Raw genomic sequence first — 57,671 nt, 5'->3', positions numbered from 1 at the left:
TGTGTTTGTATCAACCAAAAATACTATGGGAGCTTGCAGACCTTTTGATTTGTGAATTGTCATTATTCGCACAGCATTGCGTTCTGATTGCATATCATTCTTAATCTCCGGGTTATTTTCCTTGATCCACTGAACAAACGCTTGAAGAGATGGGTTTTCAAATTGCAACACAAGGTTCATAAATTCGTCTAGAACCTCGAAGCACTCAAGACCTAGCCTTGCAGCAAATTTCTTCTTACCTGTACGCAATATATGTGTAAATAGTGCAAGAGGAGACTCTATGCGAGATAAGTTAATGAGATAGTTTAATTCACTATAGATAACCACAGAATAATCCTGAATTCTTTCCCATAGTGAATGCTCTTTACGATCATATGCAATGTTAAATAAATCATTCTCGGTAAAATTAAATAGTGGTGATTTTAAAGCATTTGCAAGAGCTAGATCATTTGCCTGGAGGAGTAAAAATTCGGCCAAAGCTATTAAGTCCTGCACGGCTATATAGTCCATAATTCTAAAATAATCTCGGCCTACAACTGGCACGTTTGCTTTTTTAAGTTCGCTTATTATGTAATCAACTAACACGTTTCGTTGCCGTAACAGAATCACAATGTCCCTTGGCTCTATATAGCGATCTTTAGCGACTAAAATCCGCCCTTCGTTTAACCAATTGTGAATTCTGTTGGCTATTGTTTGAGCAAGTAATCGGTCTGTTATTATATAATTTTCCCTGCATGTCAGAGGAATTTGTAAAGCTCGCTGTTCTTTCTCTTTACACTTTGGTAACGCTGGCCAAATTTCAATATATCCTTGATCATTTTCTCTATGTGGAACATGTTTTATTTCATTATCAACAAAAGATATTTCTGCGCGGAAGTTATTAAATATTCTATCTACAAGCATTAAAACTTCTGGGGTTGAACGAAATGACTTTTCAAGTTGGCATGATATCCAATCTCTGCCACCAGTTTTCGTATGAAAGTATTGTTGCATGTAGTTGAATAGATGGGGATTTGCTCCTTGAAATCTGTATATGGATTGTTTTACGTCACCAACTACAAATAAGGTTCGCTTTTCATCATTACCGGCAAAAAATTCATCGCAGAGATTTGTTATAATTTTCCACTGGCTGATGCTATTGTCTTGTGCCTCGTCAACAAGGATGTGATCTATTTTTTGATCCAAGTTAAACAATATCCAATCTTTGTAGTTTGGATTGCTGAGAAGATTTGTTGCTAAGCCAATTATATCATTGTAGTCAAGCAGTGCGTTTTTTGATTTTTCGCTACTGTATAGATCAACATATACTTTAAATATACCAAGTAAGCTACTGGTTCTCTTGAATATTTGATAAGAGTTCATGTCTTTTATATGAGTAAACACTACATTCTGAACGCTCTCTATTATTTGCTCTGCATCTCTAAATTTTTCCAAAGTACTTTTTGTTGCAATGGATGATATGCTCTTTTTTTCGTTTGATTCCGATTTTAAAAAGACCTTGACTAGGTTTTCTACTTTAGTGTCATTCCAGCGCGTGACGCTGGAATCTACACTTCTTTTCTTCTGGATCCCAGTGTCAGCTACTTGGATGACGGGGAGCGATGTTGGGATGACAGATGGCTTTGTGCTGTCACACCAATCATAGAGCATTGCACTATAACTCTGATCTCTTTTACTGCCTTCACTTAATATCTCGGCTAATCTTTTTATGTGCTCAGTCGTTTCACTCTGTAAGTCATGAATTTCATCTGGAGCACTGAGTTTATCTTTGATATATTCTGAATCATTTTCTGATATCGATCTTTTTATACATAAAGTATAAAGCAAATCGCGTAGTTTATTTTCATCAATTTCAGTTGCAATAAGGTTGATATCATCCTGCACAGTTTCGTTATGAAGCACTTTATTGAATATGATGGAATGTAATTCTTTACATTCACTTAGCGTACAATTTGGGGCGATGCCAGCTTCTATGGGAAAGTTGGAAATTAATTTGTAACAGAAAGCGTGTATGGTTTGTATAGTTAGACCAAGATTTTCCAATTCAGAGAAAAGCCTTCTCGCTCTTGTTAAATAATCTTTATTTTCTCTGGTCGAACACTGGGATGACAAATAGGGGTGCTGGGATGACATCGGAAAGAAATCTAATTGTTCTAAATCTGCTATCAACACACTCTCTGAGCATATTGCCCACTTACTGAGTATGCTGTGAACACGATTCTCCATCTCATTTGCTGCAGCATTGGTGAACGTTAAGCAGAGAATATTTCTTTTGTTTTCTAATAAAAGTCTCAATACTCTGTCTATTAAGATTTTTGTTTTGCCTGTACCAGCGGACGCATTTACCCATACAGAGAAATTAGGATTTATGGCATTTTTTCTCATCAGAAGTGCGAAAACCTTATAGAAGTTGACTAAAATAGCATTATACATATAATGTAAAAATAGTCTTAGTGAAGATATATAATGAAAAGTTTTTGTGTAAAGGCGCCTGCAAAAATCAATCTTTTTTTGCATGTTGTAAATAAGAAGGAAACAGGATATCACTTGATTGAAGGTTTATTTGTCTTTGCTAATCTTTCTAATTTTTTGGAAATAAAAGTAGGTGAGAAGTATTCTAGATACGATAACTCTACAGTTGAATTTGTAAATTCCGAACTTAGAATTAATAACAGGTACAACACCGTAATGAGAGCAGTTAATCTATTGCTTAGATATGCTCCTGCGCGAACTAAAGTCATTGTAAAGGTTGTGAAAAATATACCAATTGCTGCGGGTTTGGGCAGTGGCTCCTCAGATGCTGGAGCTGTGGTACGTACGCTAGGGAAGCTGTGGAAGATTGATAGGACGATTTTAAATGAAATAGCTTTAAGCGTTGGTGCTGATGTTCCTGCGAGTATAGATAGCAAGCCAGTTTTTGTTAGAGGTATTGGTGAAGAGTTGTGTCCCATAAAAAAATTCTCTCTACCCACAAATATAGTACTAGTGAAGCCGAAAAAAAAGTTTTTGAGCACACTAGAGGTATTTTCCAAACATGAAGGAGAATTTTCTGAGCCAATTAAATGGAGCGATGACGCTGAAAAGGATTTGTTGAAGCTTCTTAAAGAGAAGAGAAACGATCTTCAAGAGATAGCAGTAAGTCTTGTACCTGAAATTCAGGATGTGATATCAACACTTGAGTCACAAGAAGGCTCTATACTTTCTCGCATGTCAGGCAGTGGTGTATCATGCTTTGGAATATTCGATAGTGAGGAAAATGCAAAAGCTGCTGCATTTAATATCAAAGAAAAGCAACCAGAATGGTGGGTATGTGAGACTCAATTAATAGTTTGACTTTATGGATATAACTCCCTTAATTTCCGAGAATAAAAATCTTATAAATGGTTACAGGGAAGGAAAATTTTTGGTGAATAATAGAGAATATTTCGGCTCAATTATAGTTTTTCCTGAAAAGGTGATTAAATTGAAAGAAAGTGATATAAATAGCAAGGAACATTTTAAATCTTTTTTAACAGAGGAAATAGAAATTTTGATAATAGGTACTGGTAAAACACGCAATATACTAAGTTCTTCAGTGAAGTCCTATCTTATGGAACAAAAAGGTTTAAATTTTGAATTTATGACAACCGGTGCAGCATGCAGAACCCATAACGTTTTAATATCCGAAGATAGATTTGTTATCAGTTATCTAATAGCCATATAGCATGCTTGAAATGTTTACCCAGGACTTTTTCATTAATAGTCTAGTTGCAGTAGTCATAATTAGCCTAGTAACAGGGGCTTTAGGATCGTTTATGATATGGCAAAGGTTATCTTATCTTGGTGATAGTTTGTCCCATTCTTCGTTGCTTGGTGTTGCACTTGCTTTAATCTTTAAGATTAGCCCATCGCTTAGCATAATGCTCATTGCAATTACATTTGCTATACTACTTTCTCTTAATTTTAACAGATTATATTCTGCTGATACGATATTGAACATTGTTACTAATGTAGTTTTATCATCGAGTTTAATACTTATGTCTTTTCTTCCATCGGGCAATAATAGTATTATTAGCTCACTGTTTGGTGATATATTAACGCTCGATCAAAGTGATATAATATTGATTTTTTTAATCTCTTTAATAGTTACTTTGATATTAATATTTAGATGGCGTTATTGGTTAATGATTTCAATTAATCAAGATTTAGCAGTAGTTGAGAAGATTAATGTTAATTTTGTTAGACTAGAATTTTTAATCACTCTTGCTATATTTATAGCAATTGCTGCCCAATTAATAGGAATATTACTCATTGCTGCATTTTTGCTAATACCAGCAGCATCTGCAAGGCTCATTTCGAAAACTCCAATGCAGATGATTATTGTTGCAACAGTTTTTTCTGTGATTTCTGGGATATCAGGTCTGATGTTATCTGCAAGTTTTGATTTGTTAACTGGACCTGCAATTATACTTGTTGCAGCCGTATATTTAATTATCGCTTATTTTATAAGGTTAGTATTAAGCAGGTTGGCTTGATTTTAGTCTCGAATGTTAATAATTTTGTAATACACTCATTATAAAACATCACCATCTTAGCACAAAACAGTCTTTGCTATATTATTGTTTATGTGCTAATGATAATCTGTTAGTTTTATGGAGTAAGCAATATGAGCGAAGAAAGATTTTTTTCTAAATATATAGTACAACCTATGAAAAATTTTTATAATAAGTGTGCTTCTTTTTGGAGGAAGGATGCGTCAGATGATGTGCAGAGTACGGCAGATGATATTGTACAAGAAAGCTCAGAGTCTTTGGATACTCATATACAATCAAATGAGAATGATATCATATAGATGGCATGAGGGTCATACCATCCAAAGTTAAAAAATTCCTAGAGAAACCTGATGCTTTAAGTGGTGTGTTAATTCATGGAAGTGATAACAGTAGGGTTGGTTTTTATGTACAAGAAATAATTGCCAATTTGGATGAGTATTCAGTTCAGGTGATGGATTTTGCAATAGTGAATAAGTCACCCGGTTTACTGTTTTCTGAATTGGCAAACATTTCGATGTTTACCAGCAAAAAATTAATTAAGCTGATAAATGTGAGTGGAGGTATATCCAAAGAGTTAAAAAACGTATTGGATTATAACGCAAGTGGTCACTATGTAATGATGGTAGCAAGTGATCTTCCATATAATTCTGCGACTAAAAGTTATATGGAGAGTTCAAAAATTTTTGGTGTGATTGCTTGCTATAAGGACAGCAACAGCAATCTTTATGACATTATATCAAGTTACTTAAAACAAAATGATATAAAATGCACAAATGAGATAATCTACCATTTGCAATCTTACTTTAATCATAGCAAGCTGCCTATATGTTCAGAACTTGAGAAGTTAGTTTTGTACTTAGGGAAGAGAAAAGACCTAAAACTTACTGATATAGAATTATGCTTTTCAACTTCCGGCAACGACTATGCTACACTTGATGATCTATGCTCTGCCATAGCAAGTAAAGATATGTCGCGCTTCATTAGAATTTCTGATGCATTGATATCGCAAGAAAATTTTTCACCGATAGCGCTAATTCGCATTATATCAAATTATTTCCTACGCCTTGAAAACGTTTTGCTGTCAGTGCAAGGTGGAATGAGTGAGCAGGCTGCGATTGATCAGCTAAGCCCTCCATTGTTTTTTAAACAATTGCAGAGCTTTAAATCTCATTTGAAAAGTTTGCAACTTTCAGAACTTAAAAAGATTTTGGAAGAATTGATAAGCTTAGAAGTTACCTGTAAAAAAACTGATTTAGATCATAAAATGATTTTTCAGCAGGTGATTTGTCATATTACAAATACAATTACTTGCTATAGCTAACAAAGATAAGGTGTAACCAGACTGCATTCTGTGATTTTTAGCAAAACACGATCTTTCATTTGAGCTTTCTTCAATTTAAAATAAATACAGAAAATTGCTGCCTATAGCTAAACTGACTTAGATTTACCGACAATTTGAAAAACCGTCATTCCGCTACTAGTTAGCGGATGAGATACCGCGGCGGTATGACGGTTCGCGGCGGCATGACGATAACCTCGTCATCCCGCTACTTGTTAGCGGGATCTATGCTAAGAGATACCGCGGCAGCATAGCTATAGCTATCTTCAAAAATATGGTTGAATAATTGTTAATAATAGTGTATAATTATTAATATTTTGTTCGGTAGAAGTCATAGTCCTATACCTCTTGTTTGAGTTTTGTTCTTATAACTTCCCCACAAGAACCTTGCATGCAGCTTTCCCGCACACGGCTCCACAATAATAGCATTCATAGCATTCGCTCTCATGTATATAAAGAATAGTGTATTTTTGGCTTTGGTAGTGGATTGACTAGTAAGTAATGGTTGAATTGCTCCCACTTCATACTTCTCTTTTGACTACGTCGGTTTATCCACTTAAATGCTAGCCTTGTTATCGATCGATAGAATTGACTTAAACATCGATAATTTCCGCTAATTCCGAAATAGCTATAGTGTCCTGTTAGTTTAGTTTTGAGTTTCTGCCACCATTCTTTAAGACGATCGTGATTTCGAATTCTCTTCATCCATTCTTTGATTTCTTTAATCTTTCTGGCTAGACTTGTTTTTACAGTTTTCTGTTTTATCATTAGTCTACCATTACGACTCTTTCCACAATAATGGGTAAATCCAAGAAATTTGAAGCTATTCTTTCTTCGTTTCTCTCTTTCTGCTTGATACCATTCTCTCTTGCCAAACTTTACTATTCTTGTTTTGTTTTCAGATATTTCCAATCCAAATTTTCTTAATCTTTGTTTCAGCAATTCCAAGAACTCTTTCGCATCTTCTTCCTTTTCGCAGCACACTACAAAATCGTCGCAAAACCTTATTAGCTGCATACTCACTCTGGATCTAGGTTTAAATTTCTTTTCAAACCACAAATCCAATACATAATGTAGGTATATTTTAGCTAATATTGGGCTTACTATACCGCCTTGTGGTGTACCTTGTTCGGTTGCTTCATAATGTCCAGCTTCAACTATTCCTGCCTTGAGAAACCGTTTTACTAACCACAATAAGTTGGGGTCTGTTATCCTCTCTCTCAGACATCTCATTAGCCATTTATGCTGAATATTATCATAGAACTTCTTGATATCCACTTCTACAATGTAATTAATTGGTTTGTCCATAACTGCTTTATTCAGTGTTTTGACCGCTTGATGACAGCTTCTTCCTGGTTGAAATCCATAAGAGTTGTCCAGAAAATTTGTTTCATAAATACTTTCTAGTATCTTCTTTAACATTATCTGTACCAACTTATCTTCTGTTGATGGTATTCCGAGCCCGCGTTTCTCTTTGCTCCCAGTTTTTGGTATATATACCCTTTTCACCGGTTGCGGTTGATACTGCTTTTTCTTCATGCTATCCACTAGAGTTCTAAGCTTCTCTTCAAGATTTTCTCCGTAAGTTTCCACTGTTACCTGGTCTATACCGCAAGCCTTGTTTCGTTTTAGTTCCTTATAGCACTCTGCAAGATTCTCTGCATTTATCAGATGCACTAACGATGTGAATTTCAATCGTTTATCTCGCTTCGCTCTTTCTACTATCTGGTCTAGTTTTCCTTGCATATTCCTCCAATCTCTGTTGTATTTGTATAGCAATCCCTATACCAGTTACTATATTGCTAACCGCTTCCCCTTGTATGTGGCTTTCCCACACTCTGAGTACTATCAGTTAGTCCGACTTCCTTCGTATCTTTCCCCAGTCCTCGCCTTTATTGACTTGTTCTAGAGTACCCTATTGGGAATACAAAGGATCTCCCAAGTTCACGTAAGTTCCATCTCAACACATGACACGGCCTTAGATCCCGATGGAGCAAGTGATATCTTGCCTTTTCGTTATCACTTATTTTGTCTTCCGCCTGCAAGAGAGCGTCAACCTCCATATCGTCAAAAATTTCGGGACTCAATACCTTTACTTTCGTTGCATCCTATATTGTCCCTTCTATTAGCCCTACTACGCTTGTTACCTTACGTAGCATAATAGTTCGTTCCAGATTGCTGGCTAGGCTTTACCTGAGTTAGATTTTCACCAACTGTTCCTTACGCACTTCTTGGCGCACCTTGCATATTATTTCTAAAGATTTTATCAGAGGTACTTCATTATTAATGGTTGCATTTATTGCCAGCTATTATGTAAATTCAATGTTTTTTTATACATTGTTCTTATGGTTTATTACTTTTTCTTCTTTTAGTATCTTGATGTCAAGGCGCCTTGTAACTTTAGCAGATAATCATGCAAGCAGTGAATCCCTTCTTTCTGGTCAATTGGTAGATTGCATAACAAATCACAACAATAGACCTGCTGCAAAAGGTGATTGAAAAAATAATGTGAGAGAAGTAGAAGAAGAATAAGCAGATTGAGTAAGGTAAAAAAATGAGCTTTAGTTACTATAACATGAAGAAACACCCAAGAAACTTTCGTAATATAACAGGTTTAACTATAGAGGAGTTCGAAAAGGTAGTGGAAAAAGTGAGGTCTGGGTGGGAAAGAGTTGAAAAACAGAAAAAGTGCCATGGTAGAAGATCACAACTACCAACTCTAGAAGATAAGTTATTTTGCGTAATTTTGTACTATCGCACTTACATAACACATAGATTTTTAGGGTGCCTGTTCAATGTGCACAACGCAAATGTATGTAGGTTACTGAAGAAAATAGAGCCATTACTTGCCAAAAAAGTTACTATAACAAAAGATAGAAGTATGACACCAGAAAAAATACTGAAGATTCTGGCTGATGTTACAGAACAGCAAATACAGAGACCAGAAGATAGTAAAAAACGGAAGAAATCATATTCAGGAAAAAAAAGAACCAACACTATGAAAACTGAGATTGTTATCGAAGAAGGTGGAAGAATTTTATCAGTGTCAAAGTCATATCGTGGTAGAATTAATGATTTTCGCATAAGGAAACAAGAAAAATATTTACCAATCGATAGCATAAAATATGCCGATTCTGGATATCAAGGTTGGCAAAAATTGCAAAGCAATGTTATAATTCCATATAAAAAGTATCGTAAAAAGCCATTAACTCCAGAGCAGAAAGAGCATAATAGAAGATTAGCATCATTTAGAATGAGAGTAGAAAATAAGATCCGTGAGATAAAGATATTTAAGATTATGTCTCATATTTACCGCAATTTTCAGAAAAAATACAACCTGAGGTTCAATATTATTGCTGGTATTGTGAATCTTAAGCACGCCTTTTAGTTAACCTTGATTTTAGTCACCCTCCTTTCCTTCTTTTTATTGCTTGATTCTCAGCAGGTCTTTAGATATAATCTTAAAAAACTTTCTGTACAAAAATGAAAATAAAAAGAGCTTTAATATCAGTATACGACAAAACGAATATAATTGATTTTGCATCGTTTTTAATGCAGCAACAAATAGAAATTCTCTCAACGGGAAATACTTACAAAGCACTATCTGATGCCGGAATAAAAACACAAGAGGTCTCAGATTACACACAATTTCCAGAGATACTGGGTGGTAGAGTAAAAACTTTACACCCTAAAATTCATGGAGGAATACTTTGCAATAGAGAAAAGCACAAAACGGAAATGCAAAATCTAGGTGTTGAGCCAATAGGCCTGCTTATAACTAACCTATACCCATTTTGGGAGACAGTAAGTAGCGGCTCAAATGAAGATCAAATTATAGAACAAATTGATATCGGCGGAGTGGCGTTAATTAGAGCTGCAGCAAAAAACTTTTGTTTTACTTCAGTTATTTCTAGCATTCAAGACTACGAAGCACTAAAAGCTGAGATGATAAAAAATAACAATGAAACAACATTGGAATATAGAAAACATTTAGCAACCAAAGCATTTGCTCTCACTGCACACTATGATTCTAATATTCACAGTTGGTTTTTATCCCAGAGTAAAAATAATGAGTTGCCAGAGTTTTTTGCACTATATGGACATAAAGTACAAGAACTCAGGTATGGTGAAAATCCCCATCAAAAAGCTGCATTTTATAGTAATCAATTTACCAAATATCCGCTAGAAAAAATACATGGGAAAGAGTTGAGTTATAATAATATAGTAGATATAGAGTCCGCACTTAACATAATTTCTGAGTTTAAAGAGCCTGCAGCAGTGATAATAAAGCACAATAACCCATGTGGCACTGCTGTTGGTGATAATGCTTTGGAGGCATATGAAAAGGCCCTATCGTGTGATGAAGTAAGCAGTTTTGGTGGTATAGTAGCTTTAAATCGGGAGATAGATTTAAAGCTAGCAGAAAAATTAAACGAGATATTTTTGGAAGTAGTGATAGCACCTTCAGTCAGCAATGAAGCACTAAAAATTTTGCAAAGAAAGAAAAATTTAAGAGTGATTATTCATAAATCTTTCCAACAAAATGTGAAATACCAAACTAAAAATGTTGTTGGTGGGTTTTTGGTGCAAGAAAATAATGACCACACAATAAAAGCAGAACAAGTAACAGAATGCACTGCAACAGAAAAAGAAAAGGAAGATCTTATTTTTGCCTGGAAAATATGTAAACATGTGAAATCCAACGCAATAGTTATAGCAAAAGATGGTTGTGCTATTGGCATCGGTGCAGGGCAAACAAGCAGAATAGATAGTGTGAACATTGCAGTAAAAAAAGCAGGTGAAAAATGTAAAGGTGCAGTGCTTGCTTCAGATGCATTTTTTCCATTCCCAGATAGCATAGTAGAAAGTGCAGAACATGGAATTACAGCTATAATTCAGCCTGGTGGCTCGCTGAAAGATCAAGATGTGATAAAAGCTGCAAATGAAAATAAAATTGCTATGTTTTTCACTGGCGTTCGCAGTTTTTTCCATTAGGCTTTGTGTCTTATGGCTAGAGATTTTTCCATATCATACCACCATAACTGTACGAACGTTGTGATTTGAGTCCACAAGGGAGGATGTCATTCAAGTAGCCTCCTTCCCCTGTCATCCCAGTGCCCTGACTACTTGGATCCAGATTGGACACTGAGCTGGTGAGTATAAAAGTATAGCTAACGCGAGCTCTACGTCATACCGCCGCGGTATCTCATCCGCTAACACGTAGCGGGATGACGATTCTTCAAATCGTCAAGGTGTCATCCCAGTGCCCTGACTACTTGGATCCAGAAAACTTAACTTTAAATAAGTGGCTGCATAATAAAGACTAGATTCCAGCGTCACGCGCTGGAATGACACCATTTTCGGTCTCTTAAATTGCTTTAGCTACAAACATTAAGAAATTTACCAGGCAGAAAAAAAAGGCAAAGAACTCCCGTGGTGCAAGTTTTGACTCTCTAATACTTTAAATTGGCGCTGTAATAATGTGCTGACGCTTAGTTTAAGCGCGGTTTGGCTGAATGTAGAAAAAATTTAAAAGACATGCAGCCGCTATAATTTTATGTAATCCGCCAAAAAATACCCTAAGTTTTTTACTGAATTTTGTCATTGAGCCTGCAGGTCAAAAACAAGTTTTGAGTCATAAATACCCTTATTATCATAATAAGGGGGCTGGCGGAGGGTGTCAAGGAATTTTCTTATTTCATTTAAATTGCTTGTAACCTTCTTATACACTCGTCTTTACCAAGAATCACCATGATATCGATGATTCCAGGTGCATCCATTACTCCAGTTATAGGGGCACGTAATGAGTGGTATACACCGCTTATTTTCATATCATGTGATTTTGCACATTCCTTGATCTGAGAAGATAAAAAACCCTTATTCCAATTTTCATCACCGATCTTTGACAGAAATGATGCGAGTAACTTAATTATATTGAGGTTAGATTTGACAATTTGACAAGCTTCTTCACTTAAATCAAGTGGCGGATCTTGAATATAAAATTTTGCTAAATCCAATAATTCGGTCAGGTAGTTTGCTCTTTTTTTCAGCTCTTTCAGTCCCTGCAGTAAATAGCCCTTTTTTTTGTCAGTTAGAGTATTTTCTCTAAGCATTAGAGTCAGAATATCTTCATTGTTCATATTACTAATATAGTGGTTATTCAAATGCTCCAGTTTTTTGAAATCGAGCCGTGCAGGTGAACGACCAATACTTTCTAAATTAAACCACTCTATTGCTTGCTCATCGCTAATAATCTCATCGTTGCCGTGACTCCAGCCAAGTCTCAGCAAGTAATTACGCATCGCTTTTGGCAATATTCCCATCTTTTCATAATCGCAAACACTTGTGGCACCATGCCTTTTGGATAGCTTATTCCCATCTTCCCCATGGATAAGCGGCACATGTGCAAAGCGTGGAATGTCAAAATCAAGAGCCTGGTATATTAGCAGGTGTTTAAAGGTATTAGTGAGATGGTCAGAGCCACGTATTACATCAGTTATTCCAGCATCATGATCGTCAACCACTACGGCAAAAATATATGTTGGAGTGTTATCAGAGCGTAAGATCACTATATCATCAAGCTGCTCGCTACTTACTTTGATTTGGCCGTATATTTTATCATCAATGACGATCTCTTGCGAGTCTGGCACTTTAAAGCGGACAACAGGCTTTACGTTTGATGTCACACTAATACATTTGTGCTTATATATTTTTCCTTCTTCTCTCGCTTTTATTTTCCCTTCTGTCTCAGGGCAATAACAGTGATACGCCCTACCCTTCTCAACTAAAAGGTTTGCTACTTCTTTATGCCGCTCTATTCTTTTTGACTGATATACTATTTCTCCATCATAACTCACACCGAGCCATTTTAGCCCTTCTATAATTGCATCAATTGCTTCTTGTGTTAAACGTTTTCTGTCGGTGTCCTCAATCCTTAGCAAAAACCTGCCACCATGGTGCCTCGCGTAGAGCCAATTAAATAACGCAGTACGAGCCCCTCCAATGTGCAAAAACCCTGTTGGTGATGGAGCGAATCTAGTGACTACGTCTGGCATGTTATTGTTACAGTAAAGTATAGGCTATTATACCCAAAATCCACGTTTGTAACAATTTAGAATTACTATAAATTATTTATCCTGAGAGATTAAATTTTATTTATTTTTAATAAATCGTGCTGTATAATTTAGTGTTGGTTAATAGTTAGGTATGTTATGATCGGATCTACAGATGAGATAAAAAAATTTCTCTCAGTTAATGAAGCTAATGTCAGCTGGCGTTACACCGGCCCATTTGATAAAACAAGACAAATAGTACAGGCAGATAATCTCTTGCATCTAGCTGCAAAAATACAAAACAAAGATAAATTTCTAGACATTTGCAGGAAGAACATTCCTTCTGTAACTGCGCATAATGAATATGGAAATAATCCATTTCATGAAGCAGCAAGGAGTGGGATTTTGCTGCCTGCAGTAAAAGAGATTGTGCATTACTTAGAGACGGAAGCTGATAACAAAATTACAAAAGCAGAAGAAGCTGGATATCGGAAAGAAGTAAGCAGATTGAAAGAGGAACTCAAATGTAATAAAAAATATATTAAAGATGCGCTCTGCAGTAAAGACCATGCTTTTAATAAGAAAAGGGAAACTCCTCTTTATTACTTAGATGCTGCACAACAGAAAGAAATTAAGCAAATCGCAGACATAAAAGACAGCTTTATATGTAATCAGAAGTTTCACCTGTGTTTATATATAGTAGGGGCTATAGCGTGTATTGCTGCATTGTGTTTATCTTTATATTTTCTGTATCTATCTTCTCAGACTTTTGCACTAAGCTCGATGGTTGCAATAGCTTCTGGCGGAGTCACATACCTGTCAGTTAAGGCATGTAACGAGATACATGCCTTGCATAACGAAAGCACTTTAGTGGAAACTAATGTACAACTTGCAGGAGAAGGTTTGGGTGTTTGATGAAGCTAGAAATTACTTGCAGGCAATTATATAGGAATGTACTTTCTTAAGAGTGATTCTTAAGAAAGTATATTTATACGATGACAGAAAAGAAGTACAGTAAGATTTTAATAGCAAACAGAGGGGAGATTGCCTGCAGGATTATCAGAACTGCCCATAAGATGGGTATATCTTGTGTATGCGTATATTCGGATGCGGATATAAATTCTGTGCATGTAAGGCAAGCAGATGAGTCGAGGTATATTGGCCCTTCGCCATCTTGCCTTAGTTATTTAAACATTGAAAAAATATTCGAGGTAGCAGTTGAAACAGGTGCGCAGGCAGTTCATCCTGGCTATGGTTTTTTAGCAGAGAATCCAGATTTTCCACGTGCTCTGCAAAAACACAATATAGACTTCATCGGTCCCAGTGCAGAAACAATAGAAGTTACAGCCAACAAAATAACAGCAAAAGAAGCGGCAAGAAAAGCTGGAGTGAATGTAGTGCCAGGATATATGGGTAAGATCAGCGATGCTGCCCACGCAGCTCAAGTTGCTGAAGAGGTCGGTTTTCCCGTTATGCTCAAAGCTGCATCAGGCGGTGGTGGCAAAGGAATGCGAATTGTAAATTCCAAAAAAGAAATTGAACTAGCGTTCACATCAGCAACAAATGAAGCAGAGAAAAGTTTTAAGGATGGCAGTATCTTTATAGAGAAATATATAGAACTACCAAGACATATTGAAATACAAATCATAGCAGATAAATATGGCAATATAGTGTGTCTTGGAGAAAGAGAATGCTCGATACAAAGGAATAACCAGAAAATAATGGAAGAAACGCCAAGTCCATTCATTAGTGAAGAAGTAAGACAAAAAATGTATGTCCAATGTGTTTCTCTGGCAAAGCAAGTTGGCTATTTTTCAGCAGGCACTGTTGAGTTTGTTGTAGATAAAGACCAAAACTTCTATTTTCTTGAGGTAAATACGAGATTGCAAGTTGAGCATCCAGTAACAGAATTTATAACTGGAATAGACATAGTAGAAGAAATGATTAGAACTTCCTGTGGAGAGAAATTGAGATTCAATCAGGATGATATTAAACTTACTGGTTCTGCAATAGAAAGTAGAATTTGCGCTGAAGACCCATCGAAGAAATTTTTCCCTTCCAGCGGAAGAATAAAATATTACGATAAACCGGATGAAAATGATTATGTAAGAATAGATGATGGAGTTGCTGCAGGTTCAGAAATTAGCACGTTCTATGACTCAATGATTGCAAAAGTTATAACATATGGAAAAGATAGAGTAGAAGCGATCAGTAGAATGCAAAAAGCATTGTCTGAATGCTATATAGAAGGAGTAACAAATAATATAGAATTTCTAGAATCCATCTTCCATCACCCAAATTTTATTGCAGCAAAGCTCCATACGAGATTCATTCCAGACCATTACCCTAGTGGGTTTCACGGCGATTTTGTTACAGAGGAGTATATTAAAATATTTATTTTCACTGCGTTATATGTTTATTTGGAAAATGAAGAAAGGTACCATCATAAAGCAGTGAATGAAACACCTCAGGTGTCATTCCAGTGCGTGACAATGGAATCTAGTAAAAAAGAAGGGGCACCAGTATCAGCTACTCGGATGGCAGGTGACCGTGCAAGAGATTTATTCATAGTGAATATAAATGACAATGAGTACTCCGTAAGTGCAAGATATCAAGATAATATATTAACAACAGTATATAACCACAATACATACTCTGTAGTAGGCAAGTGGAAATCAAGTCATAAGTTACTATATATTACAATTAATGATGATGCTGATATAACATTTAAAGTAGAAAAACAAGGCAGCAAATACTTCATAAGACATGCAGGCATGAAAGCTGAGTGTTGTATATTTAAGCCTCATGTAGCTGAATTAAGTAGGTTAATGCTAAATAATGAAACAGAAGGGATTTCAGCAGATGCTGTAAAATCCCCAATATCTGGCTTATTAGTTAAGTTGCACGTAAATATAGGAGATCAGGTAGAAATAGGACAACCTTTATTTGTGGTGGAGGCAATGAAAATGGAAAATATCATATGTGCTGAAGCAGCAATGGTGATAAAAAATATTCTCGTTCAAGAAGGAAAAAATGTGCAGATTGGTGATGTAGTATTAGCTCTGCTTTCTTAAATAACACAAGAAGTATAAACTTGACCCAAACAAGATAAATGAAAACACTTGATGAGCTATGGCAATGGCTATTGGTATGTGCAATAATAGAGTAATTACACCCAAAATAATCTGAATGATAACGGAGAGCAGCATAATATATACCGGTTTTACGCTAGCATTTTTTACTGTGAGTATTACTACCAAAGCTAGTATTAGCAATGCCAGTGCTCGATGTATAAATTGCACTGTCGCTCTGTTCTCAAAGATATTCAGCCATATAGGGTGTAAGAAAAATAAATCTTCTGGAACGATTTGTCCGTCCATTAGTGGAAAGGTATTGTAAATCAAACCAGCATTTAATCCCGCAACAAACGCACCGAAAATTATTTGTATTACAATTAGGGCCAAAATCATCCCTGTGTAGTATATAGTGTCACTACTAATCTTAAGTTTAGTTTGCTTTGGCCTGATTTGGTAATCAAAAAATTGATATGACAATAATGCAAAGACAATTAATGCTAATAATAAGTGAAGTGCAAGCCTATAGTGGCTAACATGAGGTTCAGTTACTAAACCACTTTTAACCATATACCAACCAGCAAAAGCTTGTAAAGCTCCAAATAATAATGCCACAAATAGCCTTATTACTACCTTTTTAGATATTTTTCTTCTTAATGTAAAATATATAAATGGCAGGACAAAAACTAAACCTGTTAGTCTTGCAACCAATCTGTGTAAATATTCTATTAAGTATATAGCCTGAAATTCCTCCATACTCATACCATAGTTGAATGCTTTATACTCAGGTGTAGTTTCATATTTTAATTTTTCTTGTAGCCAATCTTGTCCACTCAGTGGTGGCAATGTTCCAGTGATGGGTTTCCACTCCGTGATTGACAATCCTGCTTTTGAAAGTCTGGTAAATCCACCAATCCCCACCATGAGAATTACCATAATACAGCAGAGAAAAAGCCAAATAGCTACAGGTTTTGATTGCTTTTGTTCCATAAACCATGCTGAGTTTTGTTCCATCGCTCAGGGTAAAGAATAAATTCCCACAAGGCAAGAAAAGCTGCAACACTATGTAGCAGACTATAGACCGGAAAAAATATCGATACTATATAAAAATAAAAAGGCATCTTTTGCTGTTTGACAGCTATTACCAAAAGAATCAGGTTAGTAACGTATACCACTACAAAGTAGTACAAAAATAATTCATTTAAAACTTTAGTTAATATCAATGAAAGCAGTAAAAATGGAGTAGTAAAAAATATAAAAGCTGCAGAGCCAACAAAAAGATTCAATAGCAAAATTCCCTTAAATCCAGTGTGTTTATAAAGTGACTTTATATTTTTTAAATGAACAATATAAGTTTGCATATAGCCTTTGATCCAGCGCGCTCTTTGCTTAATCCAAGCAAATACAGCAATTGGTGACTCTTCCAATGTTTCTGAGTCAATCATCCTGGTTTTATATCCCATTTGCGCAAGTCTCAAACCAAGGTCAGCATCTTCGGTAACACTTATAAGCATCCCAGAAAAACAATTTTTTTAGAATTTTTACTGAAAAATGATTACTGCTACCACCCAAAGGCATTGGCATGTTCATTTTTTGGAATCCAGGCAATAAGTATTGAAACCAGTTCATATACTCCAGAGAAAAGGATTTTGTGAGAAAATTATAATCACAATTATAGTAATTTAATTTCGCCTGTACACAGGCAAGCTTATCGTCGCCCTTATTAAATCAATCAGTGCTTTTTTTAACTGCAATGGGTCTGGTTTATCGTCCGCATCATATATTACTGCATACTTTCCTCTAGCAAAGCTCATAGCATAATTGCATGACTTGGCTTTTGTTCTAGGCAAAGAATGAGGCACTTTTATTACTTCAAAATACTGCGGTAAAGTGTACTTTTCTATAGCTGCTAGCGTTTCCTGGTCATCACTTTCTACCTGAAGCTTCACATCTAATTTCGATTTTGGATAATCCAAACTTTCAATGCTTTCGATCAATTGCTCTATCACTGCACTTTCTTTAAAAGCAGGCAATAAAATAGTATATATAGGAAAATCTTCTTCATTCAGCTTACTATAATCCACTTTTTGGTTGGAGGTTTCACATAAGTTAAAAATTGTAGCTATAAACTTGAATAAATAACTAGAACATCCGATTATAAATATCAACATCAAAGCAAAATATGTATATTTCTCTGTTAGTGTTAAAATTGAAGTTAAAATAAAGAAAGAAGCAAAAAATATTGAGCTTAGTTTAATGCTTTTAGCTGAAAAATTAGCATTCTTGTAATATAAGTAGTTGCTTGCAAATTCTGAAATACCAAAGTGCGAGTTAATAAGATTTAAAATCTGTTCGCTATTCACTTTTATTAATACATAGTCAATACCGTAATGAGCTTCGACCCAACGGTTGATATCTCGGCTTGTGTCTTCAACCATAAAAAAAGTAGTATCATTTAATTTTTGCCAAGGAATCATATTAAATTTATAGTAAAAAAGTTTCTCTGGCCCTTTGCACAAACTAGAATAAAACTTAATTTTTTTTACATTATCAGCTTGAAGTATAGGCAATTGTTGCATTAAACCTAATGCAATTTTTTATTTAAGTCACGTGAAAATGAAGATATGACCTCGCTACTACGCTTATCATCTTTACGTTCATGCATTATTTTTTTTACAGCATCAGCAGCTATATTCGCTGTGTTAGCCTGTAAATTTCCAAGAGCTTTTTCAACTTGGTCAGTGACTTTCTTCAAGTTAGAATAGGCATTGTCATCTAATGTCTGATCTAGCTGCTGTCTATTGTGCTTAATGATACTATTAGCTTTATCAAGTGCTTCATTCATAATTTTATTAACTTCTGTATCTAATTCTTTGTATTTTTCAGAAGATTTTTTGTAATACTCCAACATATCTTTCCTGAATTTTTCAGTTTCTTCACTTGAAAATTTGCTTTTGTTACGCTTATTGTTAAGCGCATTTTTTATCACTTTCTTTAGCAATTTATACGAAAGGACAAAACTTACCAAGAAGGAAAGACCGATAATCAGTGATGTAGACATAAAAACCCCTAAAATTCTTTGGACACCAAGTCAGCAACAAACTCCTCTTCAATTTCAGAATTGGTCAATTTAGTATAATAAATTAAAGCAATACTAGTAGCCATTTGTTTTAACTGATCAGTATATTCAGATTTAAATTCTGCCACTTTTTCTTCAATAAGCTTGCTCTTTTTTTTGTCTTCCTCTTCTAATATATTCTTAACATTAGCTCTCATTTCTTCTACCTGAGCAAGTGCATCATCTATGATTTTTTTTGCCTGTATTCTAGCTTGGTTTAAAGCAGCATTATACTTGGCAATCTGATTTTCCGTAAGTCTTAAAAGATGAATAGAACTATTAAAAGAACCCAATACTTCTTTACTTCTAGTGCTTATTATTTCATCTAACTTTGGTAAAAACAAACAACTTACTATAAAAAAAAGTGAAGAGAAAAAAATTAAAAACCAAAAAACTTGAGAAAAGAAGGTTGAAACATCAAGCTGTGGCATGTGTTAAGCAACAAATATTAACAATAGCGCAAGTAGAAACGCAAATAATCCCATTGCTTCAACTAAAGCTGCTCCTGTATAGACATATTTTTTCATTTTATCTTCTGATTCAGGGTTTCTTGCAAGCCCATTTAACATAGTAGAAAATATATTTGCCACACCCAAAGCTGCTCCGAGCATTCCAAATATAGAAAAACCAATCGCTACAAATTTTAAAGCTTCTAAATCCATATATTACCTTTAACTATTTCTTTATAGTATTAATTATAAAATATTCTGCAGGTAAGTCAATTATTTTACTGCATCTGATAAATATACACATGTTAAAGAGGTGAATATATAAGCTTGCAGAATTGCAACAAACACTTCAAACCCTATTAATGCAATTATAAATAAAAATGGTATAGGGGTTAGAACCACGTTCATGTTTACGATAAACCCTGCTATTACTTTGATAATTGTATGACCTGCAATCATGTTTGCAGCAAGCCTTATTGATAAGCTTATAGGCCTTGCCAGGTAAGCAAATAACTCAATAAAAATCATCATGGGTGCAAGCCATAATGGAGTGCCTTTTGGCAACAATATACGTAAAAATTCTACTCCCCTTTCCTTAAACCCAACAATCGTTATATAAGTAAAAACTACCATCGATAAAGCGAAGGTGACTATCACATGACTTGTGACCGTGAAACTATAAGGAAGAACACTAACCAAATTACATGATAAAATGAAAATAAATACTGTGAATATCAATGGAATGTGCTGCAAGCCTTTGCTTCCAGTGTTATTTTCTATTATTGAAACAACAAAATCATATACATATTCAACTGCAGCTTGCAAATATCCTGGTATTACTGACCCCTTCTTTATTCCAAAAAGCAAAAAGAGTATCACCAATATCACCGAAATCATCATGAAAAGAGATGAATTGGTAAAGCTTACGTCAGACCCAAATAACCTAGGTAACTCTATTATTGTATATACTTTAAACTGTTCCAGTGGATTTAATGCCATTTTAATCTGAACTATAAACAGTAAATAAAGTATAAATTTTATAGGACAAAGTCAAGAATTAAGATAAAGGCCTGTATCATTATAACATTGATACATTAACAAAATATGTAATTAGAGTGTTAATTACAGTCAGCTCTGTATTTTAAAACTTACTAATCTTATTAAATCATTCAATATCTTGACTTAACATCTTATTTTAATTATAATTTAATTTTTAGTGAGGTATTATTATGAACGAAATAGATTTTATTAACACTAATCATCCTTTAAATTTAGAGCAGGAATTTGGTAGTGGATACATTAAACTAACAGATGGCTCCTTTAACGAATATACTAGCATTATCAAATGGGAAGCGAAATACTAGATAAAAGCCATAATATGATAGGAAACTTAACTATTGATGGTTACATTCATAACTTCCATGAAGATAACCACAATATGAATCTTAAGCTCTCTATGGAGATAGATTTAAAAGGTGATATCGAGAAGATAAATTCTCTCTACAATAATATATAAAATTACAAAAACTTCTGCATCCTTGTTTATGATGTAGAAGTTACCTTTTATTCCATTACAACAAGCTTTAAAAGCACTACATTTTATATTACAATAACTCTTTTATTTCTTTAAAGGTTCATGAAATTCACATTATCTTGGTTATTAGAGCACTTAGAAACCAATGCTAGTTTAGAAGAAATTACCGATAAATTAACTCACATAGGGTTAGAAGTAGAAGATGTGATCGACAATACCAAATTAGCTGGTTTTATTGTTGCAAAAGTATTAGAAGTTGCACCTCATCCAAATGCCGATAAATTAAAATTATGTAAAGTAGATGACAGAAGTAAAACTCTACAAATAGTTTGCGGAGCAAACAATGTTAGAGAAGGTATGAAAACTGTGCTTGCATCTCTTGGTAGCACATTGCCAGAAAGTGATTTTACAATCAAGCCAACAAAAATACGAGGAGTGCTAAGTGAAGGAATGCTCTGCTCTACTTCTGAACTTGCGCTAGTTCAAGAGGAAAGTGAAGGAATAATCGAGCTTTCTGATGATTATAAAGCAGGGGATAAATTTTTCAATTGTGACCCTGTAATTGATATAAATGTTACTCCAAATCGTGGAGATTGCTTAGGCATTTATGGAATAGCTCGCGACCTTGCTGCAACTGGAATTGGAACATTAAAGACTTTAAGCATTCCACAACTTACCAGCTCCATAAATTCACCAATCGATGTTGAAGTGACTGACGGAGAAAGTTTTATTAGTGGAATATACATCGCCAATGTAAAAAATCAAGAAAGCCCAAAATGGCTAAAAGATAAATTGGAATCGATAGGAATGCGCTCCATTTCTAAAATAGTTGACATTACTAACTATATTATGATATCTTTTAATCGTCCAATGCATGCGTTTGATGCAAACAAAGTAGATGGCAAACTTACAATAAGAAAAGCAAATGATGGAGAAAGCTTCTTTGCTTTAAATGGTAAGGAATATTTACTGGATAATAATATAAACATTTATTCTGATAGTAAAAATATTCATGGAGTTGCTGGAATTATAGGTGGAAAGTGCAGTGAATGTACTCTTGAAACCACCAATATTTTTTTGGAATTAGCTTTGCTCGATCCAATCTCTATCACTAAATCTTCAAGACAGCTCAGCATCTCCACAGACGCTAGTTACAGATTTGCACGTTCAATCGATCCTGGATTTACCCTTGATGGACTCAATCTTGCAGCCAAAATGATTTTGGATTTATGTGGTGGAGAAGTCTCAAGCGTAGTGTCTGCCGGTAATCTAGATAAAGAATACACCTCTGTCATCCAATTAGCTGACACTGGGATCCAGAAAAAACCATGCCGGAATGATGCTAAGATAAGCCTTGATTACCAAGATATAAACAAGTTTGGAAGTGTATCTGTATCACCTGATGAGACGTTCGATATCTTAACGAAACTAGGGTTTAGTATTGATAAAAAAACCGAAGGCAATTGGAATGTACAAGTACCAAGCTGGAGACCGGACGTGACTATACCTGCTGACCTAATTGAAGAAGTAACAAGAATATACGGCTATGACAAAATAAAAGAAGAACCACTACCAAATAATGTTGAAGAAGTAGATAGTACATACAACAATTTGCGTATTTTGATGACAAACAGAGGATTTCATGAAGTGCTAACCTGGTCGTTTATGAGTGAATCAACAGCTGAAAAATTTGGTTACTCGAATAAGTTATTTATCATCGATAATCCGTTTAACAATAACTTTAATATGATGAGACCAAGTATTATGCCAAATTTATTGCAAGTCACTGCTGATAATATTGCCCATGGAGTATCTGATCTTGCAATCTTCGAAATTGGGCCGATTTACGATGGTGAAGCTCAGTCTAAACATGTCTTAAGTGGAATAAGAACAGGAAATAATTTACCACGAAACCATTATAATACTGATAGGAAAGTAGATGTTTTTGACGCAAAGGCTGATTGCATAGCAGCTTTGGAGTTTTTTAACGTCAATTGCTATAATTTAACGATAGAGAGAGCAGAAAAAGAACATTACCACCCAGGAAAGTCAGGCACTCTCTCTTTTAAGAATAAAGTAGCAGGTTATTTTGGAGAGTTGCATCCTAATATATTAGATCTTTTTGACATCAAGCAAAAAGTTGTAGGTTTTGAGGTAATACTGGAAAATATTGAAAATTTACCTGTAAGTAGAAAGAAATTTATCGATTATAAATACCAAAGTGTAAAACGTGATTTTGCATTTATTGTAAATAAGGATGTGGAAGTAGGTAACATAATCAATGTGGTAAAAAAAAGCTCAGAGCTCATCACAGAAGTTTTAGTATTTGACGTATACCATGGAAATAATATAGAATCGAATAAGATGTCTATAGCATTATCAGTTACTTTCTGCTCTACAATCCACACTTTAACTGAAAAAGAGATCCAAAAAGAATCAAGTACTATAGTCAATTTGGTATATGAAAATACCGGAGGAACTTTGAGAACTTATCATTGAGTCACAATCATAGTTTTCTGCTTTTGCTGTCCAAGCTTACCTCATCTAATCTACTTCCAACCTTGAATTCAATATCCTTAAAAATTCTATCCCATACTTCATATAAATTATCCCTTATCTTAGGCCATATATCATTTTTAAATGTTTCTCCATCATCAGAAAATACATTACCTACCAAGGCTCCTACTTCTTCATAACTTGATTCGGAATGTTGAAGAAATGCTTCCACTTCCTTATGTGTATTCTGTCCTGTTTTTAGCGCTTCATCCAAGTTTTGATCATATATACGATGTACAAGAGGCACAGAAGACACAAAAGGTGCAGCTCCTAATTGGAACCACCTCCAACCAACGCTTAGAAGCTTTTTAAATTTTGTAAGCAATCCATCATTATCTTTTGATACATTGTTTATTATATTTTTCACCAAATTGTCTATCAAAGGAGATAATAAATCCTGGCAAAAATGCTTGATATTATCTTTTGTTTTAATTACAGGACCTTTTATGCATTTTTCTGCTAAACAATACTCAAGTTCTGCTTTCTCTAATAATTTCTTGATCTCTGCTTCATCAAAATTTTCTTTCTTGAGCACCTCCAACAACTTATCTTCTATTATTGCAAATTTTATTTTTTCACGAGATTCCAGCTCTTCTCTATAATTATTTTTTGTTTCTTCATTTATCAACAATCCTTCTTTTTTTAACTCTAATTGTTCTAATGCTTCTAGAATCGCTTCATTCCTTTCTAGAAGGACTTCTATTGACTTTGTAATTGGATGCCCTTTTTCCCTTTGTTTAGCTTGTAAACGCTCATTTTGATCTTTGAGTGTTTGTTCTAATGTAGATTCTTCTAAATGTCCTTCATCTTGTACACGAAAAGCTTCAATTATTTCTGCTAGATCTGATTCATCATATCTTTTTAATGTCCCGCATAAATCTAAAACACCCTCTTTTTGTTCTTTAAGCAACCTTTGTACTTTATGTTTTTTTATTTCTAAATACGCCTCTTCTATGAAGTCATTTATTTTAGCTGAAGCTTCCTTATCCGATAGAACCTTTACTTTTTTTTCTAAATCTTCAAGCTGCTTCCTTAGGCTTTGCTTCTCCTTATCCGGTATACCTGATTGACTTAACTCACCTTGAGCTTTTTTTATTACTGATTTTATCAGCCTACGCTCAACCTCTTGATCATCATATTCAAATTTAAAAAGGTCTTCTAACCTCCTTTTTAAGGTGCCATCTGTTAAGCTACTGTTTCCATGTATTTCTTTTAATTCCTTATGTCTATTGTTATACCTTATTTGACCTATTCCTCTTAAACGTTCAATCTCTTCTTTCGCATTATCCAAGGCTTTCTCTGTTGCTTGGGGATGATCATTTTTATAAATATCAATTGCTTTTCTTTCAACTATTTTGCCTTTCTCTTTAAGCTCTTTCCATTCCGCCTCATGTACAGAAAATTCATCATCTTTTGAGTCACTTGGTACTTCTATTCCTACGTTTTTCAAATCTTCTATTATAATTTCTTTTTTACTTGGTAATTCTTTACCTTGGCTCTCCAATTCTTGTTTCACGAATATATCTCTTAGCGCATCTTCTAATGAAAAATCTTCTCTTCTTTTTTGTGCAAATTTAATTGCTTGTATAAAAGCAACTCGATAAGCATTTTGTATTAAGTAATTCACCAGTTTAGAATCTACACTATCCACCACTTTCAGTCTAAATTCGTTCAACAGTTCCTTCAGCTTATCATATGTAATATCTTTTCCTTCTAGCTTCATTAGCTCTTCCATAGTCTTTGCGAATTCCTGAATCGAAATTGCAAGCACATTCTTGATCTCATTACGTAAAGGCCTAAGGCCGTTTTTTAAATTGATATTAGCTGATAATTTCAGTATGGTATTATGTTCTGAATCACGTGCAACATTAAACCAACTACCATCTTTATCTTCATATAAATCTCTAAGTAATTGTTCAAATTGCGGTGGAAACTTAACTTCCATATCCCACTTAATGTCTGACTTACCAGCATCTATTTCACGAAAAGATACTTCAATATTCTGGTGTTCATTCTGATATAACCCATTACTTATTTTTAGAGCAGCAACCAAAGAATGAGATAACTTTCTGTTTGTAAGATAAAAAGTAGCTAAGGCGGGTGTTGCAGGAATAATTAAGGCTATAAGCACAGCTATATCAACAAGAATTGCAATTGCAGCAAGAACGCCATATGCCAATCTTTTTGCTGTACTTACCTCACTCTTTTTTGTTTTACTTTCCTCTGAACTGGTTTGTGTTTTACTGTTTGTTTTATATATAACTAACCCCAATGCAACAGAAGCAACATAAGGAAACATTAAAACTGATAGAGTTGAATTTAATACTTTCTTCTCCAGGCAAGCTCTGTTTATTGCCTTAAATATTTCGCTTGATATATTATACCAGGAAGTAAAAAAATCGGAACCGTAATCTTTATAATGAAATATACTTAGTGGAATGCTAAAATCAGCACCTATTTTTTTTAAATTACTAACAGATTCTTGCTCTTCCAAAGTAGCAACAGGTCCTTCCTGTTTTTCTGAAGTAGCAAAAGATTCTCTTTGTAAATTAGGTTGTCCATTTAATACATCTAAATCACCACTATTGTTATTTAAGTCAACAACTTCCTCACAACCTACAACAGCATTCATACCATAACCTTATCCAATTACCTTAAGTATAGCATCAATACTGACAATCTTGCAACTTTATTAAAAATTCAACGCTCAATGCTAACATTTAAATCCTGATATTCCTTAGAATAAAAGTTAGTTCCAATTTCTGTATTAATGTCCAAAGATAAGGCAAGGGTCTGCTCTTTTATATATTCAATCCACGTATTTATTGCTTCCTTAATTTTCTCATCTTCTGTTTTGATTATTACTCTGATTCTATCGGACATATGAAAATCAGCTTGTTTCCTAGTTTCCTGAATGAGCCTCACTACATCTCTTGCAAGCCCTTCTAGAATCAATTCATCACTTAAAGTAGTGTTTAGGATAACAACCCCTTTGTTGTTATCAAATACAGAGGAGAATTCACTGTTTGCTTTTAATAATAGTTCATATTCGCCTTTTTCTATGATATAATTTTCTGACTCGTCCCCCAAAAATATGAGACCTCTTTCTGTCATTCCAGCGCGTGACGCTGGAATCTGCGTCTGGATCCCAGTGTCAGTTACTCGGATGACACCGGATTCAACTTGTTTCCACTTTCCTTGTTTAACATATTGAACCAGTGTCTTAATCTTCTCCGGAATTCTTTTTCCAAGCACAGGGAAGTTGAGTTTTAACTCTAGTGATGCAATATCTTCAAGTCTGTTTACTAACTTCAGTTTTTTTACATTTACCTCATCTTTTATCATCTCTTGATATTCATCTTTAAGAAAACCGCAGGAAGACTTATGATAAATCGTCATACTACTAAGTGGCTGTCTGATACGTATATTAAAAGTGTTTCTAATAGAGAGTGCAGAGTTACATATCTCTCTCACTAGATCCATTTTGGCAATGAGCTGACTATCAAACTTCTCTAATTGTGGGAAATCAGCCAAATGAACAGATGTTTCTTCATACTTAAGCCCTTGCCATATATTCTCTGTTATAAGTGGCAACAAAGGGGCTGCAGCTCTTAGTATGTAATAAAAAACCGTATATAGAACATTATAAGCATCAGTTTTATCCTGATCCAAATCACTTTTCCAAAAACGCTCGCGACTGCGACGAATATACCAATTATTTAGCACTTCAAAAAAGTTCATCAAAATTTTGCAAGCCTCTTGGGAGTTATAGCTGTTCATAGAAGTTTGGATACTTTCTACAGCTTCAAAACATTTGGAAATCATGTAGCGATCAATAGTACTTTGATAATCCTTACAAACTTCAGCTTTAATTCCATCTGCATTTGCATACATGGTAAAAAAGTGATAACTGTTCCAAATAGGTTTTATTACGTTTTTCAGAACATCTCGTATTGAGTTTCCTTTTTTATCGAGTAGCAAATTACCACCACAAACAATAGATCCAGAAAGCATAAGAAAACGCAGTGCATCAGAACCGTATCTATCAAAAACCTCCATTGGATCTGCATAGTTATTCAAACGCTTGGACAATTTTTGCCCTTTTACATCCAAAACAACACCGTGGCATATGCAGTTCTTAAATGGTTCCCTATCAAACAAAGCAGTGGACAATACAAAGAGCGTATAAAACCACCCCCTGGTTTGCGCTATGTATTCAGTGATAAAATCCGCAGTTTCAAACCACTCCTTATTTTCAAACGGATAGTGGACTTGCGCAAATGGCATCGAGCCAGATTCAAACCAGCAGTCAAACACGTCAGGTACACGGCGCATAACTGATTTTCCAGTTGGGTCATCAGGATTTGGTCTTGTTAAAGTATCGATAAATGGTCTGTGCAAATCATCTACTTTAACATTAAAATCTCGCTCTAGTTCTTCTATCGAACCATATACATCTACTCTTGGATATCTTGTATCATCTGATTGCCACACAGGAATCGGAGTACCCCAGAATCGATTGCGTGAAATTGACCAGTCGTGTGCCCCTTCAAGCCATTTTCCAAATTGACCATCTCTAATGTGGTTTGGTATCCAATTAACTCTCTTATTTAGCTCTACCATTCTGCTTTTGAATTTTGTAACGGCAACATACCAAGAAGGCATAGTGCGATAGATCAAAGGAGTGTCAGTTCTCCAGCAGTGTGGATAATTGTGAATATATTGTTCAGTTTTGAACCAGTTTCCTTGTTCTTTCAATTTTTTTATTACTGTATCATTGGTATCAAAAACATGAACCCCTGCCAAATCTGAAACTTCAGCAGTAAATTTTCCACTGTTATCAATTGGACAAATAGCCGGAATATCATGGCTTTGGCAAAGGTAAAAATCTTCCTCACCAAATCCAGGAGCAGTGTGTACAACGCCAGTACCATCTTCTCCTGTAACATAATCAGCAACAAAAACACGGAATGCATTTTTTGTATCTTTAAAGTAATCAAACAGCGGCTTATAGGAAAGGCCTGCAAGATCATTCGCTTTAAGTTTTATATTGCAGTTTTCATATGGAATATTGTTTTGTTCAGAGTGGCTGATAAATTTTTCTAGGTAGCTTTCAGCGAAAATATAAATTTCACTGTTCACTGAACTCCTTTCATTAACTTCTGTCATCCCAGTGCTTCGACACTGGGATCCAGAAATAGATTCCATCGTCACGCGCTGGAATGACACCAAAGAGTGGACTGACACTGCACAATACTTGATGTCCTTTCCTATCGCCAATGCCAGATTGCTAGGAAGAGTCCAAGGAGTTGTAGTCCAAGCAAGTAATTTACATTTTTGTTTAACACTTTTAAACTGCTGTGGGTTTTCTAAAAGCTCAAATGCAACAGTTACAGCTTTGCTAGTCTTTTCTCTATACGCGTTATCAAGCCTTATTTCAAAATTGGATAATGGAGTTTCGCACGCCCAGCTATATGGAACAACGCGTACTGATTCATACACTAGACCCTTATCATAAAGCTGTTTAAATGCCCACATGACCGACTCCATGAATGATTTATCCATGGTTTTATAGTCATTATGAAAATCCACCCACCTTGCCTGCCTATTGACATATTTTTCCCACTCTGATGAAAATCTCATTACAGAAGTACGACAATGGTTATTGAATTTTTCAATGCCGAATTTTTCTATCTCAGTTCTACCAGATATTCCAAGTTCTTTTTCTGCACCCATCTCAGCCGGTAATCCATGGCAATCCCAACCAAATCTACGTTCAACCCTTTTTTGAAGCATAGTTTGATATCTTGCAAATGTGTCTTTGATGAAACCAGTGAGTAAATGTCCATAATGTGGAAGTCCATTTGCAAACGGAGGCCCATCATAAAACACAAAACAATTATCCTTGGAACGTTCTCCAACTGACCGCTCAAAAACTTTATTTTCCTGCCAAAATTTTATGATTTCTTTTTCTAACGACGAAAAATCAGTACTACTTACTGTATCAGGATAATGCTTTGACTTCATGTTCATTTTGACCGGATAAAGCCAAAGAATATAGGGCTTTCTAGAAAATTACAAATGCAAAAAGAAACAAACTTATTCCTGCACCCCACGCCCCAACAAACTGTTCTGCCGAGCTTCCAACACTTTCACGTTTACTATTTTGTCCCTGTATTTACCTTCAGGATCATCAATGCACACTGATTGCATATATGGGCTTTTACCAATAATTTGGTTTTGGTGTTTGCCTTTTTTATCACTGAACAGAACAGGTATAGTTTTGCCTACCATACTCTGGTTAAACTCAAGTTGTTGCTTACTAATTAATTTCTGTAAACGAAGAAGGCGTTCTGTTTTAACCTCTTCTGGTACTTGATCTTTTCTTTCTGCTCCTGGTGTACCTGGTCTTGGGCTATATTTAAAGCTATAAGCCTGAGCATATCTAATTTTTTCTACTAATTTTACAGTTTCTTCAAAATCTTTTTCGGTTTCTCCAGGAAAACCAACAATAAAATCAGAAGAAAATTCGATTTCAGGTTTCAATTTGCGAAATCTGTCTATTATTTCGAAATACTCCTCTGCAGTGTGTTTCCTGTTCATCACGCGCAATATTTTATTCGAACCTGACTGCACAGGCAGGTGAACAAACGGAATGAGTTTTGGCTCTTCCGCATGTGCCAAGTAGAGAGATTCATGCATATCTCTTGGATGAGAAGTTGTATAACGAATCCTCTCTAGCTTTTCAATTTTAGCAATATGACTAACTAATTTGCCTAAATCCCACACTTCCCCTTCGCATTTCCCATGGTAAGCATTGACGTTCTGACCAAGCAAATTGATTTCCTTCGCCCCATTTGCAACTAATTTCAATGCTTCACGAAATATTTCATTCACTGGCCGTGAATACTCAGCTCCACGAGTATATGGTACTACACAAAACGTACAAAATTTATCACAACCTTCTTGTATGGCAAGAAACGCAGAAGACCCCTGGCTATTGCCATAGCATTCATCTGGCAATTTATCAAACTTTGCAACTTCAGGAAAATCAGTGTTTATTACATGACCTTTACTTCTGCTTGCTTTTACTATCAGCTCCGGTAAGGTAGCGATACTCTGCGGACCAACAACAATATCAACAAAAGGAGCCCTTCTGAATACTTCTTCTCCCTCTGCTTGCGCTACACATCCAGCCACAACTATAGTAATTTCTTTTCGTGACGAATGAATCTTCCCGAGCTCAGAATAAAGCTTTTCTGCTGCCTTCTCTCTAATGTGACAAGTGTTCAGTATCACCAAATCAGCTTTTTCTGCATCACTAACAACGTTGAACCCCAAAGGTTTAATTATATTTTCCATTAAAACGGAGTCATAAACGTTCATCTGACAGCCGTAAGTTTTAATATATAGGCCTTTCATATTTGGTATGTCTTTTTCAAAACCCTACATACAATCACATTAAATGTCCAACAGACGCACACCCCAGCGCATGACGCTGGAATCTAGTGAACTTGCTAGCACAATAGATTTTTATAAAATTGGATCCCAATGTCAAGCACACAGCTATTGCAACTCGACTTCACCAGTATCCCTGTAAAAATCATTGGTAAACCTCAGTAACTTTAGCTTATGTTATTTTCAAAAAAGTCAAAAATGAAAATAGAAGAGTAGCTGAGCTTTCTGCTTTTTCTGGGTAAAGTCAGTCAAAAAGGTTTTACAACAACCATAATAACTATAACTATTATCAATACTGTAACTGCTTCATTTAAAACACGAAAATAAACGTGTTTTTTTTCATTTGAACCCATTGCAAAATCTTTTCTGTATTTTGCAAGCAGTCCATGAATAGCAAACATAAAAAATAATGCTAGTGCTTTCACATGAAACCACCCTTCACGATATGCTTCCCTAATAACCATTAATGTGATTCCAAGACCAAGTGAGAAAAGCATTGCAGGGTTTATGATATATCTAAGTAGCCTCTTTTCCATTGTTTGAAGCAAGCTATCATTTTCCGATCCCGGTTTTACAGTTGCGTGGTAGACATAAAGCCTGGGTAAATAAAGCATGCCTGCCATCCACATAATGGCGGAGATAACGTGAAAAGCTTCAAGCCAGTGGTAGTAATCCATTGAGATTTATTACAAAATGTTAAAAATTTCTGATATTATTTTAGTTTAATGAAAAAGAAATCGATATGAAAGCAGAAAATTTCACTAAAGAACAGATAATTGGATTCTACAGGAAAATGCTACTCATACGCAGATTTGAAGAAAAAGCAGGACAATTATATGGAATGGGATTAATAGGCGGGTTCTGTCACCTATCAATAGGGCAAGAAGCAGTTGCAGTTGGAACTCAAGCTGCATCAAAATTAGGTGACGCTTTTATCACAAGTTATAGAGACCATGGCTTAATGCTCGCATGTGATTCTGATCCAAATGTTGTAATGGCAGAACTCACTGGCAAAGAAACAGGATGCTCGAAAGGTAAAGGTGGTTCGATGCACGTATTTGACGTTGAAAAAAAATTCTTCGGCGGACATGGAATAGTGGGAGCACAAGTTCCAATTGGCACAGGAATAGCATTTGCTAATAAATATAAGAAAAAAGATAACGTGGTATTCACGTATTTTGGTGACGGTGCTGCAAATCAAGGACAAGTATATGAATCATTTAATATGGCATCTTTGTGGAAGTTGCCTGTGGTTTACATCATAGAAAATAACGAATACGCAATGGGAACTTCTGTGCAAAGATCAACTTTAGTAACAGAGTTATATAAAAGAGGAGAAAGTTTTGGTATTTCTGGAAAACAAGTTGATGGAATGGATTTTTTCTCTGTTTATGCGGCTACAAGCGAAGCAGCGGAACACACACGCAGCGGAAAAGGGCCTATCCTGCTTGAAATGAAGACATATCGATATCGCGGCCATTCGATGTCAGATCCTGCTACTTATCGCTTAAAAGAAGAAGTTGAAGATATGAAGCAAAATCATGACCCTATAAGCACTTTAAAGAAGTACATGACAGATAATAAAATTGCTTCAGAAGAAGAGTGCAAAGTAATTGATAAGGAAATACATGATTTAGTAAAAAAGTCGGAAGATTTTGCTAAAAATAGTAAAGAACCAAGCGTTGATGAGTTGTATACTGATGTTTATAAATTTGTTAGCTAAGTAGGCTTCTTTTTTTTTATCCAGGTGGCAACTAACTGTACGAACATTGTATAGTAAACGATGTCATTCAAGTAGCTCCTTCTCCCGTCATCTAAGTAGTCTTCTTCTTGTCATCCGAGTAGCTGACACTGATTCCTTTATGACGGCCCAGTGCCCTCTTCTTGTCATCCCAGTGCCCAGACACTGGGATCCAGGAAACTTAATTGCAAGTAATGCATTGGGTTTGGTGAATATGGGTTTTGCGTTATAGAATGAAGCACTTTTGGTGAATTTGTAAAGAAAACTGGATCCCAGTGTCTGGGCACTGGGATGACACCGTCATAGAGTGAACCAGCGTCATGCGCTGGAATGACACCATTTTCGGTCTCTTAAATTACTTTAGCCATAAATATTTAAGAAATTTACCAAATAAAAAAAAAGGCAAAGAAATCCCATGGTGCGAGTTTTGACTCTCTAATACTTTAAATTGGCGCTGTAATAATGTGCTGACGCTTAGTTTAAGCGCGGTTTGGCTGAATGTAGAAAAATTTAAAAGACATGCAGCCGCTATAATTTTATGTAATCCGCCAAAAAATACCCTAAGTTTTTTACTGAATTTTGTCATTGAACCTGCGCAGATCAAAAACAAGTTTTGAGTCAAAAATACCCTTATTGTCATAATAAGGGGGCTGGCAGAGTTTGTCAAGGAAGTTTTTTCGTTTCTAACGGTTGTTAACGTGCTGCCAAAAACTATGCAAGAAGTCTATTGAAATCGCGTATATCAATCGTTGTAAAATCACACAATTGCTCTGTAGAGCTATGCCCTGTAATAATTACTATACCATTTTGCTCAGAGCGTATTGAGATTAGGTTCAGCACTAATTCACACGTTGCACTATCAAGATTACAAAATGGTTCATCTATCAGCCAAACGTTTGCATTAGAAATCAAGAGGCGAGCAAGCGCAACTCTTCTTTTCCAGCCTGCAGAAAGTTCGCCATATCTAATATTAAGTACAGATTGCAACTGCAAGCAACAAACAGCTGCCACAATCAATTCCCTAGTATTTCGTATTCCTGCCCAGAATTCTATGTTTTGAGCAACAGTTAAGCTATCTTTACAGGCATTCTTATGGCCTATATATACCATAGAAGGTATATAGGATTTTGGATCATCATATATGTCTTTTCCGCAGTACCTTATATTGCCTGATACCGGCGGTAAAAGTCCAGATAAACTTCTAATTAAGCTGGTTTTACCACTACCATTTGGACCAGTGATTAGAATCTTTGATTTTGGCTCAGCTTTAAAACTGAGATGTTTAAATAATACTTTGTTATTACGAGCGCAGGATAAATTTTCACATTCGAGCATGAATTATCTGCCCTTCCCCTTATGTTTACCTTGAGTTGAAGCCTGAGCTTTTACAAACAGCTCCCAAAATCCTTTCTGTCCGCCTTCTCTATGTATCAATTGTGCAAAACGCTGCATTAAACCATTACCCATCATAACCATCTTTGTCCATTTACCTACCGGTTTTGCTATGTCAACTATTTCTGGATCTTCTTTATAAACTTGCACATCTTTTTGTTTCTCGCGTAGCGTTTCTTGTTGTTTCATCAACTCTTTTTGCTTATTTTTTTGATATAATTCATTGAATTTTCTGTCTTCTTTCCACTCTTCTTTAAAAACTTTTCTAGGAAATATGATTTTTCTAATGCGATTTTTGTATATTTTTCTCAAAAAGAGAAATACTGCAGCTACAGCAAGTAATGTTACGCTATATAATATGATCTGTGTAAGTGGCATTTCCTGTATCTAATTCATTAAAAACACCCTTACTATTATACCATAATTATAGAAATTGTGCAATTTTTTTGCGGGTAAAGACAGTATAAAAGTAATACTGCTCTATTTCGTAAATTGGACAAATACAGCTACAGATCAGGTCTCCCTACGTCATACCGCCGCGGTATCTCAGCTGCTAACACGTAGCGGAATGACGGATTTTGCGCTTATCAAATTATAGGTAAACCTGAATTACTTTAGCTATACCCGAATGAATGGGCTTGTATGTAGTAAGGTTTATTTTTATACTTCTTAAAGAATTTAGAAGTAAAACAAATATGAACTGCTACAAGACTCACACGTGCAATGAATTAAGGAAGAATGATGTAGGAAAGGAAGTTACCCTTTCTGGATGGTTATACCGTAAGCGCGACCATGGTAACCTAATTTTTGTTGATTTAAGAGACTTCTACGGAATCACTCAGCTAGTATTTAATAATGACAAAGATTTTTTTGATGAGATTTCAAATTTAAAATCAGAAAGTGTAATTACTGTTACAGGAATAGTTGAAGCTAGAACTGAAGATACGGTAAACAGCTCTATCGCAACCGGAGAAATTGAGGTTGTAGTTAGCAATTTACACGTTGAATCAGAAGTTGAGTTCCACTGTGATGAAGAAATAGCAAAAGAAGAAAGAAGTATATTAGCGAGCATTGCTGGCAAACAAGAATACCCAGAAAATATGAGATTTAAATATCGTTTTCTTGATTTAAGGCGAGAAAACACCCGCAACAATATTATTCTGCGCTCACAAATTATTGCAGAACTCCGCAAGCTCATGATAGAGCAAGGGTTTTTGGAAATTCAGACTCCAATACTTACTGCTTCGTCCCCTGAAGGTGCACGTGATTATTTGGTGCCAAGCAGACTAAATCTTGGTAAATTTTATGCATTGCCGCAAGCTCCACAGATTTTTAAGCAATTGCTCATGGTTTCAGGGTTTGATAAATATTTTCAAATTGCACCGTGTTTCCGTGACGAAGACGCAAGGGCTGAACGTTCTCCGGGGGAGTTTTATCAACTAGATCTTGAAATGTCTTTTGTGACTCAAGAAGACATCTTTCAGATTATTGAGTCTACCTTATATAAAGTGTTTGCTAAATTTTCTCGTAAGTCTGTCGATAAAGATTTTCCACGTATTACATATAAAGAAGCAATGCTCAAATATGGTTCTGATAAGCCAGATTTGCGCAATCCATTATTAATCAGCGATGTTACAGAAATTTTCCGTGATTCAGGGTTCAATATTTTCAAAAGCAATATTGAGCGCGGTATGGTAGTGAGAGCCATCCCTGCACCTAAAACAGCAGAGGAACCACGCAGCTTCTTTGATAAAAAGATAGAACATGCGCAAAGAGAATTCGGTGCTAAGGGTCTTGGATATATAACGTTTGATAAAGATGGAACTGCGAAAGGACCGATTGCTAAATTCCTCGATAACAATAGGCTAAATTCCATAAAAGAAATAACGGATATAAAGCCTGGAGACAGCGTGTTTTTTGCTTCTGACAAAGAGAATGAGGCAGCAACAATTGCAGGAAAATTGCGCACTCTTTTAGGGTCAGAATTAGGTCTTATAGATGATAATATCTTCAAGTTTTGTTGGATCATTGATTTTCCCTATTTTGTATATGACGATAAAAGTAAAAAAATCGATTTCTTTCATAACCCATTCTCCATGCCACATGGCGGCTTGAAAGATTTAGAGGACAAAAATCCACTGGATATCCTTGCTTACCAATATGATCTTGTTTGCAATGGAATAGAACTGTCAAGCGGGGCGATTCGTAGTAACAAGCTGGATATCATGTATAAGGCCTTTGCCATTGCAGGCTACAGCAAAAAAGAAGTTGATACAAAATTCGGTGCGCTCGTTTGTGCATTCAGGTTCGGAGTGCCGCCTCACGGCGGTATAGCACCAGGGGTTGACAGAATGGTTATGCTGCTTGCTGATGAGCCAAATATTCGTGAAGTAATCTGTTTTCCTATGAACCAGCAAGGTGAAGATGTTCTAATGGGTGCTCCTTCCAAGGTGGAGGATAAGCATTTACGTGAGTTGTCTTTGCAGATCATTGAGTGAAAAATCTTATAGCAAGGAGAACCGGTTAATGATATATTAGGTTATGTTAAATTGAAAGATTATGACTAACATCCAAAAGGCAATACTATCGGGCATAATCTGCAACATGATTATATGGTATGAATTAACTCTATTTGGAGTTTTAACACATATAATAAGCAATGTTTTTTTTCCTTCAGAAAGCGATTATTTAAGCACAATCAAATTTCTTGGTAGTTTTGCAATTGGATTTGGATTTAGACCACTTGGTGCATTTATTTTTGGTTACATTGGAGATAAATACGGCAGAAGGAAAATTTTGCTGACTTCCGTAATATTAGCTTCGATATCATCTACTGCAATTGCGATTATACCAAGCTTTAAAGAAATAGGAATATTTTCTCCTATACTGCTTCTGCTTTGTAGAATAACACAAGGAATGGCAGCAGGTGGAGAAACAAGTATCAATTCAGCTTTTTTAATAGAGCATTCAAGCGATAAAAAAAATCTAGGCTTTTTAGGTAGCATGAAAGCTTTTAGTGGTGCTTTTGGTTCTATTACATGCTTTGTAATGATAGCTGTTTGCAAAAAGTTTACAGGTGAAAATTATGAAATTTGGGGCTGGAGGTTGCCCTTCTATTTCTGCTTCATTATGGGCATAATAGGCTTTTTAACAAGATATATAATGGAAGAGAGCTTAGCATATAAAACACACGATAAAAATAAAAGCTTATCTCATTCTCCATTTTTAGAATTAATCAGGGACTATAAAAAAGTATTTGTGATAGCAATTGGACTTGGTATAGCCCAAAATGCAATCGTTTATTCAGCAATCATGTTTTACAACATATCTGTAAAAGAACTTATTCTCTCAGGCATCAATATTAAAAATGTAGTAAGGATTATAGTTGAAATTACATTTGGAGCGTCTGCAGTGCTGTTTGCAATACTGTCTGATAAAGTTGGAAGAAAAAATGTAATGATTCCTACATTAGTAGCTCTAGCTTGCGCCGGTTTGCCGGCACTTTCGCTATTATCGTATGATAATCACTATATTGTAACGCTCACTTTTCTGTTGATAAGTGTGCCGATAGGTGCATCTTTTGGGATATATAATTCTCTTGCCTGTGAGTTATTTCCAACGAAAGTTAGGTGTACCGGCTTTAGCCTCGCACATAACATATCTGCAGGAATTTTTGGTGGCCTTTCTCCATACATATGCATGTGGCTTATAGAAAAAACCGAAACAAAACTTGCAGCAGGTATTTATCTTACTGCCTGCGCATTAATTAGCCTAATATCTGTGCTTCAAATCAAAGCCAAAGACAGAAAAGTTGATTGGTGAAATCGTTTCAGTCGAAAAATAGCACTTTAATAGACTTTTCAATGTGCTTAGGGATAGGAGCGGTAATAGTGATTTCTTTATTGCTTGGTAATTTTAAAGATAAAGAATGCGAATGAAGGTGAATTTTATTTGCTACCCCATTAATAAAAGCTTTTTTACCACCGTATTTACCGTCACCAAGAATAGAGCAATTTATATGAGCTAAATGTGCACGTAACTGATGGGTCCTGCCGGTAATTGGTTGTAATTTTAAATAAGCGACATTATGTTCTAACCTTGCTATAATTGAAAAATGCGTAGTGGCATTCTGAGGTGAATTTTCATCAACGACTACTTTTTCTTGACCTGAAACATATTTTTTCACCAATGGATAGTCTATTGTTCCACTATCCTTGCTCGGTATGCCAGAAGTCAATGCCAAGTAAGTTTTTTTTACCCTTCGTCCTTTAAATTCCTCCATAAGGTATCTGGCAACACTAGCATTGCGTGCGAATATTATCACTCCACTAGTATCTCTATCCAGCCTATGGACAATTTTAAATGTTTCTTCCTCTCTTATTTGGTCAAGCAAATCACTAATGCTAATCTTTACTTTTACGCCACCTTGAACGATGACCCCTGCGGGTTTGTTTATAGCTAGTATATATTCGTCTTCATATAATATGTTCTCTCTTAGTAGATTCACTAACTTTTCATTATATTTGCGATCAGAATTAGCGTTCTCAATATAATTCAAGTGCTTCAGCGTTATAGTTTGTCCAGAATTTACTCTATCACTAGACTTTGCTTTGCAATCATCAACTTTGATTAACCCTTTCCTTAAAGATTTTTCAATTACAGATTGCTTTAGATCAGGAAAGATTCTTCTGATGTACCTATCCAGCCTAACGTTATCGTCTTTTACTGATATGGTTTTTATATTCTCCATTACTTTATTTGGATGTATGCTAATATCAACTGTTTGCATGACATAAAATAAAGTATAGCACAAGATATAAACCCTTCGGCTACATGTGCTATTTATTTAGTAGATTAAATATGAAGTTTAAAACTCTGCTGTCAACTTCCTGCAAAACTAGTGAAAACCAAACTTGCTTAAAACCACTTAATTAGTTATAGTCGTAAGTTTGAGGTACAGTAAAATGACAGCTTTTGTCCCTTTGATTATTTTTTTAATCTTGTACCTTGGAAGTGGTGCTTATTTTTCTTTTATCGGAACTGATAATCCACTTCATCAGGTTTCACCAGTAATCTGCTTGTTACCAGCGCTATTTTTTGCTGTCTCACGTGGTACAAATAAAATTCAGCATAACATCGATACTGTTATCAAGGGCATGGGTGACAAAAATACCCTTACTATGTGTTTAATTTTTTTATTTTCTGGAGCATTTTCTGCGGTTACTCAATCAATTGGTAGCGCAGACACTGTTGCTAATTTAATTCTTAATTTCCTTCCAGCAAGATTAATGCTGCCCGGAGTATTTTTGGCTTCTGCTTTTATTTCAACTGCAATTGGTACATCTATGGGAGTTGTTGCGCTGATGGTACCTATAACTGTTAATCTGGCAAAAAGTGGAGCTTTTGGCCTTGAAATAGGAACTGCAACTGTAGTAGGTGGTGCCGTGTTTGGTGACAACCTCTCAATGATATCTGATACCACCATTGCATCTGTTTCTTCACAGGGAGCTTCAGCAAAAGATAAACTTAAAATAAACTCTAAGGTTGCATTTACTGCAGGTATTATAACACTCACCTATCTGGCAGTGATTTCAAGTAGTACAAAAATTATTTCTATATCAAATTTAGATTATTATTCTATAATAAAAATTATTCCTTATATTTCTTTAATAATCATGGGGCTGCTTGAAGTCACCACTTTAGTAACAATAACTGTAAACATAATTATTGCTGGTGTGCTAGGAATAGCTTTTTTTGATTATGCCATCGTTCAATTTCCTCATGACATGTATGACGGTTTCAAAAAAGTAAACGAAATAGTGATATTTGCTCTATTTATCGGTGGGTTGAGCCATATAATGTACAAACAAGGTCAAAAAGCGTTGCATAAACTCATCGATGAAAGCAATATCACAAAAACTAAAGCTGAATTTGTGATAGCAGGAATTGCGTCTATGTTTACTACCTTAGTTGCCAATAATACCATTGCTATTTTACTAAGTGGTGGCATTGCAAAAAGACTCGCACAGAAACACGATATTGTACCATACCGCAGTGCATACTTATTAGATGTTTTTGCTTGTGCTACAAAAGGCATCTTACCTTATGGTTCTCAACTATTGCTAGCAGGAAGTATAGCTTCTGTATCACCTGTTTCTTTATTAACACAGGTATATTACTGCTTTATTCTAGCAGCAGTTACAATAGGCGAAATAATCATCAACAGCAGAAAAGAGAAACATTGTGCGGCTGCAACTTAGAGTTTCTCTTTTTTTTACCCATAAGAAACGGAATTACTTGAAAAACTCTGCCAGCCCCCTTATCATAAAACTGAAGCTATTTATTTATCTTCGCAATCTCTGCAGTGGATTAATGACAAAAAAACTTAATGTATTTGGCGTAAATCATGCTTAATTTTTTGCACTATGTGCACCTCATGTCTTTATAAAACTTTTAGGTTTCTACCTATACAAGCTGAAACGTGCTTATAAAGCGTTTAAGACAGTAAAAGACGTCAAATAGACAAGGGGGAATTTGAATACTAGCTACCCTGGGGTTTCTTTTGCCTTTTTTTTATTTGGTAAATTTCTTAATGTTTGTAGCTAAAGCAATTTAAGAGACCGAAAATGGTGTCATTCCAGTGCTTGACACAGTTGTCTAAGTGAGGAAAGTCACCAGTGGTTATATTATTGCTATATTTCTCACTTACCCAACAAACTTAGATTTTACACTAAACTGTGCTGCCACTAACTTTGCAACCGGTACTCTATAGGGTGAGCATGAAACATAATCCACCCCTGATTCGATGAGAAACTCTATAGATTTTGGATCTGCTCCATGCTCTCCACATATACCTAGTTTTATTTCTTTTCGGGTTTTTTTGCCTCTTTCAATGGCTATCTTGATTAACTCTCCTACCCCTTCGATGTCCAGCACTTCAAATGGATCATTGTCAAATATATTGCTTTCCTTATAAGAATCGAGGAAATTAACTGAATCATCTCTTGAAAGTCCCATGGTTGTTTGCGTTAAATCATTAGTGCCAAAACTAAAAAACTCTGCATGTTTTGCTAACTTATCAGCAATCAGTGCTGCTCTTGGTAGTTCTATCATCGTTCCAATTGAATAAGCCTTGTCTGATGTCATTCCAGCACGTAACGCTGGAATCTGCGTCTGGATTCCAGCTGAGATGACAGAGGATTCTTTCTTTGCTAGCTCGCATATCAGAATAAATTCTTTCTCATTCATTATAAAAGGGATCATGATCTCAGGCTTGATTTCTACACTTTTTTCCTTTTTTAGCTCATTTGCAGCACTAAGTATTGCCCTAATCTGCATGCTATATATTTTAGGATGAGAAATGGCAAGTCTACAACCTCGATGGCCAAGCATTGGGTTCTTTTCTGACAACTGTGCTATTTTATTTTTTACTGATTCAACTGACTTATTGAGCGATTTAGCAATTTTTTCTATAGTAGACTGATTATCGGGTAAAAATTCATGCAAAGGCGGATCAAGCAACCGTATAGTGACTTCCCTGCCCTCCATAATAGAAAATATTTCTTTGAAATCAGACTTTTGCATTTCTTCCAGTTTAATGAGCGCATTTGCCCTTTCATTTTCATCGTCAGCTATTATCAACTTTTGAATGAATTCGATTCTATCACTAGCGAAAAACATATGTTCTGTGCGACATAAGCCTATACCTTCTGCACCGAATTCTTTTGCAATTTTTGCATCTTTTGGAGTATCAGCATTCGCTCTCACTTTGACCGTTTTGATTTCATCTATCCAGCTGATTATCGTTTTGAATTCTTGCGATAATTCAGGTGAAATTGTAGGAAGAATGCCAAGCATAACCTCCCCTGTTCCTCCGTTGATGGTAATTGGTTCACCTTTATTTACTTTTGTATCCCCCACAGAAAAGAAAGTTCCATCTTTATCGATATAAAGTCCACTTACACTGCAAATGCATGGCTTACCCATTCCACGGGTTACAACAGCAGCATGCGAGGTCATCCCTCCCCGTGCTGTTACTATGCCACTTGCAGCATTCATTCCATTAATATCTTCAGGACTCGTTTCTGACCTTACTAAAATCACTTTTTTACCCTGCTCTGCAGCTTTTTCAGCATCACTTGCACTAAACACTACATATCCAGAAGCAACCCCTGGAGAAGCCGGCAGTCCCTTCCCTATTACTTTTTGGTCACTCTTAACGTCAAGAACTGGATGCAATAAATTGTCAAAAGTTTTTGGATCAATTCTCAATATTCCTTCTTCTCTTGTAATCGTTCCTTCATTTACCATATCAACTATTATGCGAATAGCAGCTTCAGCCGTGCGCTTGCCATACCTAGTCTGCAAAATCCATAACTTACCGTCCTGCACAGTAAATTCAATATCCTGCATGTCTTTATAATGCCTTTCAAGTTTTTCACATACCACACATAATTCTCGGTAGACACTTGGCAGCAACTTCTCCATGGTGTTTTCTTGCTCTCCGTCAATTGGCATAGGAGTATAAACACCAGAAACCACATCCTCACCCTGAGCATTAACCAAAAACTCACCAAAAAGCTTTTTTTCTCCAGTTGAAGGATTTCGTGTAAATATCACACCAGCTGCAGAATTATCATTTAAATTACCGAAAACCATTGCTTGCACGTTGACCGCTGTTCCAAGGTTTTCAGGAATGTTATGTATTCTTCTATAGGAAACAGCCCTATCATTTTTCCAAGAGGTAAATACTGCATTAACTGAGTTTAACAATTGCTCTTCAACGTTCTGCGGAAAATGTTTTCCTGTTTTTTCATGTACTATCCTTTTGAAATTGTTAACAATTCTCTTTAAAACATCAACATCAAGATCAGCTAAGCTTTTTGCTCCACTCTTTTGCTGTTCATTATCAACAACATCTTGAAATAGGTGATGGTCAAGCTGTAGTACAACATTGGAGTACATCATGATGAAACGGCAGTAGCTATCATAGGCAAAACGTTCTCCACTTTTTTTTGCAAGCCCAATAACTGTTTCATCATTTAAACCAACATTTAAAATAGTATCAAGCATGCCCGGCATTGAACTAACACTACCAGAGCGTATTGAAACTAATAAGGGGTTATTTAAATCCCCGAATTTACAACCGATGTCATTTTCGAGCATCGCCATGTAGTTTTTAATCTCGTTACGTAGGTCGTTAGACAATTCATTATCCTGACAGTAGGCCTGACAAACAGAGGTGGAAATTGTGAAACCAGGTGGAACAGGAATGCCAACATTGCACATTTCTGCTAAATTTGCTCCCTTTCCTCCCAGCAGATTTTTCATTTCTGCATTGCCTTCGCATTTACCCTGGCTAAAGTAATGTATTAACTTTTCCCCCATCATTTTCTCCGGATTTTCACTGATAAACACATTGTACATATAGTTCCAATAAAACTGTGAGGACTTGAAACTTTAGGATAATAAATTTTACAAAATTTGGCAACAACGTTCCTTCTGGCAACATCAGTAAAGTTAACAAAAAAGATGACAAATTATTATCAATAAGAATATATAATATAAAGATATATTTAAAAATTTTTTTATGGCTCTTTCTAAGTTTTTCAACCCTAAGAATAATGGTGTGCTGCAGTAACAAACAAAGTAATGTTTGTTTTATTGAAGATGAAGGAAGGCCCTTTGAAATCGGGTTTCAGGAGCAGCCACCTTAAGTGGCTCTATTTAAGAGATAGGGTTAATTTTGCTATGAGCAGCTACAATTTAAAGACCTTGCTTCATCAATGTAATGGAACAAAACCTTTTTAGTAAGTTCAAAACCTTCTAAAGTCTCTCCTTCGCATCTTGCTGTAATGCAGTTTTGCGTATTTGATACCCTAAGAAGCCACCAACCTTTATTATCGGTTACTTTAACACCATCAAGATCTGAAAATACAATATTTTGCTTCTCTAGTGTTTTCTTTATTGATTCAATTATTTGAAATTTTTTCTCATCTTTCACTACAATCTTTACTTCATGAGTGATATATAACTTCGGTAAATCCTCAATCACCTGAGATAGGCTTTGGTTTTTCTTAAGCAAAATGTCAACTGCTTTAACAGCAGAATATAGCCCATCATCAAAACCTAGCTCAGAAAAGAAGAAATGCCCGCTTAACTCACCAGCAAACTTTGCCTCTTCCTCTACCATCTTCTTCTTAACTAGTGAATGTCCAGTAGCGCAGGTAATAACTTGCCCTCCTAACTTACTAACAAAATCATGTACCTTCATACTCATTTTTACGTTAGCAATAACTTTGCTTTCTGGATATTCCTCCAGCACTTCACGTGCAAAAATTATAAATAAATGGTCATTGGAAACAACACTGCCTTTATTATCAATTAAGCGCACCCTATCGCTATCGCCATCTAGCGCAATGCCAAGATCACATCCATATTCCTTCACAATGTCAATTAATTGAGCGAGATTTTTTTCCTCTATGGGATCTGGATCATGCAGTGGAAATGCCCCATCTATAGAGTTATTGGTTACGATATGCGTATGACCAGGCAAGATCTTTTCAATACACCTTATAATTCCACTTGCTGGACTATTTCCACAATCCCAGGCTATTTTTAATTTCTGTGTAGTATTATTCTTCACTGCACTTTTTAATATGCGAATGTACTCACTATATATATTTATGTTAATTAAGCTTCCAATTCTTGTACTGTTTTTAATTGGACTGCTTATAATTTCCTTTATCTCTTGATCTGAGAAGACTTTTTTATTACTAAAAAATTTAAAGCCATTATATTCGCTGGGGTTATGAGAGGCAGTTATTATGATACCAAGATCCGCCTGTGTGATTTGTGTTGCAGCGTAGAGCATAGGTGAAGAGCATAGCCCAACGCGTATAACATTTACTCCAGATAAAGTTAAGCCCCTAATTAATTCTCTTTCTATACCCGGTGAATCTATTCTGCTGTCGTAGCCGACACAAACACTAGCTACGGTTTGGCCAAACTTTCTACCTATCTCGTACCCATCATTAATCTGCAAATCTTTGCCTACTATACCTCTAATATCGTATTTTCTTATAATGGTATTGTCCATACTGCACTGCTTAAGGAGTAACTACTATATAACATAATGGACAAGTGCTCAAGTTTCTTCTTTATTTACCCACATAATTAGTTGATTTTTTAATCAAAGTTGTTAGTATTATAGTATATTTCTAAAAGTGTAAAATTATGCCATGGGAGAACGAAAGTGTATTTATAGCTGAGGGTCAAAGTTTAGATGTAGATGAACAGAAGAAAAATGATATTCTAAGTATCATTGAATCTTGCAACGATCTTCAGGATTTTATTAAAAGACTGGAGGAAGAAAATTTAATCTGGTACTTTATTGGTCCTTTACGCAAAGATGAGGACATTACAGGACAGATAAATTTAAAGTGGGAAAAGGAGTTCCAAAAATTTGAGCAATCAATAGACGCAATGCATAAAGAACTTAAGTCGTCTCTGCCTAGTCAAAACTTCTTAGCGTATTCAACAACAGATAATGACTTCAAAATTAGATTTGAAAATGAAGAAAAACCAATAGAAATTAGCAATATTTTAAGGGCCAGCAGTGAAGGTAAGGTTTATAACATATCTTTAGGGGAAGATAGTCAAATAACTGCAACCAAAAAAGGCAGCGAAAGGCACTATGATTTTACTGGTTCAAGCTCATGTGAAATGACCATTAACTGGCAGGCTAAAAGATTCTGAAGGTAATAACATAGACTGTAGCATGACCGTAAAATTGGATTCTGGTGGTATACAAAGTGTCATTGGTGAGCCAAAGTTTGGTGATTTAAAGTTCACACCAGAGGAAACAAAAGATAAAATATTAAAATTAGTTGAGCAGAATAAAGAAGTTTTTATCAATGGAAAAACTCTGCATCAAGCTTTTACTGACATGTCCAGGAGTGTAGACGATCAGCAAGTACCAGCAGAGGAAATATTAAAGATCCACATATATCACCACAGTCACCTACACCAAGCAGCAGTGGGTATTCCTCTCCTAGTACACCTTCTTCACGTAGAAGTTCTTTCTCTAGTGTTAGTGAATTTAGTGATGAAGATGAAATATTTGAGAATGATATGTCTAGTGATGAAGAAGAGTATGAGCAAGAAGGATTAAAAGATAAAGTAGACAAAATTATAAATGAAATTGAGGAATTAGAGGAAGGAAAAGAAACATTTGCTAAATATTTTGCAGCGCAGGCAAAGCAGCTTGAGGATCTAAGATTAGAACGTAACTCCTTGAGAGATAAAATTAATGAACAGCAGCGAGCGATATTTGAAAGAGATCAAAGAATAAAGGAGCAAGATGCTTCTATTGAGTCACTTATAGAGAAACTCGAAAAATTAGAAGAACTTAATCAAAAGATAGAAAAAGAAGGTGATACACAAATAAGCGCATTAAGTGAGGGAAAGCAAACTGGGGAAGAAGAAGCTGAAAGACTTAAAGCTGAATTGAAAAGGATGAAGCAAGAATTAGCTTGGAAGGATCAAAATATTGAGCAGTTAACACAAAAGATAGAGAAAGAACTACAGGATAAAAATGATGTAATAAAGAGCTTAAATGATCAGTTGAAAGACAAAGAAGATGAAGTTCAATCAGTAAATGGGATAAACAAAGAACTACAGAAGAAATTGAAGCAAAGTGAAGCTAATTTAACTGTACCAGAGGAAAAGAATGCAAATTTGGAGAACGACCTGAAGAAAATAGTGGAAGATTTAAAGGATGATCATGAAAAGCAGTTGGCAGAACAGTTGATGGAAACAAAAAAGGAAAACAATACATTGGCTGAAACGGCGAACCAATTGTCTAAAGAATTAAATGAATTACAGAGAGAAAAGGAAGATTTAGAGAGGGAAATTCGACAACTTGAACCTGGAAGATCACTTGCAGATGAGCTAAGCGAAGAAAATACGAAAGGGGAAATAGAAAAACTTCAATATCAACTTAAGGAAAAGGAAGGGATGTTAACACATACACAAGAAGAGCTGAAGTATGTAAAAGAGAGTCTAGAGCAATTGCAGAACATACTACAGCAGCAGACAGCAGCTACATCAACTCAAACTGAAGTTGAATATGAAAGTAGAGGAACAAGCATGCAACAGAACGACGTACAAGACCAAGGTATATAAGCTGTAAACAATAACTCAAGCAGAATAGCTAGTGGGTTAAGACAAGAAAACAAAAATTTGACTAGAGACAAACTAACTATATCCAAGCAATTAAAACAAAAAATAAGAGAGATTGACGAGTTAAAGAAAAATTTAAAGCAATTACAAGAAGAAAATAAACAACTAAAACAAGAAGTTACTAAAAATACAGGCGTTGATGCATCATCTTCAACAGGTCAAAAAGAAGCTAAAGAAGCAGAAGTTATAACACAAAATATTATGGATTGGCCTGTTCCAATTCCAGACGATAAACCGGAAGAGCAGAAAACTCCATGAGAGCCAATCAAGGTAAATACAGAATTATCAGATCCAAAATCAATCCCCGCTGAGGTTTCGGAAACATCTCCTCCTCTTCCAAAAAGATGAGTTTTTGCTTCTATTGTTAACTATAGCTAAGACGTCATACCGCCACGGCGCTAACGAGTAGCGGAATGACGAGGTTATCGTCATTCCGCCGCAGACCGTCATACCGCGATTCATTCGCGGTATCTCATCCGCTAACACGTAGCGGGATGACGGTTGTCAGGGTAGTACCTTCTCCTGTCATCCCAGTGCCCTGACTACTTGGATCCAGAAAACTTAACTTTAAATAAGTGGCTGCATAATAAAGACTAGATTCCAGCGTCACACGCTGGAATGACACCATTTTCGGTCTCTTAAATTGCTTTAGCTACAAACATTAAGAAATTTACCAGACAGAAAAAAAAGGCAAAGAACTCCCGTGGTGCGAGTTTTGACCCTATAATAATTTAAACTGGCGCTGTAATAATGTGCTAACGCTTAAAATAAGCGCGATTTGGCTGAATGTAGAAAAAATAAAAAAGACATGCAGCCGCTATAATTTTATGTAATCCGCCAATAAATACCATGAGTTTTTTACTGAATTTTGTCATTGAGCCTGCAGGTCAAAAACAAGTTTTGAGTCATAAATACCATTACTACTACAATAAGGTGCCTGGCGGAGTTTGTCAAGTAAGTTTTTTCGTTTCTATGGGTTAGTTGGTACGCGCTTTACCTTTTAACAGATGTAAAAGCACAATTATTACGAACAACATTCCACCAATAACTGATATAGCTCCACCCGCAATAAAACAAGCACGTGCCAACATTGATGAAATACTTGGCAGATCTGCAACTTTTCTTAAGGCACCATATCCACCAAGCCATACAAGTCCAGTAATATGGAGAAAATGTCCCACACTGTACGCATAAATCTGTAATCTTACCATGGAACTTTTTACCTCTTTAAAGTTTAATTTAGGTAACAGCCAATAAATGAAATTCATAAAAGCTATAGTGATACCAACTACAGAACCATGATAATGAGCGGGAATGGTGACATTACCTTCAATAGTCAGCACTCCAAGCACATCTCCATAAATGAACAATAAAAATGAATGTAATAAATAGTTGCTTTTATCATTAATAAAAGTCCTGATGTTGCAGCACACTAATATTATCAAAAAGCACGGCAAAACTGCTCCAGCAATCCTCATATGCCAAGTAAAAAACTGTATTAACTTGGCACTATCAACTGGATAAACAAAATATATAAACGATGCACCCATAGCCAAAATTGTGTTTATAAATAGTGGTAAAATAGTAATTTTATTGCTTGAAGCTAAACTAGCATCGCTTAACATTATTAAATAGACTAAAAACATTCCTTGAGTAAAAGCAAACTGCAATAAATGTCCGCCTCCCCAAAAGAGATATTCGTAAAACAAATTCTTATCTGAGTGATATAGACCTGGAGGCATATTTTGATATGCTAAAACAAAGCAAAGAAATGACGAAACAAGTGTAATAACCAGCCCAACTTGCCCCACAGAGAGAAATGAAACCTCTTTTTTTGATGTGTATGCTAGCATTGCATTTACTAATATACTGGTGGTAAACAAACCAAGACCAAATAAGAATAATTTGTTTTGTAACACGGGAATATAGTTACTTTTGATAACTTCAGTGTTTGGAACGAATGCGGATATAAACATGAGCAGCATCGAAAGGGTTGATAGAACCCATGAAAAGTTAAACCAACTATTGGTATTTTGTAGGTTTATGATAAAGAGCAGAGATATTATAGAGCACATCCACACCAAAATTGACAAGTTCACGTGTATCACCAGCGCATTATCAAAGATATATTGTGCAGAAGGAACAAGAGAGGAGATAAAAGGCAATCGTAGAAAAACAACGATTATTGACAGTAACCCAGAGCAAGCAAGGGCACATACTGCTAAGAATATCCACTGTTTGCAAAGTGTAGCGTTATTTTGTATGTTGAGCACGGTCATTTTCTCTTTTTATTTTTGATTGATAAAGTATTATAATATAAAGCGCTATAAATTTTTCAAATTAATTGGCATTGATGAATAATATCACAGCAAAGCAGGTCATATCCTTATGGAATGCGCAAGTTGGTGGGTTTTGGCCAGATAAAAAGGAAAGTGAAGAAATTGAATGTTCAAATGAATCATCAGCTAGCTAAAACTTTATATTCTTTCATCTGGCATTTTTTGAAGCCATACAAATTATCGGTCTCGATTTTTGTTTCCCTTGCAATCTTTGCGGGGTTTTGGGGACCTTTTAACAGTATGCTGATTAAACATATAATCAATATTTTGCCCCAGGTACAAGTGGGTAACATCTCTCTCTTAACTTGGCCTGCTGTATTGATTGTATTAAATTTTATAATTTTTGATAATGTTACATGGCGCGGAGTCGAATACATTAATTATAAATTCCAGGCTGTTATTAAAATTCAAATCATTAGTAGAGCATTGAATTATGCCTTAAGTAGCTCTCACGAATTCTTTCAAAATAATTTATCAGGACGTATTGCAAATCAAATTACGACACTTGCCGACAATATAGAGTTAATGTTCGGTAGAAGTCATAGTCCTATACCTCTTGTTTGAGTTTTGTTCTTATAACTTCCCCACAAGAACCTTGCATGCAGCTTTCCCGCACACGGCTCCACAATAATAGCATTCATAGCATTCGCTCTCATGTATATAAAGAATAGTGTATTTTTGGCTTTGGTAGTGGATTGACTAGTAAGTAATGGTTGAATTGCTCCCACTTCATACTTCTCTTTTGACTACGTCGGTTTATCCACTTAAATGCTAGCCTTGTTATCGATCGATAGAATTGACTTAAACATCGATAATTTCCGCTAATTCCGAAATAGCTATAGTGTCCTGTTAGTTTAGTTTTGAGTTTCTGCCACCATTCTTTAAGACGATCGTGATTTCGAATTCTCTTCATCCATTCTTTGATTTCTTTAATCTTTCTGGCTAGACTTGTTTTTACAGTTTTCTGTTTTATCATTAGTCTACCATTACGACTCTTTCCACAATAATGGGTAAATCCAAGAAATTTGAAGCTATTCTTTCTTCGTTTCTCTCTTTCTGCTTGATACCATTCTCTCTTGCCAAACTTTACTATTCTTGTTTTGTTTTCAGATATTTCCAATCCAAATTTTCTTAATCTTTGTTTCAGCAATTCCAAGAACTCTTTCGCATCTTCTTCCTTTTCGCAGCACACTACAAAATCGTCGCAAAACCTTATTAGCTGCATACTCACTCTGGATCTAGGTTTAAATTTCTTTTCAAACCACAAATCCAATACATAATGTAGGTATATTTTAGCTAATATTGGGCTTACTATACCGCCTTGTGGTGTACCTTGTTCGGTTGCTTCATAATGTCCAGCTTCAACTATTCCTGCCTTGAGAAACCGTTTTACTAACCACAATAAGTTGGGGTCTGTTATCCTCTCTCTCAGACATCTCATTAGCCATTTATGCTGAATATTATCATAGAACTTCTTGATATCCACTTCTACAATGTAATTAATTGGTTTGTCCATAACTGCTTTATTCAGTGTTTTGACCGCTTGATGACAGCTTCTTCCTGGTTGAAATCCATAAGAGTTGTCCAGAAAATTTGTTTCATAAATACTTTCTAGTATCTTCTTTAACATTATCTGTACCAACTTATCTTCTGTTGATGGTATTCCGAGCCCGCGTTTCTCTTTGCTCCCAGTTTTTGGTATATATACCCTTTTCACCGGTTGCGGTTGATACTGCTTTTTCTTCATGCTATCCACTAGAGTTCTAAGCTTCTCTTCAAGATTTTCTCCGTAAGTTTCCACTGTTACCTGGTCTATACCGCAAGCCTTGTTTCGTTTTAGTTCCTTATAGCACTCTGCAAGATTCTCTGCATTTATCAGATGCACTAACGATGTGAATTTCAATCGTTTATCTCGCTTCGCTCTTTCTACTATCTGGTCTAGTTTTCCTTGCATATTCCTCCAATCTCTGTTGTATTTGTATAGCAATCCCTATACCAGTTACTATATTGCTAACCGCTTCCCCTTGTATGTGGCTTTCCCACACTCTGAGTACTATCAGTTAGTCCGACTTCCTTCGTATCTTTCCCCAGTCCTCGCCTTTATTGACTTGTTCTAGAGTACCCTATTGGGAATACAAAGGATCTCCCAAGTTCACGTAAGTTCCATCTCAACACATGACACGGCCTTAGATCCCGATGGAGCAAGTGATATCTTGCCTTTTCGTTATCACTTATTTTGTCTTCCGCCTGCAAGAGAGCGTCAACCTCCATATCGTCAAAAATTTCGGGACTCAATACCTTTACTTTCGTTGCATCCTATATTGTCCCTTCTATTAGCCCTACTACGCTTGTTACCTTACGTAGCATAATAGTTCGTTCCAGATTGCTGGCTAGGCTTTACCTGAGTTAGATTTTCACCAACTGTTCCTTACGCACTTCTTGGCGCACCTTGCATATTATTTCTAAAGATTTTATCAGAGGTACTTCATTATTAATGGTTGCATTTATTGCCAGCTATTATGTAAATTCAATGTTTTTTTATACATTGTTCTTATGGTTTATTACTTTTTCTTCTTTTAGTATCTTGATGTCAAGGCGCCTTGTAACTTTAGCAGATAATCATGCAAGCAGTGAATCCCTTCTTTCTGGTCAATTGGTAGATTGCATAACAAATCACAACAATAGACCTGCTGCAAAAGGTGATTGAAAAAATAATGTGAGAGAAGTAGAAGAAGAATAAGCAGATTGAGTAAGGTAAAAAAATGAGCTTTAGTTACTATAACATGAAGAAACACCCAAGAAACTTTCGTAATATAACAGGTTTAACTATAGAGGAGTTCGAAAAGGTAGTGGAAAAAGTGAGGTCTGGGTGGGAAAGAGTTGAAAAACAGAAAAAGTGCCATGGTAGAAGATCACAACTACCAACTCTAGAAGATAAGTTATTTTGCGTAATTTTGTACTATCGCACTTACATAACACATAGATTTTTAGGGTGCCTGTTCAATGTGCACAACGCAAATGTATGTAGGTTACTGAAGAAAATAGAGCCATTACTTGCCAAAAAAGTTACTATAACAAAAGATAGAAGTATGACACCAGAAAAAATACTGAAGATTCTGGCTGATGTTACAGAACAGCAAATACAGAGACCAGAAGATAGTAAAAAACGGAAGAAATCATATTCAGGAAAAAAAAGAACCAACACTATGAAAACTGAGATTGTTATCGAAGAAGGTGGAAGAATTTTATCAGTGTCAAATTCATATCGTGGTAGAATTAATGATTTTCGCATAAGGAAACAAGAAAAATATTTACCAATCGATAGCATAAAATATGCCGATTCTGGATATCAAGGTTGGCAAAAATTGCAAAGCAATGTTATAATTCCATATAAAAAGTATCGTAAAAAGCCATTAACTCCAGAGCAGAAAGAGCATAATAGAAGATTAGCATCATTTAGAATGAGAGTAGAAAATAAGATCCGTGAGATAAAGATATTTAAGATTATGTCTCATGTTTACCGCAATTTTCAGAAAAAATACAACCTGAGGTTCAATATTATTGCTGGTATTGTGAATCTTAAGCACGCCTTTTAGTTAACCTTGATTTTAGTCACCCTCCTTTCCTTCTTTTTATTGCTTGATTCTCAGCAGGTCTTTTGGCATCTTGATTAAACGCTTGTTGGTGAAATGGTTGAAGAAAAAATATTAGGTAACTAGCTTCAAAAATATTCAGCCACTGCCGCATAGTTGTATGAGAAGTGCCACAATCTTGAGCAAGAGATAAGATACTCGACCTGTTGAGGAAGGTTTGCAATATTCTCAATGTTTTTAAGTTGTCGAACATCTCGCTCAATGTAGGTTTGAATGTAGCTGGCCAGTGGATGCATATCAAGGCTATGTAACCCAGGGTATCCTCCCTTAAAAATAGCTGAATTAACATTTATGAACGTACTGAGCTCAGATAAACTCAGAGGCAATAATGCCTATGCGCCCTGAAAGAGATTGAGAAACATGATGACTGAGGGCAAAATTTTGAGACCCTGTTAGTACATATCGACCCTTTACAGGAAGCTATTTCTTGAAGATATGATAATAACTCAGGCACGTGCTGTACTTCATCAAAAATAGCGCCCTGCTGATAATTAGCTAGAAATGCCCTAGTTGCGCTTGAAAACGAGTGTCAATATTTTCTAAAGATACGTACGGCAAGTAACGTTTTTGCAATAGTTGTTTTACCAGACTCTGTAATGCCCAAAGCAGTTAGAAAATCCTTCTAAAACTGGGGTTATAGAACGTAAATACATAAATTGAATTTTATAGTTTCAATATGCAAGAATACTATAAAAGGTTAAAGATGGCAACACTTACACGAACATTATGATTTAAAAACAGGGTTTTGCACAAAAAAACAAGGCTTGCTGAACTTCCTACAAAAACATAGTTGATATCTCTGGATCTAAGTAGTTTATCGATGTAGTCTTTGTAACCCTTAAACAACTAATTTATATCTTTATCAACGTCCATCGACCCTGAGCCCTCCTTCCTGATCCATTCTCTACCTTAAACCGGAGGCTCCTCAAACTCAAGATCTTGTTTTCGTCGCCTCTTACAATGAGTTATATATTATATATATAATATATAACTTATAGTAGGGGGTAGCCAAAAAAATGAGTTATTTTTGAGCTGAGCAAAGCCACCTAAGGTAGAGAATGGATCAGGAAGGAGGGCTGTATAATATATATAATCTTTATGATTTTCTGTATAATTTACTTATGTAACTTGATAAAAAAGGAGGGTAAAATTTATTGAAAAATATATTTATTGATTATCTTCAAGCCTTCTCGTAAATGGTGTCTCTATGTCCTATTGCAACGATAGTTACTTCATATTTCACAGTGTTTACATGATATATAATACGGAACTCTTAGTCTTCTAAACCCTTTAAAGCTATAGTGTAAAGGCTCACCAAGATTCACTGGATCGACCGTAAGCCGTTCCTGTATTGCTTTATTTACTCTTGACTCTATTGTTACCGGTAAAGCTGGAAGATCTTTTTCAGTAACATTCTTTAAAAATTTAATTTTGTAATGCTTTATTTCCACTTGGCGTCTTTATGATCAACATCTCCACTTAACGTCTTCGTAATCAACCGTTTCTGCACTTTCAATATCATATTGATCAGCAACCACAGATAATAAAAAGTCGTCCATTTCAAGTTCAATTGCTTCTCCGATTAGTTTCTCTGCTAATTCTTGAACAGGCTGCTTAGTAAGTTCAGATAACTTAGTAAGATTCTGCAAAATTTCTTTACTGAGAGCTATGTTAGCGTTTGCCATATGTTTTACCAAAATCTACTACTATAATAATTATACAACATTTTTCTAAACTTTTCAATAAAGAAAGGAAGTAGGGCTGTATAGAAATACATTTTGTGTTTATAGAATATCTTCTATAATTTCTGTATGTAATAGTTTTTAGGTATGACTATGAATGAAGCTAACGGAAAAAAGATAGGTTTACATATTGCCGCTAGAGAAGGTTTACTAAATATAGTTAAATATTATATAGAAGAAATGGGATATGATGTTGATTCAAAAGATAGTCATGGTTGTACTTCCTTATTTTGCGCTGTTATAGAACGTGAGCCTGAGGTAGTAAGGCACTTGATAGAAAAGGGAGCGGATGTAAATGACCTTACCCAGAAAAAGTAGAGAGAAAGTTAAGACGTTTTTGTCATGAGAATGATGCATCAAATTGTGCAGGAATGCAATAATTAATAGTAGAATGCCTACGTTGTTTGTTATAAAAGATTTCTATGTATTCAAATATGGCAGTTCTGGTTTGTTGAGCGAGAAGTATCAATAAGCAGCTCCCTTTTGATGGACAAAAAGACTTTAATATTGGCGATTGGAGCATCATTAATAGGCACTGCAATAGGGGCACTTACAGGTTTGGGATTAAGTGTCACAGCTTTTTCACCTTTAGCCATAGGTGGAATTGTTGGTTCTATAATTCCAGCAGCGGCTATATTTTTTTTTGCAGGATGTTTGCTGTGCAAATCTGATGGAATAGATTCTAAAAAAGGTTGTACAGTTTTCAGTATTGCAGCACCCATAAGCGCTGCAATTGGAGTTGGTCTTGCTGCAGCTGCAACTACTATTTCTCCTGGTGTAATGCTTGGAGCGAGATCTGCAGTTTTAGCAGGTGCAACAATAGGAGCAATAGCAATAATAGCACCAATCGCAGGGTTCCTTATAGCTGACAAAGTGAACGATTATATTATCTCTCCTATAGTTGAGCACTTTTCTTCAAAAGGGAAGGAAGAAAGTTTAAGCTAATCAAGTAAGGTTTCTGTTATTCCAGTGTGTAACATTGGAATAACAAGATTTGACATTAACCGTTGATAATCGGAATATTAGTAGAGTAGAATTACTCAAAAAAGCATGCATAAATATGACGTAGTAGTAGTAGGTGGTGGTCATGCAGGGTGCGAAGCTGCTGCTGCGGCAGCTCGCCTTGGTGCAAACACGCTGCTTATAACTCATAAAATTTCAACTATAGGAGAAATGTCCTGCAATCCAGCAATTGGAGGAGTTGCAAAGGGTGTTGTAGTCAGGGAAGTTGACGCTCTTGATGGAATAATGGGAAGAGCAATCGATCAAGCAAGCATACACTCAGTCATTTTAAATAGCAGCAGAGGTGCAGCAGTATGGGGACCACGTGCACAGGCAGACCGAAAATTATATAAGCAGGCAATACAGGAAATTATTCTAAATTATAACAATTTGACGGTAAAAGAAGAGTCGGTTGACAATTTTCTTATAGAAAGTAATGGCAATGGAGAACCGTGCATTAAAGCTGTAATGATAAGCTCAGGTGAACATATACAAACAAGTAAAGTCGTTCTAACTACAGGGACTTTTCTGCGGGGTGTGATTCATATAGGAGAGCAAACAACTCCTTCAGGAAGAATGGGAGATAAGTCTGCAGTAGAACTTGCAAATACGTTGAAGAAGTATGATTTTAGATTAGGTAGACTGCGTACCGGAACTCCACCAAGGCTTGATCGTAATACTATAAACTGGTCAATATTGCAAGAACAAGTGGGTTATAACCCACCTGTGCCGTTTTCTTATCTCACAGAAAAAATTAACCAACCTCAGGTATCATGCTTTATTACCCATACTAATGAAAATACGCATAAAATAATTAGAGAAAATCTTCATAGGTCAGCTTCTTCGTATTTGGATGACATTGTTGCACCAAGATACTGCCCATCCATTGAAGTTAAAGTTAATAAATTTGCAGAAAAAAGTAGTCACCAAATATTTTTAGAACCAGAAGGGCTGGATGATGATACTGTATACCCAAACGGAATTTCAAATTCATTGCCTGTTGAAGTGCAAAATGAAATGATAAAGAGTATCAAAGGACTTGAAAACGCAGAAATATTGAGGTCTGGATATGCAGTTGAGTATGACTATATTGATCCACGAGAACTAAGCCATACTCTTGAAACTAAGAAAATTAAAGGTCTATATTTTGCTGGCCAAATTAATGGCACCACTGGATATGAAGAAGCAGCAGGGCAAGGAATTATCGCCGGAATTAATGCAGCACTCTCTGCATCTGAAAAAAAAGAAAGCTTTGTTCTTCACCGCACAGATTCATATATCGGTGTAATGATAGATGATTTGGTCACCAAAGGGGTGATCGAGCCTTATAGATTATTTACCTCACGTGCAGAATATAGGCTAGCTATCAGGTCAGACAATGCGGATAGAAGATTAACACAAAAAGGTTATGATATTTCCCTTGTTTCGCATGAGAGATACTCTGTTTT

The 57,671-nt window shown here is 35.6% G+C and carries 46 protein-coding genes and 3 pseudogenes (2 of these 49 cut by a window edge); 25 read left to right on the top strand and 24 right to left on the bottom strand.

The annotated features are described in order from the left end of the window. Positions 1-2,385: the 5' portion of a UvrD-helicase domain-containing protein gene (locus AAGD69_RS01445; RefSeq protein ID WP_341812333.1), read on the bottom strand. It extends 861 nt beyond the left edge of the window; 2,385 of the gene's 3,246 nt are visible here — the first part of the coding sequence; its start codon is at positions 2,383-2,385; its stop codon lies off the left edge, out of view. Positions 2,386-2,466: 81 nt separating this feature from the next. Here AAGD69_RS01445 and AAGD69_RS01440 point away from each other — a divergent pair, with 81 nt between their 5' ends. The 5 genes from AAGD69_RS01440 to holA all read left to right on the top strand — a co-directional run bounded on the left by AAGD69_RS01440 (position 2,467) and on the right by holA (position 5,853). Next, entirely contained in the window at positions 2,467-3,333 is an 867-nt protein-coding gene (locus tag AAGD69_RS01440; protein ID WP_341812331.1) for a 4-(cytidine 5'-diphospho)-2-C-methyl-D-erythritol kinase, read from the top strand. A 4-nt stretch (positions 3,334-3,337) separates the two neighbouring features. Beyond that, positions 3,338-3,703: an Mth938-like domain-containing protein gene (locus tag AAGD69_RS01435; protein WP_341812330.1), complete on the top strand. Its 366-nt coding sequence runs from the start codon at positions 3,338-3,340 to the stop codon at positions 3,701-3,703. Position 3,704: 1 nt separating this feature from the next. Next, positions 3,705-4,514 carry a metal ABC transporter permease gene (locus tag AAGD69_RS01430; protein ID WP_341812329.1) on the top strand — a complete coding sequence of 270 codons (810 nt, stop codon included), beginning with the start codon at positions 3,705-3,707 and terminating at the stop codon, positions 4,512-4,514. Between the two features lie 131 nt (positions 4,515-4,645). Then, complete coding sequence (locus AAGD69_RS01425) at positions 4,646-4,831, top strand: hypothetical protein (RefSeq protein WP_341812328.1); 186 nt, start codon at positions 4,646-4,648, stop codon at positions 4,829-4,831. 5 nt (positions 4,832-4,836) lie between these two features. After that, entirely contained in the window at positions 4,837-5,853 is a 1,017-nt protein-coding gene (gene holA, locus AAGD69_RS01420; RefSeq protein WP_341812327.1) for a DNA polymerase III subunit delta, read from the top strand. 462 nt (positions 5,854-6,315) lie between these two features. On the opposite strand, the gene ltrA (AAGD69_RS01415) is transcribed toward holA, so the two are convergent. Continuing rightward, on the bottom strand, positions 6,316-7,617 hold the full coding sequence (gene ltrA, locus AAGD69_RS01415) for a group II intron reverse transcriptase/maturase (protein ID WP_341811720.1): 1,302 nt from the start codon (positions 7,615-7,617) through the stop codon (positions 6,316-6,318). 540 nt (positions 7,618-8,157) lie between these two features. Here ltrA (AAGD69_RS01415) and AAGD69_RS01410 point away from each other — a divergent pair. The 3 genes from AAGD69_RS01410 (at position 8,158) to purH (ending at position 10,866) form a co-directional block, all read left to right on the top strand. After that, entirely contained in the window at positions 8,158-8,370 is a 213-nt protein-coding gene (locus AAGD69_RS01410; RefSeq protein WP_341812298.1) for a hypothetical protein, read from the top strand. Between the two features lie 76 nt (positions 8,371-8,446). Continuing rightward, a complete protein-coding gene (locus AAGD69_RS01405; protein ID WP_410529859.1) occupies positions 8,447-9,259 on the top strand; it encodes a transposase family protein in 813 nt (270 codons plus the stop codon). Between the two features lie 95 nt (positions 9,260-9,354). After that, positions 9,355-10,866 (top strand): bifunctional phosphoribosylaminoimidazolecarboxamide formyltransferase/IMP cyclohydrolase, encoded by a 1,512-nt coding sequence (gene purH / locus AAGD69_RS01400; protein WP_341812325.1) that lies wholly within the window; start codon positions 9,355-9,357, stop codon positions 10,864-10,866. Between the two features lie 707 nt (positions 10,867-11,573). Here the strand turns inward: purH and gltX are convergent. Beyond that, the gene (gene gltX, locus AAGD69_RS01395) at positions 11,574-12,926 is read right to left on the bottom strand and encodes a glutamate--tRNA ligase (protein ID WP_341812324.1); all 1,353 of its coding nucleotides are present in this window, start codon (positions 12,924-12,926) and stop codon (positions 11,574-11,576) included. Between the two features lie 156 nt (positions 12,927-13,082). On the opposite strand from gltX, the gene AAGD69_RS01390 reads away from it, so the two are divergent. Together AAGD69_RS01390 and AAGD69_RS01385 are read left to right on the top strand one after the other, a co-directional pair. Then, on the top strand, positions 13,083-13,838 hold the full coding sequence (locus AAGD69_RS01390) for an ankyrin repeat domain-containing protein (protein ID WP_341812323.1): 756 nt from the start codon (positions 13,083-13,085) through the stop codon (positions 13,836-13,838). A gap of 80 nt (positions 13,839-13,918) precedes the next feature. Continuing rightward, positions 13,919-15,997, top strand: coding sequence for an acetyl-CoA carboxylase biotin carboxylase subunit (locus AAGD69_RS01385; protein WP_341812322.1), 2,079 nt, complete (start codon positions 13,919-13,921; stop codon positions 15,995-15,997). Here the strand turns inward: AAGD69_RS01385 and AAGD69_RS01380 are convergent. From AAGD69_RS01380 to AAGD69_RS01355, 6 genes and pseudogenes are all read right to left on the bottom strand, one after another. Then, positions 15,980-17,011 (bottom strand): COX15/CtaA family protein, encoded by a 1,032-nt coding sequence (locus tag AAGD69_RS01380; protein ID WP_341812321.1) that lies wholly within the window; start codon positions 17,009-17,011, stop codon positions 15,980-15,982. The two genes, AAGD69_RS01385 and AAGD69_RS01380, sit on opposite strands and share 18 nt — an antisense overlap. Beyond that, a pseudogene (locus tag AAGD69_RS01375) lies at positions 16,960-18,567 on the bottom strand (glycosyltransferase family 2 protein). The gene AAGD69_RS01380 and the pseudogene AAGD69_RS01375 overlap by 52 nt, the downstream one beginning before the upstream one ends. Before the next feature lie 14 nt (positions 18,568-18,581). Continuing rightward, a complete protein-coding gene (locus tag AAGD69_RS01370; protein WP_341812320.1) occupies positions 18,582-19,058 on the bottom strand; it encodes a hypothetical protein in 477 nt (158 codons plus the stop codon). A gap of 8 nt (positions 19,059-19,066) precedes the next feature. Then, complete coding sequence (locus AAGD69_RS01365; RefSeq protein ID WP_341812319.1) at positions 19,067-19,546, bottom strand: hypothetical protein; 480 nt, start codon at positions 19,544-19,546, stop codon at positions 19,067-19,069. Positions 19,547-19,549: 3 nt separating this feature from the next. Then, on the bottom strand, positions 19,550-19,777 hold the full coding sequence (locus AAGD69_RS01360; protein WP_265026588.1) for a F0F1 ATP synthase subunit C: 228 nt from the start codon (positions 19,775-19,777) through the stop codon (positions 19,550-19,552). 60 nt (positions 19,778-19,837) lie between these two features. After that, complete coding sequence (locus tag AAGD69_RS01355; RefSeq protein WP_341812318.1) at positions 19,838-20,563, bottom strand: F0F1 ATP synthase subunit A; 726 nt, start codon at positions 20,561-20,563, stop codon at positions 19,838-19,840. 230 nt (positions 20,564-20,793) lie between these two features. On the opposite strand from AAGD69_RS01355, the gene AAGD69_RS01350 reads away from it, so the two are divergent. The 3 genes from AAGD69_RS01350 to pheT all read left to right on the top strand — a co-directional run bounded on the left by AAGD69_RS01350 (position 20,794) and on the right by pheT (position 23,597). Then, positions 20,794-20,928, top strand: a complete 135-nt coding sequence (locus tag AAGD69_RS01350; protein WP_341812317.1) for a hypothetical protein — start codon at positions 20,794-20,796, stop codon at positions 20,926-20,928. Further along, positions 20,910-21,080: a hypothetical protein gene (locus AAGD69_RS01345; protein ID WP_341812316.1), complete on the top strand. Its 171-nt coding sequence runs from the start codon at positions 20,910-20,912 to the stop codon at positions 21,078-21,080. Before AAGD69_RS01350 ends, AAGD69_RS01345 begins: the two co-directional genes overlap by 19 nt. A 120-nt stretch (positions 21,081-21,200) precedes the next feature. Further along, positions 21,201-23,597, top strand: a complete 2,397-nt coding sequence (pheT, locus tag AAGD69_RS01340; RefSeq protein ID WP_341812315.1) for a phenylalanine--tRNA ligase subunit beta — start codon at positions 21,201-21,203, stop codon at positions 23,595-23,597. Between the two features lie 7 nt (positions 23,598-23,604). Here pheT and AAGD69_RS01335 read toward each other — a convergent pair whose 3' ends face one another. The 4 genes from AAGD69_RS01335 to hemJ form a co-directional block, all read right to left on the bottom strand. After that, positions 23,605-26,286 (bottom strand): hypothetical protein, encoded by a 2,682-nt coding sequence (locus AAGD69_RS01335; RefSeq protein WP_341812314.1) that lies wholly within the window; start codon positions 26,284-26,286, stop codon positions 23,605-23,607. A gap of 68 nt (positions 26,287-26,354) precedes the next feature. After that, positions 26,355-29,681: an isoleucine--tRNA ligase gene (gene ileS / locus AAGD69_RS01330; RefSeq protein ID WP_341812313.1), complete on the bottom strand. Its 3,327-nt coding sequence runs from the start codon at positions 29,679-29,681 to the stop codon at positions 26,355-26,357. 72 nt (positions 29,682-29,753) lie between these two features. After that, entirely contained in the window at positions 29,754-31,076 is a 1,323-nt protein-coding gene (gene miaB, locus AAGD69_RS01325; protein WP_341812312.1) for a tRNA (N6-isopentenyl adenosine(37)-C2)-methylthiotransferase MiaB, read from the bottom strand. A 284-nt stretch (positions 31,077-31,360) separates the two neighbouring features. Then, complete coding sequence (hemJ, locus tag AAGD69_RS01320) at positions 31,361-31,789, bottom strand: protoporphyrinogen oxidase HemJ (RefSeq protein WP_265033563.1); 429 nt, start codon at positions 31,787-31,789, stop codon at positions 31,361-31,363. Positions 31,790-31,854: 65 nt separating this feature from the next. On the opposite strand from hemJ, the gene pdhA reads away from it, so the two are divergent. Further along, the gene (pdhA, locus tag AAGD69_RS01315; protein ID WP_341812311.1) at positions 31,855-32,835 is read left to right on the top strand and encodes a pyruvate dehydrogenase (acetyl-transferring) E1 component subunit alpha; all 981 of its coding nucleotides are present in this window, start codon (positions 31,855-31,857) and stop codon (positions 32,833-32,835) included. Positions 32,836-33,208: 373 nt separating this feature from the next. On the opposite strand, the gene AAGD69_RS01310 is transcribed toward pdhA, so the two are convergent. The 3 genes from AAGD69_RS01310 to AAGD69_RS01300 all read right to left on the bottom strand — a co-directional run bounded on the left by AAGD69_RS01310 (position 33,209) and on the right by AAGD69_RS01300 (position 34,623). After that, positions 33,209-33,439 (bottom strand): hypothetical protein, encoded by a 231-nt coding sequence (locus tag AAGD69_RS01310; RefSeq protein WP_341812310.1) that lies wholly within the window; start codon positions 33,437-33,439, stop codon positions 33,209-33,211. Between the two features lie 125 nt (positions 33,440-33,564). Further along, positions 33,565-34,188 (bottom strand): heme ABC exporter ATP-binding protein CcmA, encoded by a 624-nt coding sequence (ccmA, locus tag AAGD69_RS01305; protein ID WP_264328441.1) that lies wholly within the window; start codon positions 34,186-34,188, stop codon positions 33,565-33,567. A 3-nt stretch (positions 34,189-34,191) separates the two neighbouring features. Continuing rightward, positions 34,192-34,623 carry a hypothetical protein gene (locus tag AAGD69_RS01300; protein WP_341812309.1) on the bottom strand — a complete coding sequence of 144 codons (432 nt, stop codon included), beginning with the start codon at positions 34,621-34,623 and terminating at the stop codon, positions 34,192-34,194. Positions 34,624-34,940: 317 nt separating this feature from the next. On the opposite strand from AAGD69_RS01300, the gene aspS reads away from it, so the two are divergent. Beyond that, entirely contained in the window at positions 34,941-36,743 is a 1,803-nt protein-coding gene (gene aspS, locus AAGD69_RS01295) for an aspartate--tRNA ligase (RefSeq protein ID WP_341812623.1), read from the top strand. A 61-nt stretch (positions 36,744-36,804) separates the two neighbouring features. Then, entirely contained in the window at positions 36,805-38,067 is a 1,263-nt protein-coding gene (locus AAGD69_RS01290) for an MFS transporter (protein WP_341812308.1), read from the top strand. A gap of 7 nt (positions 38,068-38,074) precedes the next feature. Here the strand turns inward: AAGD69_RS01290 and AAGD69_RS01285 are convergent, their stop codons facing one another. Next, entirely contained in the window at positions 38,075-39,034 is a 960-nt protein-coding gene (locus AAGD69_RS01285; RefSeq protein WP_341812307.1) for an RluA family pseudouridine synthase, read from the bottom strand. A gap of 175 nt (positions 39,035-39,209) precedes the next feature. Between AAGD69_RS01285 and AAGD69_RS01280 the strand changes: the two genes are divergently transcribed. Beyond that, positions 39,210-40,505: a Na+/H+ antiporter NhaC family protein gene (locus tag AAGD69_RS01280; RefSeq protein WP_341812306.1), complete on the top strand. Its 1,296-nt coding sequence runs from the start codon at positions 39,210-39,212 to the stop codon at positions 40,503-40,505. 445 nt (positions 40,506-40,950) lie between these two features. Here AAGD69_RS01280 and ppdK read toward each other — a convergent pair whose 3' ends face one another. Then, positions 40,951-43,632: a pyruvate, phosphate dikinase gene (ppdK, locus tag AAGD69_RS01275; RefSeq protein ID WP_341812622.1), complete on the bottom strand. Its 2,682-nt coding sequence runs from the start codon at positions 43,630-43,632 to the stop codon at positions 40,951-40,953. A gap of 361 nt (positions 43,633-43,993) precedes the next feature. Then, positions 43,994-45,343, bottom strand: a complete 1,350-nt coding sequence (locus AAGD69_RS01270) for a phosphomannomutase/phosphoglucomutase (protein ID WP_341812305.1) — start codon at positions 45,341-45,343, stop codon at positions 43,994-43,996. Between the two features lie 137 nt (positions 45,344-45,480). On the opposite strand from AAGD69_RS01270, the pseudogene AAGD69_RS06940 reads away from it, so the two are divergent. Both AAGD69_RS06940 and AAGD69_RS01250 read left to right on the top strand, forming a co-directional pair. Further along, positions 45,481-47,424, top strand: a pseudogene (locus tag AAGD69_RS06940) (hypothetical protein); the annotation flags it as partial. 63 nt (positions 47,425-47,487) lie between these two features. Then, positions 47,488-47,745: a hypothetical protein gene (locus tag AAGD69_RS01250; RefSeq protein ID WP_341812301.1), complete on the top strand. Its 258-nt coding sequence runs from the start codon at positions 47,488-47,490 to the stop codon at positions 47,743-47,745. Between the two features lie 719 nt (positions 47,746-48,464). On the opposite strand, the gene AAGD69_RS01245 is transcribed toward AAGD69_RS01250, so the two are convergent. Beyond that, complete coding sequence (locus AAGD69_RS01245) at positions 48,465-49,760, bottom strand: cbb3-type cytochrome c oxidase subunit I (protein WP_341812300.1); 1,296 nt, start codon at positions 49,758-49,760, stop codon at positions 48,465-48,467. Between the two features lie 159 nt (positions 49,761-49,919). Here AAGD69_RS01245 and AAGD69_RS01240 point away from each other — a divergent pair, with 159 nt between their 5' ends. Next, entirely contained in the window at positions 49,920-50,390 is a 471-nt protein-coding gene (locus AAGD69_RS01240; protein WP_341812299.1) for a hypothetical protein, read from the top strand. Positions 50,391-50,478: 88 nt separating this feature from the next. Here the strand turns inward: AAGD69_RS01240 and ltrA (AAGD69_RS01235) are convergent, their stop codons facing one another. Continuing rightward, positions 50,479-51,780, bottom strand: coding sequence for a group II intron reverse transcriptase/maturase (gene ltrA, locus AAGD69_RS01235; protein ID WP_341811720.1), 1,302 nt, complete (start codon positions 51,778-51,780; stop codon positions 50,479-50,481). Between the two features lie 540 nt (positions 51,781-52,320). Here ltrA (AAGD69_RS01235) and AAGD69_RS01230 point away from each other — a divergent pair. Next, positions 52,321-52,533, top strand: coding sequence for a hypothetical protein (locus AAGD69_RS01230; protein ID WP_341812298.1), 213 nt, complete (start codon positions 52,321-52,323; stop codon positions 52,531-52,533). Positions 52,534-52,609: 76 nt separating this feature from the next. Further along, entirely contained in the window at positions 52,610-53,422 is an 813-nt protein-coding gene (locus AAGD69_RS01225) for a transposase family protein (RefSeq protein WP_410529814.1), read from the top strand. 16 nt (positions 53,423-53,438) lie between these two features. Here AAGD69_RS01225 and AAGD69_RS01220 read toward each other — a convergent pair whose 3' ends face one another. Continuing rightward, positions 53,439-53,768 (bottom strand): hypothetical protein, encoded by a 330-nt coding sequence (locus AAGD69_RS01220; RefSeq protein WP_341812297.1) that lies wholly within the window; start codon positions 53,766-53,768, stop codon positions 53,439-53,441. Between the two features lie 1,177 nt (positions 53,769-54,945). Next, positions 54,946-55,164, bottom strand: a complete 219-nt coding sequence (locus AAGD69_RS01215; RefSeq protein ID WP_341812296.1) for a hypothetical protein — start codon at positions 55,162-55,164, stop codon at positions 54,946-54,948. 150 nt (positions 55,165-55,314) lie between these two features. Here AAGD69_RS01215 and AAGD69_RS01210 point away from each other — a divergent pair, with 150 nt between their 5' ends. Next, positions 55,315-55,539: an ankyrin repeat domain-containing protein gene (locus AAGD69_RS01210; RefSeq protein WP_264329086.1), complete on the top strand. Its 225-nt coding sequence runs from the start codon at positions 55,315-55,317 to the stop codon at positions 55,537-55,539. 22 nt (positions 55,540-55,561) lie between these two features. Here AAGD69_RS01210 and AAGD69_RS06935 read toward each other — a convergent pair. Further along, a pseudogene (locus tag AAGD69_RS06935) lies at positions 55,562-55,675 on the bottom strand (IS3 family transposase); the annotation flags it as partial. Positions 55,676-55,707: 32 nt separating this feature from the next. Here AAGD69_RS06935 and AAGD69_RS01205 point away from each other — a divergent pair. Beyond that, complete coding sequence (locus tag AAGD69_RS01205) at positions 55,708-56,166, top strand: hypothetical protein (protein WP_341812621.1); 459 nt, start codon at positions 55,708-55,710, stop codon at positions 56,164-56,166. 105 nt (positions 56,167-56,271) lie between these two features. After that, a protein-coding gene (mnmG, locus tag AAGD69_RS01200) for a tRNA uridine-5-carboxymethylaminomethyl(34) synthesis enzyme MnmG (protein ID WP_341812295.1) crosses the window boundary here: on the top strand, positions 56,272-57,671 show its 5' portion. Its footprint extends 622 nt past the window's final position; only the first 1,400 of its 2,022 coding nucleotides appear in the window; its start codon is at positions 56,272-56,274; the stop codon falls past the right edge of the window.

This window comes from Wolbachia endosymbiont (group A) of Conops quadrifasciatus (genome assembly GCF_964027015.1).
In the GTDB taxonomy this organism is placed as follows: domain Bacteria; phylum Pseudomonadota; class Alphaproteobacteria; order Rickettsiales; family Anaplasmataceae; genus Wolbachia.
The sequence above is the reverse complement of the archived record's forward strand: the minus strand, read 5'-3'. Positions and strand labels throughout refer to the sequence as shown.

What these genes read in the sequence shown, in the direction of transcription:
- gltX (WP_341812324.1), bottom strand. Translation starts at nt 12,926, where the DNA reads ATGCCAGACGTAGTCACTAGATTCGCTCCATCACCAACAGGGTTTTTG.
- ltrA (WP_341811720.1), bottom strand. Translation starts at nt 7,617, where the DNA reads ATGCAAGGAAAACTAGACCAGATAGTAGAAAGAGCGAAGCGAGATAAA.
- AAGD69_RS01405 (WP_410529859.1), top strand. Translation starts at nt 8,447, where the DNA reads ATGAAGAAACACCCAAGAAACTTTCGTAATATAACAGGTTTAACTATA.
- ccmA (WP_264328441.1), bottom strand. Translation starts at nt 34,188, where the DNA reads ATGCTCGAATGTGAAAATTTATCCTGCGCTCGTAATAACAAAGTATTA.
- AAGD69_RS01300 (WP_341812309.1), bottom strand. Translation starts at nt 34,623, where the DNA reads ATGCCACTTACACAGATCATATTATATAGCGTAACATTACTTGCTGTA.
- AAGD69_RS01435 (WP_341812330.1), top strand. Translation starts at nt 3,338, where the DNA reads ATGGATATAACTCCCTTAATTTCCGAGAATAAAAATCTTATAAATGGT.
- AAGD69_RS01205 (WP_341812621.1), top strand. Translation starts at nt 55,708, where the DNA reads ATGGACAAAAAGACTTTAATATTGGCGATTGGAGCATCATTAATAGGC.
- aspS (WP_341812623.1), top strand. Translation starts at nt 34,941, where the DNA reads ATGAACTGCTACAAGACTCACACGTGCAATGAATTAAGGAAGAATGAT.
- miaB (WP_341812312.1), bottom strand. Translation starts at nt 31,076, where the DNA reads ATGAAAGGCCTATATATTAAAACTTACGGCTGTCAGATGAACGTTTAT.
- AAGD69_RS01430 (WP_341812329.1), top strand. Translation starts at nt 3,705, where the DNA reads ATGCTTGAAATGTTTACCCAGGACTTTTTCATTAATAGTCTAGTTGCA.
- AAGD69_RS01220 (WP_341812297.1), bottom strand. Translation starts at nt 53,768, where the DNA reads ATGTTAATTCAGCTATTTTTAAGGGAGGATACCCTGGGTTACATAGCC.
- AAGD69_RS01355 (WP_341812318.1), bottom strand. Translation starts at nt 20,563, where the DNA reads ATGGCATTAAATCCACTGGAACAGTTTAAAGTATATACAATAATAGAG.
- ppdK (WP_341812622.1), bottom strand. Translation starts at nt 43,632, where the DNA reads ATGGGGGAAAAGTTAATACATTACTTTAGCCAGGGTAAATGCGAAGGC.
- AAGD69_RS01310 (WP_341812310.1), bottom strand. Translation starts at nt 33,439, where the DNA reads ATGACAAAATTCAGTAAAAAACTTAGGGTATTTTTTGGCGGATTACAT.
- AAGD69_RS01210 (WP_264329086.1), top strand. Translation starts at nt 55,315, where the DNA reads ATGAATGAAGCTAACGGAAAAAAGATAGGTTTACATATTGCCGCTAGA.
- AAGD69_RS01425 (WP_341812328.1), top strand. Translation starts at nt 4,646, where the DNA reads ATGAGCGAAGAAAGATTTTTTTCTAAATATATAGTACAACCTATGAAA.
- AAGD69_RS01385 (WP_341812322.1), top strand. Translation starts at nt 13,919, where the DNA reads ATGACAGAAAAGAAGTACAGTAAGATTTTAATAGCAAACAGAGGGGAG.
- AAGD69_RS01335 (WP_341812314.1), bottom strand. Translation starts at nt 26,286, where the DNA reads ATGAATGCTGTTGTAGGTTGTGAGGAAGTTGTTGACTTAAATAACAAT.
- purH (WP_341812325.1), top strand. Translation starts at nt 9,355, where the DNA reads ATGAAAATAAAAAGAGCTTTAATATCAGTATACGACAAAACGAATATA.
- AAGD69_RS01290 (WP_341812308.1), top strand. Translation starts at nt 36,805, where the DNA reads ATGACTAACATCCAAAAGGCAATACTATCGGGCATAATCTGCAACATG.
- AAGD69_RS01350 (WP_341812317.1), top strand. Translation starts at nt 20,794, where the DNA reads ATGAACGAAATAGATTTTATTAACACTAATCATCCTTTAAATTTAGAG.
- pheT (WP_341812315.1), top strand. Translation starts at nt 21,201, where the DNA reads ATGAAATTCACATTATCTTGGTTATTAGAGCACTTAGAAACCAATGCT.
- AAGD69_RS01410 (WP_341812298.1), top strand. Translation starts at nt 8,158, where the DNA reads ATGGTTGCATTTATTGCCAGCTATTATGTAAATTCAATGTTTTTTTAT.
- AAGD69_RS01270 (WP_341812305.1), bottom strand. Translation starts at nt 45,343, where the DNA reads ATGGACAATACCATTATAAGAAAATACGATATTAGAGGTATAGTAGGC.
- ltrA (WP_341811720.1), bottom strand. Translation starts at nt 51,780, where the DNA reads ATGCAAGGAAAACTAGACCAGATAGTAGAAAGAGCGAAGCGAGATAAA.
- hemJ (WP_265033563.1), bottom strand. Translation starts at nt 31,789, where the DNA reads ATGGATTACTACCACTGGCTTGAAGCTTTTCACGTTATCTCCGCCATT.
- AAGD69_RS01360 (WP_265026588.1), bottom strand. Translation starts at nt 19,777, where the DNA reads ATGGATTTAGAAGCTTTAAAATTTGTAGCGATTGGTTTTTCTATATTT.
- AAGD69_RS01440 (WP_341812331.1), top strand. Translation starts at nt 2,467, where the DNA reads ATGAAAAGTTTTTGTGTAAAGGCGCCTGCAAAAATCAATCTTTTTTTG.
- holA (WP_341812327.1), top strand. Translation starts at nt 4,837, where the DNA reads ATGAGGGTCATACCATCCAAAGTTAAAAAATTCCTAGAGAAACCTGAT.
- AAGD69_RS01365 (WP_341812319.1), bottom strand. Translation starts at nt 19,546, where the DNA reads ATGCCACAGCTTGATGTTTCAACCTTCTTTTCTCAAGTTTTTTGGTTT.
- ileS (WP_341812313.1), bottom strand. Translation starts at nt 29,681, where the DNA reads ATGAAGTCAAAGCATTATCCTGATACAGTAAGTAGTACTGATTTTTCG.
- AAGD69_RS01370 (WP_341812320.1), bottom strand. Translation starts at nt 19,058, where the DNA reads ATGTCTACATCACTGATTATCGGTCTTTCCTTCTTGGTAAGTTTTGTC.
- AAGD69_RS01285 (WP_341812307.1), bottom strand. Translation starts at nt 39,034, where the DNA reads ATGCAAACAGTTGATATTAGCATACATCCAAATAAAGTAATGGAGAAT.
- AAGD69_RS01380 (WP_341812321.1), bottom strand. Translation starts at nt 17,011, where the DNA reads ATGGAACAAAACTCAGCATGGTTTATGGAACAAAAGCAATCAAAACCT.
- AAGD69_RS01225 (WP_410529814.1), top strand. Translation starts at nt 52,610, where the DNA reads ATGAAGAAACACCCAAGAAACTTTCGTAATATAACAGGTTTAACTATA.
- AAGD69_RS01230 (WP_341812298.1), top strand. Translation starts at nt 52,321, where the DNA reads ATGGTTGCATTTATTGCCAGCTATTATGTAAATTCAATGTTTTTTTAT.
- AAGD69_RS01280 (WP_341812306.1), top strand. Translation starts at nt 39,210, where the DNA reads ATGACAGCTTTTGTCCCTTTGATTATTTTTTTAATCTTGTACCTTGGA.
- AAGD69_RS01390 (WP_341812323.1), top strand. Translation starts at nt 13,083, where the DNA reads ATGATCGGATCTACAGATGAGATAAAAAAATTTCTCTCAGTTAATGAA.
- pdhA (WP_341812311.1), top strand. Translation starts at nt 31,855, where the DNA reads ATGAAAGCAGAAAATTTCACTAAAGAACAGATAATTGGATTCTACAGG.
- AAGD69_RS01215 (WP_341812296.1), bottom strand. Translation starts at nt 55,164, where the DNA reads ATGGCAAACGCTAACATAGCTCTCAGTAAAGAAATTTTGCAGAATCTT.
- AAGD69_RS01345 (WP_341812316.1), top strand. Translation starts at nt 20,910, where the DNA reads ATGGGAAGCGAAATACTAGATAAAAGCCATAATATGATAGGAAACTTA.